The following is a 57,671-nucleotide window of genomic DNA, read 5'->3' as shown; positions in this document are numbered from 1 at the left end:
ACACATGAGCGACATTAGATTTAAGTTTAAAACTTTGAGAATAATAAGAACATATAAGCTTAAAAATCAGAGATTACTATTTTAAAATGAATGAATTAAAAACTTTGTGGTCTTTGTTAAATGAAATGCCTTTGCGAACTTGAAAACAGTTTGTAGTCAAAAAATCTTTGTGCACTTTGCGTTAAAAAAATATTACAAAAAATATGAATCTAAATCTCGACCATAAAATAATCATCGTAAGCGGCGGTGCAAAAGGCATCGGAAATGCTATTGCAAAAACTTTAGCCGAAGAAAAAGCGTTTCCGATCATCATAGGGAGAAACGAAGACGACAACAAAAAAGCTGTTCAGGAAATCATTGATAACGGCAGAAAAGCTGATTTCGTTACCGCCGAACTTTCCCAACCCGAAGAATGCAAAAAAGCTATTGAAGAAGTTATAAAAAAATACAGAAAAATTGATGGAATTGTCAACAACGCCGGTGTAAATGATGGAGTTGGACTGGAAAATGGCTCGTATGAAGGATTTATGGAATCCTATCATAAAAATGTGGTGCATTATTACCTTTTGGTCCATCACGCACTTCCTTATCTTAAGGAAAGTAAAGGTTCGATTGTGAACATTGGAAGTAAAACTGCAGAAACCGGACAGGGCGGAACTTCCGGTTATGCCGCAGCAAATGGTGCAAGAAATGCCTTGACAAGAGAATGGGCGGTCGAGCTATTACCATACAGCATCCGTGTGAATGCCATTATCGTGGCTGAAGCCTGGACACCGCTTTACCAATCGTGGATTTCTACCTTCGAAAATCCTGAAGAAAAATTGAAAAGTATTACCTCAAAAATACCATTCGAAAAACGTATGACGACCTCTGAAGAAATAGCAAATATGGCAGCGTTTCTCTTATCGGAAAAATCTTCGCATACAACAGGGCAGTTGATTCATGTGGATGGTGGGTATGTGCATTTGGACAGGAGTCTTGAATTGTAGTCTCTTTGATTTCAGCTTTAAAATAATGATTCCAAAAAACTCTCCGGTTCTTATTTAAACTGCCGTGGATAACATGGGAATTGTTTCTTTAATGTAGGCTCTGCTACGGATCACATTAAATATGAAGCCATTTGTGCTATTTGAATACAATTTTGTAGTATCCGTCCTCGTCTGTCACATCAATACCGACACCTTTAAATGTTAGTTTATTAATCTGGTAGCCGTCACAGCCTCCTTTAAATTCAGATGACTGTATTGAAAAATCAAAAGTTTTTAGGGGCGAGTAAAAGATGTAGTTTTTTGTACCGTTATATGCTCCTACATTTTCTAAAATAATTCTGCCATCACCGGTTTTGGAGACCTGTACCCCGACTTGATTTTCGTCTTTTATGGAAAAAGGATCAAGATTCCCATTTGTGATCAGGTTGTTGCCACCGGAGTCAGTAAATTCAAAAACAATTGGCTGAGGAGGATTGTAACAGTCGTCACCACAGGATGTCAGAATAAAAAACAATAAAAGAAAAAGGATTACTTTTTTCATCGGATAAAGATTATTTGGTGAAACGTAAAGTTAATCATTAACTTTTGAATTTCATGTTATGGCTTTCTTCCGCCGCTTGGTTACTTTATTCTTTTTGAAGACGCTGTCGTTTTATACGGCTGAGTGTATCCTTTGATATGCCCAGATAAGAGGCAATGATGTGCTGTGGAAAGCGTTTCAGGAAATCCGGATAAGCAGCAATAAAATCTGAATATCTTTTTTCTGCTCCAGCGCTTATTGAGGAGGTGAGTCTTTTTAAATTGGCAACACTATTTCTGTCATCCATTATCCTGACCATTTCTGCAAAAGCAGGGCAGATCTGTATCAGTTCCAGAACATTGGTTCTTGAAATCAGCAGCAGTTCAGTATCTTCCCACGCATCGATATTATATAAGGAAGGTACTGATGTTGTATAACTTTCGCGGTCTCCTACCCACCAGTTTTCTGTAAATAATTGTACGATATATTCTGTTCCGTTATCTTTTACGGTGTATTGCCGCATTGCGCCGCTGAGGATAAATCCGTAATATTTGCATACATCTCCTTCCTGCAAAAAATATTGCCTTTTGCGAAGCCGTTTGTGTATAAAATGGTTTTTTATAATCTCAAAATCATTTTCAGAGATGCCGCCGGGCAAATAACCGTTTATGTAATCAAATAGTTGTTTCATGATTTCCTCATCATAGCAAATTTAAGCATTTTTTCTCTGTGCTGAAAATGATGCAAGATTACTCTTGATCATGCATCTGCACTTACATTACATCCAACAGATGCAACAGGAAGTAGACATTTGTCTACTATATTTTTCGTCAAAGATCATCTTTAATTTATGATGCGAATTCTAAATTTGCTTGATAATTTAAGAAGTCTAACGATAAAATTTAGGCAAAAAATATCAATTAATAGCTTAATGATTCTGTAATATACAAACGAAAAATACAACAAATTAGATTGCATTTAAAATTATGAAAAAGAAAATAAGCTTTTCAACTAAAGGACAAAGGGCGGATATAGGAAACATTGTAATATACCGTATGCTTGCCAATAAATATGCAGATAAAGTGGGGGCTTTCATTTTTCTCGATCATATTGCCCCCGCATTCCGTACAGTACCGGATAAAGACGGTACAGGGGTGCATCCACACCGTGGAATAGCGACTCTTACTTATGTTATCAATGGTGAAGTAGAACATTTCGACAGTAGAGGCAATCATGAGAAGGTTCGCTCAGGAGGAATTCAGTGGATGAAAGCTGGGAACGGAATTACTCATGACGAAAGATTAAATGCCGATTCCGGAGCAGATGATCATCTTGTTCATGCTTTCCAGTTCTGGATCAATCTTCCTTCAAAGATCAAAGCTGAAGAACCGGAATATTTGGCAATTCAGGGTGATGAAGTTCCTCAGGTAAATTTTTCGGATGATAAGGGATGGTTAAAGGTAATTGTCGGAAAATATCAGGGTCACAGTTCTGTAATACCAAATTATTCAGAGCAGTTTCTCTATCATATCTGTCTACGGTCAGGTAAAAATATCACCTTTTCAATTGATGAAGGAATTGAGGTGGCTGCTTTTTTGTCAAACAATGAAATTTTCCTCAACGATGTGGAATTTAAATTGGGAGAATTTGTAGAATTTGACAGAGTGGCAGGTGAGATTACTATAGAAAACAAAACCTCTGATGTGGCAGATATTATTTTATTTGGCGGTGAACCATATACCGAGCCGATCGCAGCTGAAGGTCCGTTTGTGATGAATAGCCGATCTGAGATCGCAGAAGCTTACCGTGATTTTTATGCTGGAAAATACGGAACGATTGAGGATACTAAAAGGAAAACTTTGAACAATTAAATAATAAGCAAATACAAATGGAAATAGGAATAGACAGTTTTGCATCGGCAATGTATGGAACTGATACCCTGAATAGTGTGGATGTAATGGAACAGCTGTTGGACAGAATCTCAATGGCTGATCAGAGCGGACTTGATTTTTTCGGTATCGGTGAACATCATAGACAGGGGTTTCTGGATTCTGCACCTGATGTGATTTTGGCTGCCGCTGCCGCCAGAACTGAAAGAATCAGGTTGGGGAGTGCTGTAAAAGTATTGAGTACGGATGATCCTGTGAGAGTATATCAAAGTTTTGCTACCCTTGATCTTATATCAAAAGGTCGGGCAGAGCTTGTCGTGGGTCGCGGATCTTCTGTAGAAGCATTTCCTCTTTTTGGATTTGATTTAAAAGACTATGATGTCTTATTTGCAGAAAAGCTGGAATTATTGCTTCAGATACGGGATAACGAGTTTACCACATGGTCGGGTAAATTCAGACCGGCGATGAATAACCAGCCTGTTTATCCCAGAGCAATCCAGAAAAAACTGCCTGTTTGGCTGGGAGTTGGGGGTACACCAGAATCTTTTGTGCGTGCAGGCTCATTAGGATTGCCGCTTATGGTGGCGGTAATCGGCGGAGAAACAGAGCGCTTTCGGCCACTTGTTGATCTGTATCGTGAAGCGGGGAGTATCGCAGGATTTTCACCGGAGCAGCTGAAGGTAGGGCTGCATTCGCCTGGTTACGTAGCGCATAACACGGAAGAGGCTGTAGCAAATTATTACCCCGGCTATGCCAAGTTATGGACTAAACTTGGTAAAGATAGAGGGTGGCCCCCTGTGACCAGATCAGGCTTCGATGCTTTGATGGCTCCCAAAGGAGTATTATTGGTTGGCGGACCTGAAGAGGTTGCCGAAAAATTACTTAGCCACAGCAAAGCACTGGGCGGCATCGACAGATTTGCCTTTCAGATGGATAATGCAGGACTATCACATCAGCAATTGCTGCAAGCTACTGAATTGATCGGGACAAAAGTGATCCCTCTGGTAAAGCAGGCACTATAAAACTGTAGTATTATTTTGGGATTCGATGGTATTCTAAACTAACGGAAAGGAATTACAGGATATCGCAGAAAGCTTGATTACTGATTGCGGGTGCACAGACGAGTTGCGAAGATATAGTATAGACAATAATAAACAATCAATTATGAAAATATTTATAAAAGAAAATCAAACAGGAGGCTATGTCATAGCACGGGAGAAAGAGAAGAGAGCGGGAGCAATGACGTATTCTGTCGCTGGAGAAGAACTGATCATTATTGACCATACTGAGGTTGAGCCTGAATATAACGGCAAAAACGTGGGGCTGCAGATGCTTCATAAAATTGTTGACATGGCAAGGGAAAATAGCCTGAAAATAATACCGCTATGTCCTTTTGCAGCAGCTATGTTCAAAAAACATGAGGATATTAAGGATGTATTAAAATCATAAAATAAGCAATTATGGAAACTACAAAAGAATATAAAAAAGGTGATTTTTCTATCATCTGGAAGCCAAAACTATGTATTCATGCAGGTATCTGTGTAAAAAGCCTTCCACAGGTATATGATCCAAAAGCATCACCCTGGGTAAAGTGTGATAATGCCTCGGTAGAAGACCTGAAACGCCAAATCGACAAATGTCCTTCGGGTGCCTTATCTTATAAAGAATCCTAAGCCAATAATACGGATCAGTCCATGTTCTATGACTGATAAACCATTCCTTTACTGACCTAAATGAAAATCAGAATATAGAAATCAATTCCATAGAAAAATTGAATTTCTATATTCTCTGTTATGATGATTTTATGTTGTGATTTTTAAATTAATTAATATTTAAATAATTTATAAAAATTTATTAAAATATTTTATTATTTTTAAAATATATAATTAATTATTTATAAATATATCAAAATATTATAGTTTATATTATATTTTTTGTATATTTGAAAATATAAATAATTAAATATTTATAAAAAATAATATTATTATGATAAAAATTTTACAATTCATACTTTCTGTGTCGGTAATGATTACCGCAATAGTATTTGCTCAGGCACCGGTTCTTGGTACAACTTCAGATTTTGCACTTTTTTCATCAAATGGTGCGGTAAGTAATACCGGTCTGTCCCAATTGACAGGTAATGTAGGTACCAATAATGGCTCTAGCACAAATTTTGGCAATGTAGATGGGGTAATGCATGATGCAAATGGTGCTACAGCTACAGCAGCTGCATCTTTAACGATTGCCTACAATCAATTAAATTCCGCTATTCCTAATTTCTTTCCTGCACCATTACTGGGGAACGGACAGACATTGACGGCGGGAACTTATTTCATCGGACAAAGTGCTACCCTGAATAATGTTCTGACTCTCGATGGAGGGGGGAATGCAAATTCTGTTTTTATATTTAAAATCCAGGGCGCATTTTCGTCGGCAGCGGGAGCGCAGGTATTGCTTACCAATGGTGCTCTTGCGTGTAATGTATTCTGGAAAGTAGAAGGATTGGTCGACTTGGCATCCAATACATCCATGAAAGGTACCATAATTGCAAATAATGCGGCTATCATACTGAATACAGGAACATCACTGGAAGGTCGTGCACTTTCTACGACAGGAGCTGTCACCGTTTCCGGTGTCACTGTAAGAAAGCCGATTGGATGTGGAAGTTTGGTTTTAACCGGACCTGCTCAACCTGTTCTGAATAGCGTTGCATGTTACACAATTTTTACGGGAAATGGTACAGTTACCAACACCGGGGTTTCTTTGGTTACGGGTGATATAGGCTCAAATCTTGGTCTTACCACAGGTTTTTCTGCGATTAATGTTACAGGTACCATACATTCAAGCCCGGATACATCAACAGCAATGTGTGCTTTGGATTTAAACAATGTGTATGCTTTTTTAAATACTCTTCCAACCGATATTCAGTTGCTTTATCCTGCTGCATTTGGGCAGAATCTGGTACTTACTCCTCACACATATCAGCTGAATGCTGCAACGGTTCTCAACGGGACGGTATTTTTAAATGCTCAGAATAATCCCAATGCTGTTTTTGTAATAAAAATAAATGGTGCTCTTTCCACAAGTACTTATGCGTCGGTAGTTTTACAGAATGGAGCACAGGCAAAAAATGTATTCTGGAAAATTGACGGGGCTGTGAGCCTTAATGATTATGCAAGCTTTAAAGGTACTGTAATCGGTAACAATGGTGCGATCAATATGAATCTTGGTTCTACTATAGAAGGTCGTGTATTGAGTACAAGCGGTGCGATCAATACGGTGGGTATTAATGCGCAAATGACTCCCGGTTGTAATCCTGGATCGTTAGCTGTGAGTGGTGCTGTTGAAAATAAGCAGACAGCCAATGTTTATCCTAATCCTTTCTCATCAGTTCTGAATGTAAAACTTGATAATGAGAATAAAGGTTCAAATCTTACAATTTATAACGCTGCGGGAGCAAGAGTTTTAGGAGAAGTTTTGAATGAAACTTTAAGTTCAATTCAGTTAAGTCTTCCTGCTGGAATCTATTTTTATCAGATACAAAGTAAAGATGGTAAGGTTCAAACAGGAAAAATTATTTCTAAACCATAGTATTTTAATATATTTTCCAAATCATCAAGTCTCACTAAAAGGTGAGACTTTTTTCGTTTACTGTATCTGTAATTATCATGAGTCGGAATGCAAAGAATTATTAATGAAAAAAGCCCTCTCTGAGAGAAGGCCCGAAACACAATAATGAAAAAAACAGCTTTGAAACTGTATGCAATTGCCTGAGGGATTATAATTAATTGTGCTTACAGTCAAGGGTAGATTAGGTTACTATTTCCAATAATTCCAGTTGGCTCCGTCATAGACTGCTAATGTAGATGATGTGGAATCATACACTATGGTTCCTGCGATGCAGCCAACCATGGTCAGATGTGGATTGGCAGTGATTGGGAGTACCAATGCTTTTGATGTGGATTCCAACACCAATGTTCCTGACTTTGACGAAACATCAGAACCGATGATCACTCCCGCATTCACATTATTGTCTGAGCCTGCATTGGTAAATGCGTGGGGTATTCCTGCGTTGGCTTCCGTCAGATTCAGCCATCCGCCACTTCCGTTGCTGTTTCGTTGTTCCCATACCTGTACTGATTTTTCTACAGTATTGAACACGAATGTTCCGCCTGTATTATTTGCTGTAACCGATGCAACAGAAGGAAGAATTATCCCTTTATTGCCGGATCCGAACTCGAGAAGTACACTGCTGTTTGTGATTGATGTCTTACCAATGGCTATCTGTGCATTTAGGAGAGCAGAGAAACCAAGAAGAGCAATGCATCCACTTATTTTTGAAGGAGCTTTCATAAAATTATTTAATTACTTTGTGATTTTTATTCGTTACATCCTTTCGTGATACAGTTCCAGCCTGTTCTTGCATTATCTACTGCAGGATTATTACCCCTGTAGAGCTGTACACATCCTAGATCTGTGTTGTAGATGATCATTCCCTCAATGGCTATCAATGCATCCCGCTGAGCGGTATTCATGTGGGTAATAATCAGTCCTTTTTCAGCAGAATCCAGTGCTATATGACCGTTCGGGATACTTTTTGGCCAGTTGTTTACTGTCAGGCTGGGTTTTGTAGTAATCCCCATATCGGTATAGCTTAATGGTGTTCCTGCGGTACCGGGTTTTATGCACACGCACATAACTCTGTTAAGGCCATAGCCGCGACCCGACATATTTGTAGCGCCAACAACATTCTGTGTTGCGACAACGGTATTGGTTCCTGTAGTATTCCAGGTTATGGTATTAAATGAATTACCATTAACAAGTTTTAGAGGAAACAGTGGGCCACCGGAAGATTTGCTCCCAAACATTGTTACTGTTCCGTTGGGGCTGATGTTTACCCTGATTATAGGATTAGTTTGTGTGCCTGTCATGTTATAAATAAATGGTGTATTGGTTTCGTAGCTGCTGTTATCAACAAACTGTACATTGATTCCGGAAGTTCCTGATGACTGAAATTCAAATTCTTGGGTTGCCAGAGGTGTTCCGTTGATAATCATATTAAATGAATTATCCAGCTTGGTAATGTCTAATACAAAACCATAATTTGCGGCAGGCTGATTAAAGGATTGTGTCACCGGATTTGAGGGTGCATTGCTGCCGTTGTAATCCCAGCTGAAGGTTGATCCGTTGACAGCCTGTGTACAAATATCTTCTGCAGAAAGAATTCCGAATTTTATATTATCTACCGAAGGATTTGCAGAATTAAAAAGTACAGGTATCCTGAGGTTCGGAGTTCCGCTTTCCACACCTGTTCCTGAAAGATTGTTCATGCCATAATCTTCACCGACAATTTCCCATCCGGTGGGAAGCTGAGGTGAAGAAAAGCTATAGGTCCCGGTTACATCACGGGTATCAATTGCCACAGCATAAGTGTTACTTACTTCAAGTATTGTTGATGGAAATACAAAATTTCCATTTGCTGCTACTGCAACTTTTGAAATAATTGTATTGTTTGCCGCCAGAAGATATGCGTACAGAGGCATGGAAGCTGCAGATCCTATGCCTGTACCGTTAATGGTCGTGTTTCCGTCAATATCACGGTATACATTTCCGTTTACGGTTGCAGGAGCCACATCCGATGCTACAAAAAAGCCTCCACCGCCCATAAAATCAAGTCCGCCGACAGTACCGTCTGTATTGGAAGGTACATTTGATAAATTGATCAGATCATGCGTTCCCTGAAGTACATCATCGGGAAAAACTGATATGCCGTAGATTACCTGTCCTCCTGTCACTCCCAGCTCAGAAAATGTAACGAAGTCGCCGGATATTGCCTGCGATGAAATATTTTCCGCCGGTCGTATTAAATTGTCTGTCGCCGAAGGATTTGCATTGTTAGTATTTTGGAATACAGTACTGGTAAGCGTATATCCGGTACTGCTGAAGTTTGTCTGATTTCTGCTGATGAGATTTCCTAAGCCTGAAACTTTTCCTGTTGTGTCAAGAGAGGTTATAACGGCAACTTTATAATTATCATTGCCACCTCGATCCAGAAGAAGTGCGCCTAATTTGTTGAGGTTGATGTTTGCCGGCATTACCACTCCTGCATCCAGTATCAGATCTACTCTTTCTACATTATTGGTGGTTCCAGTTGCTGAATTGGAAAAGATATTGTCGACCCCACGGTTGATAACATAGCTATTGATGAGATCTTCAAGGTTTTCAATATATTCCGCTTTAAAATAAGTGTCATTACCTGAAATCAGGCTGTTTTCGAAAAATCCGGTAAATTTATCAGGATTTTGAGCCGTCATTCCGGCTATAATTCTGCGGTTTACCGCAATACGGTCGTATGGAACTGCTCCCGACTGAGTGAAAGGGACGTAATTCTGACTGTTGAACTGGAAAGACTGCAGCTTTGGAACCGTGCCTGTTGTAGAAGAATTGGTACGTCCGAAGAAAAGATTGTAATTGTTTGAGGACAGATAACCAGATGAACCAGTGTTGTATCCTGGTCGTATAACGTTGGTTGTAATGGCGCTCTGATTTTGTACCACTGTAAAATTAGACGCTGTCTGTCCGGATAAGGAAATGGCTATACAGACAGTGGATAGGTGTGAGATCTTTTTTAATGACATTAATATATTTTTTGTGTTTATTTGGTTGTTTTCGTTATAAGATAATCTTGTGATGACCGCTGCCGTATTTTTTGAATAGAGCTGCTTTTGTCGGTTGCAAAGCTATTATGAGTCTGCAAATAAAGAAAGAATGTGTATTACCATATTCCTGAAATTGGTAATGAAAGGATAGATTTGCTCAACAATCAGCTCTTCAGAAGGAGTATTCTATAAAGCTCATAGTTCAAGTTACAGTGAATACTGTGCAATAGGCGAAGGATGATTCAAGTAAAAAAAATAATATCCAGATTTGGCGAAAGCTCTGTCTGAAATATGACAGAAATGTATTCATTTTGTGAAATAATTCACGATAATGATAAAGTATTACTGATAGTGATAATTAAGTTATGGTATAAAAAAAAGAATTATTACATTTTATGCTTAGAAAAAATTACTTTTGTCACATCAATAATGACACTTAATGAAAAGGAACTCTGTGTTGCTGTTTTTCTTTTTGTGTATGTATGTCCATTCACAAAGAAGGGAGGAATTCGACAAACTTTATGTGAAAACTTATCTTGAAACTTCGCAAAAAGATTTTAACAAAGCTATAAAAATTGCTGATTCTCTTTATCAGTTTTCCTCTGATCCTATTTTAAAGAGCAGAAGCCTCATGTTGTCTGCAACATTATATCAGCAGAAAGGAAAATTTACCAAAGCCGTTGATTACGCACTTTCTGCCGAGAAAGCAATTGATAAGACTGATAACATTACCTGGAAGACCAGGATCTACGGTTTTCTCGCGTCCCAATACAGAATGCTGAAATTATATGATCTCTCAAAAAAATATGCAGATGAAGCTATAGAAAGCAGTAAAAAAATTACCGATACGCTGGCTTCGAGACAAATGGTGGGTCTTATGATGCAGGAAAAAGCATATTTTGAGATTGACCGGAAAAATTATAAAGCATCCATTCGGTATATTAATTTTTCTAAAAATCTTCTTAAAGATGTAAAAAATAATAATGATTTCTTTACCGCAAATAATGAGCAATTGCTCGGACTCAATTATTTTTACCTCAACCAATATCCGCGCTCACTGAAACATTATGAAACTGCACTTTCGCAGATAAAAGGTCAGCCTGAAACATTTCTGACCGGATTGATCTATAACGGTATTTCCAACGTATATCTGAACACGGGAAGAATTAAAGAAGCTGAGTACGAACTAAATAAAGCACGGAAAATTGCTGACCAGACACAATTTCTACAGTTAAAAAAAGAAATATACGATACTGCGGAACGTCTTTACCTTGCCAAGAAGGAAGTAACTAAAGTCGGTGAGTTCAAAAAGAAACAGGATTCTGTAAAAGCCCAGCTAGATACAGAGGCAGGAAGTTTTTACGATTCATCTTTGAAAGCTGCAGAAAGAAATAATACCAATGCAAAGAAGTCCGGCATCGTCAAAAATATTTTAATTATTTTGGTCTTTGCAGTATTATTGGGTTTTTTCATTTACTTTTTATATTATCAGAGAGCCGAAAAAATGACCCGTCAGAGATTTAGGGCAATTATTGCAGAATTGAACCGGAGAGCATATGATAAAGAAAACCGGGAACGAAAAAGTGAAAATTATCTTTCAGCTGTGAACAATGATGATCAAACTTCATTAATGACTTCTTTAACGGAAAATAAATTGGTTAAAGATCTTGAAAAATTTGAAAGCACCAATGTTTATTTGAAAAATGACATCTCCTTAGCTGCTTTGGCTTCTTACTGTAAAACAAACACAAAATATTTATCCTACGTCATCAAACATCATAAGGGTATGGATTTTAATAATTATATAAATTCACTCAGAATCAACTATATTATAGAAAAGCTGACCCATGATCCCGAATATAGAAAATATAAAATTGCAACTTTAGCAGAAGAATGCGGTTTTTCGTCACAAAATAAATTTGCAACTGTTTTTAAAAAAGTTACCAACATATCACCGTCGGTTTTTATCAGATATATTCAGGATCAATCGCGTGAACCCTCATCAGATAAATAACGGCTTTTGATTTTATTTTTGTTAAAATATACTCAATATACTTTACCTTTTTCCTGAAAATGGTAACAGAAGTTCTGGAAAGTTACTGAAAGCTTGTGTAGTTTTGTACCGCCGGATCAATCAGAGCTCATCAACAATTATAAAATATATTGTCATACAATTACATTTATTTTATTCGCAAGCCATACATATGAAAATCACAAATAATAAAAAGATCACAAATTTCAGATACAGCCTTATTGTTGTGAGTATTGTCTTTTTTGCAGGATTTATTTTTATTGAAGGATCGTTCTTAAAATCAGTTCTTTTCTGTGTAAGCTTGTTTGCTGCAGTTCTTGCTGTGTTTAGTAAATATCGGGAATTTGAAATTTCTGCTGAATGTATTTCATTCAAAAAATACAATTTTTTTAAGACAGGGGACATCCGGCCATACATTCAGATTCCTAAGATTCATATTTTAGATTATTCTGCTAAAAACATTTTTCGCATTTACTATTTATCAATAATGATTGAATCGGATTACGTTAAGCCAAAGGTTCTCACAATAAGAATGATAGGTTTTTCGGAAGGTGATATTATTGCAATGGTTAAGATTTTCGAGAACATTAAAAAGCAGAACAGAGATAATATAGAAAAGCATTTTAGAAGTCTGTTGCTGTCTTATAATGACCCGGAAGTTGAGTATGAAAAATAATGTAAAAAAATATCTGATGTTTAATTTCAATTTTAATAAAGCATTATAATTTTTTATATATTTACGGGGATAACTTTTGTTAATCCAATCTTCAGGAGCAGGAATTTTTCCTGCTTTTTCTTTTTATTCTGTTAGTCTCAGAAGCGGTGTACAATTATTTTATTTAACAAATCTGCGTGCATAAAGAAGATACGTTTTCGATTGATAAATTTACAGTTTGTAATCTCAGAAATATAATCAGTAAAAAATAATAATGTTTTTTGTCAAAAGTTTAATTTTATAAGGAATTTGTAATCAATCCTCAAACAATAAATTATTATTTTTGGCTAAAAATATATGGTTTTCTTGTTAAAAGATCGATATATTTGTAATGATACTATAAATATATTGATCTTCGATGAAAAGATATAAAACCTTTTTATTACTGCTTTTAATACCCGTTGCGATGTCAGCACAGCAAAATCTCACAGCTGATGAGCTGTTTTCGAAGGCCCGTACTACTGCATTTGAACAGAAAGATTATAGATCATCTATTGCTCTTGCAAAAGAGGCATTGGCAAAAGCTCCCAATTATACTGATATTTCTGTTTTTTTAGGAAGATTATATATCTGGAGTGATGATGTGGGTTCTGCAAGAGCTGTATTTGAAGATTTACAGAATAAAGGTGTTGAAGATGAGGATTATTTTGTCGCTTATGCCTCGCTTGAATATTGGAATGATCAACAGTCAAAAGCCATTGAGATCGTCAATAACGGTTTGGTTTTTCACCCTCAATCTGAGGATCTTTTACTATTGAAGGCAAAAATATACTACAGTGAGCAGAATTATACAGAATCTGAAAAAGCAATCAATGAACTGCTTGGCAATAATCCAAAGAATACAGAGGCTATCAGTCTTGCGGTAAAAATAAACGATCTTGTTTCTAAAAATGCAGTGAGCGTAGTGTACAATTATTCTCATTTTGATAAACAGTTTGCTGATGACTGGCACATTGTGGGGATAAGCTACAAAAGAGTTACTTCTGTGGGATCATTCATTGTAAGGGCAAATTATGCAAATAAGTTTGCACAGGATGGAACGCAAATAGAGCTTGAAGCCTATCCTAGATTATCCAAAACCTTTTACCTGTATGTAGGAGGTGCTTATTCGGGCAATGTAGGAATTTTCCCGAAATACCGTACAGGAGTTTCCCTAAACGCCAATCTTCCGCATAGTTTTGAAGCTGAGATTGGCTACAGACAGCTGTATTTCAGTAACAATATCTGGATGTATACCGCTTCGGTAGGGAAATATTACAAAAATTTCTGGTTTAATCTGCGTACGTATATCACTCCTGACAATACAAATATTTCACAGTCTTACACGGCAACTGTAAGGTATTATACAAAAAGCGCTCAGGATTATTTTGGTTTTCAGATCGGAACGGGGATCAGCCCGGAAGAATCCAGAAACAATCTTTTGGGGAACGAAACCTTTAAGCTTAAGACTTTTAAATTGGGTGCCGATTATAACTTTTCTGTCAAGAAGAACCTGTTTTCGGTAGGAACAATGTACTATAATCAGGAATATCTTCCCGGTGTAAAAGGCAATCAGTTTGATGTTATTTTGGGGTATACCAGGAAGTTTTAATACTTTGACTGAGCTTTTTTCATAAAATTCACCATCACCGAATCCGGCATCAGCTTTCTGGTTTTATAAAAGCTGGAATTCATTCTTTTGAACTGGCTGAAACGGTTATCTACTTTTTTAAATACTTCTTCGTTCTCATACTCATCTTCTTCCAGACGGGTAAGTGTAAACAATTTCCTGTCGTGAAGATAATATTTGTCTGAAACAAAATCAGTCAGCAGACTTTTACTCTGCATCATAGGAATATCGTTTTTAATAGCCACTTCAGAATCTTTGGAAAAGCCTTTTCCAACCCAGGTAACGGTACGGGGAACGGTAAGCTGATAATTATTTTTATAAAAAGCCGCAACAGATGGTGCTATATCAAAATGGCTTACTGTTTTTTCAAAACGTTTCGGCTCTTTCAGCAATGGAGAGTAAATCAGCAGGGGTACGTGAAACCTGTCGATCTTCGACTGAAGGATGATTTCAGGCATACTGTGATCTCCTGTTATAACGAAAATAGTTTTTCCGAAATCTGGACGTTTTTTATAGTTTTCAAAAAAAGTTTTGAGCGCATCATCAGCATTGAGAACGGACATGAGCTGGTTTTTATATTCTGCCGCCAACTTTTTCTGCTGCGGAGATAATGCATTTGATTGTATTCTTTCTTTGTACATCTTTTCATAATAATTTTTGTTGTTGATCAAAAAAGGATTATGGGTAGAAAGTGTAAGAATCATATTGAAATAAGGTTTTTCCTGGGGATTTTGTATCTGCAGCATTTTATTAAAAACTGCCTGATCTTCATATCCCCAACTTTCTCCGCCGTTGTTTGCAGGAAGTTTGCGATATGATTGATCAAACAAAGTTCTGTCAACAATATGATCTACTTTGCTGTATTTCAAAAATTGCCCATACCGGTCAAATGAAATATTTCCGCCATAATAAAACCCTGTTTCAAAGCCATTTGCTTTCAGAATATTATAGAGGTTAAAATTTTCCGGTGTTTTTTCAATTTCCAAAAACCCGTTTCTGCCAAAAGGAAGTGATCCGGTAAGTGACGGTAATGCCCCGAAAGTCCTGCCTGCAGAGCTTAAAGCATTTTCCCACGAGAGACTTTTATTTGCCAGAGAGTCCAGAAAAGGGGTGAAGTTTCCTACATAGCCTTTTGGCGAGGTGTAGGCGTGTCCGAAACCTTCCATTACTACAAAAACAAGATTAGGTACTTCCTCAGATTTGTTGAAATAACTTCCTAAAAAATCAGAAGTGTTTTCTTTTTTCCAGAACGGGAAGTCTTTGTTGAGCATTTCTTTATTTAAAGTGAAACTTTCTGATCCGTCCCACAGCTCACTAATTTCAGGATGTTCACTTATGAGATTTTCTTCATTGGATTTAAAAAAGTATGCCCATTTGCTTTTTGCAGCATTCTGTACGAGTTCGTTAGCGTTATTCAGTTCTGCGGATTCCAGAATGGTAACCGGAATAAAGAAAGCTGCTAAACCGACACATAAGATTACAATACCGGGATACACAGATTTAAAGGCCGACCTTCCTGCCATCCATAAAGGGATGACAGATGCAGCTACTAAAAGCCCGAGTAGGGCATAGTTTTTAAGATTAAGCATTCCGCTTGCCTGTAGTATCTGCTTTATTTCTTCTTTGGTATAAAACAAAAGATCTGCTCCCAGAACGTTACCCGTTTCAGAAAAATATAAAAACAAAATGTATTGCGTAATCGCAACAAATGAAAATATAATGATGGTCAAAGTCTTTGCCCAGCTTTGTTTTATGAAGTATGTTATCAGATAAACGATTCCAAAACCAAACATCAGCTGAAAGGCAAATAAAATATTTTCAAGAAAAAGCTGACCTGCAACAGCAGAGGAATCAAAATCTGTAAAAAAATATCGATACCAAAGCCATTCTGCCGCAATTCCCACTAAAAATAAAATACTGAAAACTGTAGCCAGCATTCCCCACCGTCTGAGTGCAATCTTTAGAATTGCCAAGACTCTCTCTTTGAAAGGCAGGTTTTTGGTATTCTGATTAAAGCCCTGTCTAGTCATCTCACCCCATCCATGAGATTTTTTAAAGTAATCAATAAAACCATTCACCGCTGCTTTTACAACGATTGGATGAAAATACAGCGGCTCTGAAAATGCAGTTCCGATGAGGGCGAGGAAATCTTTCCTTTTGCTGTACACCTGATGACTTACCAGATCCACCAGAATGCCGTAGATAGAATAAAGAAAGCCCATCGAAATTACCAACGCAAACAAAACGGTAAAAAAAGACCAGTTGATGATACCCAGCAAAAGGAAAACCAAGAAGACGATATATCCTAAAAATTCTACCAATGGTCCTAAAAATTCAAAAAAGAACCAATAGGGAAGGCTTACCATTCCCAACTTCCCGTATTTTGGGTTAAACATCATTTTTCTGTGTTTCCACAGGGTTTCTATAGTTCCTCTCATCCAGCGGTTACGCTGTTTTTTGAGGATGTCTTTGGCTTCGGGAACTTCCGTCCAGCAGAGAGGATCCGGGATGGTAAGCACTTCGTAGGGTTTATTCTTTTCCTCCATATACTTTCTCATCCGTACTACCAGCTCCATATCTTCGCCCACCGTGTTTTTATCATAACCTCCGCATTCCAAAACAATTTTTCTGTCAAAAACCCCAAAAGCACCGGATATCAAAATCAGCCCGGAAGCTCGCGACCACGCCATTCTACCCAACACGAAAGCCCGGATATATTCCAGCGCCTGGGTTTTTCCCAACAGTGTTTTCGGCATATTGACGCTGACTACTTTACCATCTTCAATTACACAGTTGTTGGCTAAACGGATCACTCCTCCACAGGCAATGATTTTTTTATCTGTCTGTTCCAGAAATGGCTTTGCCAGCTTCAAAATAGCATCCTGCTCCAGGATACAGTCTACATCTATACAAACCAAATAGTCTCCGGAAGAAACATTGATCCCTACATTCAGGGCATCTGCTTTTCCTCCGTTTTCTTTATCTACTACAATAAGTTTTTTAAAAGCCGGGTTTTCACTCTTATAGACACCTCTTATTTTATTGGTTTCAATTTCCCCCTGTACAAAATAAGACACGGATTTCAGCTCATACGCTTCAATTAATTTCTGTATAGAGTCATCTTTACTCCCGTCATTTACGATGATAATTTCCAGATTGTGATAGTACAGTGAAAGTAAAGATCTTACATTTTCCACAATGGTCATTCCTTCATTATAAGCAGGGGCAATAAGGCTGAAAACAGGCGCATTGGGATTGGCAGCAATGATGCTGTAATCAGTAAATGTATTTTCTTTTTTATAGCGTAAAACCGCACCCAGCGCATAGATTCCTATCCACCCATAAATAAGCGTAACTGCAGTACCATACAGCAGAAACAGCCAAATAACAATTTCATAGATAATGTGTGAAAATTCTAACATACTTTTTCCTGCATCGCATATTTAATAATCTGAACCAATTCTTCTGATGAAGATTCTTCCTGAGCCATCTTTGATAAGTATTCGTGATGTCCGAGTAAGAAAAGCGCTTCGGCAGCATGTACTTTGATGCCTGTAGAGGTACTTTCAGACAATTCTTGTTTTAATACATCTGTACAGCTTTGATCTTTTGAAGATTTTATGACTTTAAGAATTTCAAGCCGAACTTCAAGTGGCTGCTCCGGATAAGCTTCTGTAAGTGAGTTTACTGTAGAAAAGTTTTCCAGAGATTGCATCGCTTTTACAGCCTGCACTCTTACCTCAGCAGAAGCATGATTGAGCAGATTAAGCACTGCAGGATACAAAGACAGCCACTGAAATTTTTTTAAAAGTTTCAGGCTAAATATAATAACAGAGTCATTTTCACTTTCAAGCCAGTTTTTGATGGCAGCATCTGAGTTTTCCGGAATGCTTTTGATGGAAAGAAGAAGCCTGAGCTGCTGCCATTCAGAAATTTTTGAGGAAACGGTATTCAGGAAATCCAGTCCCTCAAACCCCTGCAATCTTACCATGGCGTATTGAGCTTCCTGATAAACCTGCTGATGAGAATGCGTAAGGAATCTGGCAATTTTTGGAAGAGATTCTTTTGCATCCATTACAGTAAGCTCCTGTATTCCTCCGGTGATCAGATGTGGTTTTTTCTGATCAAGTTTCTTAATGGCTTCTTTCTGAAGGTCATACCGTGTAAAGAGACTATTCAGCTTATTCTTTGCGGCTCCGGAGAATTTTTTTTCAGAATCAACCAATTTTTTTAAAAACATATTTCTGAAGGATGTATTACCGGAAAGCGCTACAAAATTTTGATCTGAAGGTATCTCATCTTCCTCATATACTATCGTTTCAGAAATTTTTTTATTGATAATATCCAGCCACGAAGCGCTGCGGACAGATTCTTTATATTGGAAAAAGCTGTAAAAAAGTACCACTATAATCAGTAAAAGAACCAATGACAGCATTCCCAGAAAAATCAGAAAAAGAAAATGTACTGATGTTAATAGCATTTTTAGTTTTTAGGCATGAATCTTTTAATTCTCAACATTAATTCATTAGGGCTGAAGGGTTTAACGATGAAATCCGCAGCTCCCAGATCAAAGGCATTCAGTACCACTTCTTCCTGTCCCATGCTCGACAGCATAATCACCGGCACGTGTTTTTCCATAGACTGCATCGCAGAAAGTATTTCTATTCCGGAAGCAAAAGGCATCATAATGTCTGTAATAGCAAGATCTACCTCTCTGTTTTTTAAGGTTTCGATAGCCTCTTTTCCGTTTCTGGTCAAGATAACTTCATGTCCTTCTTTCAACAATTTATGCTCTATTGTTTTTAAAATAAGTTCGTCATCTTCAGCAATCAGAATTACCATAGTTGTATTATTTATGTATTAAATCATTAATTAACTGCAATCCTGTTTTTATTTCATGCAAAATTTCATGCTCCATAGAGCTGTAGTTCATGTTGCTTTCAATACGGCTTTCCCAATTAGCAGTTTGTTCGGTAAGCTTTACCAGACCGGCTGTTCCTGCAGTTCCTTTGAGCTTGTGAAGGATTTGTTTCAGATATTCTGCGTTTTTATCTTTTATCCCTGCTTTTATATTTTTTTCTGCTTGAGAAAGTTCCTGAAGGACAAGGTCTAAAAATACTTTTCTGAAATCTTCGTCGTCACCCATCTGCTCTTCCAGAAGATTCATATCCAGATATGTTTCCGGATGTGATGAGCTTTCGGTAGACTGAGCGCCATTGCCAATATACAGTTTCAGCATTTCCAGGAGGTCAGATTGTCTGAGAGGTTTAGGCAAAAAATCATTCATTCCCGAATTCAGGCATTTTTCTTTTTCACCCACCACATTTCCTGCAGTAACCCCGATAATAGGAACTTTAGAATGTTGATAATCAGGTAACAGGCGAATCTGCTTTGTTGCCTCTATGCCGTCCATTACAGGCATCTGTACATCCATTAAAATAAGATCAAAAAACTCTTCACGGCACCGTTCTAATGCCTGCAAACCATCGGTTGCTTCTACTAAACGTGCGTCAGGAACCAATGATTTCATCATTTTGTTATTCAGAACCATATTTACCGGATTATCATCAACAAGCAAAACGTCAGGAGCACGCATAAACAGGAAAGGCTGATCTGCCTGCAAGGGTTTGCGCGCAACCGTTTCTTTTTCCGAACTTTTTATTGCCCGTCGCAGCGTTTTGTACAATTCTTCAGATTTAATAGGTTTAAGAAGAAAATATGAATCTTCTTCTTTCCTGAAGGAATCGATAACGTCATGTTCTTCTGAAGAAGTATGAAGGATAACGAGAGGTGAGGCTTCGTTTTGTGTATTAAATAATTGTTTTATTTTTTCGATTGTTTCCAATCCTGATATAATAGGCATATGGTAATCTACCAAAATAACATCAAACCGCTCTCCGGCTAACAGAAGCTGCAGGGCTTCCATTCCGTTGGCTGCAAGTACAGATTCTATATTCTTGTAAGCCAGCATATGCTGAAGAATAATTCTGTTTGCTTCATTATCATCAACTATAAGAACTCTGTTGATTTTCAGTGTTTCATCATCGCTGTGGTCGGAAACATTATTCTCATAAGGAATCTGAATGTCAAAATAGAATACAGACCCTTTTTGTAGCTCACTTACCAGAGAAAGCCTGCTTCCCATATATTTGAGGATATTGTTTGAAATGGTGAGTCCGAGACCGGTTCCTCCATAACGTTTACTGATAGAGCTGTTTTCCTGGGTAAAAGCATTAAAAATATGCTGCTGTTTTTCTACAGGAATACCAATTCCTGTGTCTCTCACCGAGAATCTTAATGTTATATTTTTATCATCTGTATTAAGTTTTTCAACTTTAAGCTCTATCTCACCCTGGGCTGTAAATTTGACGGCATTACCAAGGAGGTTGATAAGAATCTGTTTTAATCGGGTTTCATCAAGCCAGATTGTTTTGGGTAATCCCGGCTCAATATTCAAAAGCAATTCGATGTTTTTTTTCTGAGACTGATAAAGAACCACGTTAATAACCTGGCTCACCATGTCATAAACATTGGCTTTTTCTACCAAAAGCTCCATTTTTCCCGATTCAATTTTAGAGAAATCAAGAATGTCATTAATGATATTCAGGAGATTTTCTCCCGACTCATTAATATAATTGAGATACTGCGTCTGTATCTCATTTAAGGGAGTCTGAAGCAGGAGATCGGAAAATCCGATCACTCCGTTGAGCGGAGTTCTTATCTCATGACTCATATTGGCTAAAAATTCGGACTTGGTTTTGTTGGCAATATCTGCCATCTCTTTTGCATTTTTAAGTTCCTCATTGGTCTTTACCGACTCTGTAATATTCTGTGCAGAAACAATGACTCCACCCATTACCTCATCCGAAAGATACCAAGGGCTTACTACTATATTATAATGCTGTAATCCCTCTTTGTGAGGAACTTCCAGAGTCATATCCTTATTAATGTAAGCTTTGCCTCCCAGTGCGTCTCTGTATATTTTCTTTCTGTCATCCGGCACATTGGGCGATACGGTAAACATATTTTTTCCTATAAGATCTGTATCATGCATATGGAACTCATCTTTCCAGCTGCTGCTTACCGAAAGGTAATTAAGATCTTTATCAAACATAGCCACCGCAGTAGGAACATACGTTACAAATGACTGTAGCATAGCCTCTTTTGTTGCCAGCTCAAGATAGATATTTTTGAAGGTGTTAATATCCTGGATAATGCCGAAGACTCTTGTACATATCCCATCTTCAAATTCAGGTATTCCTTTTACCCTTACCCATATCATGACTCCATCATTGCGTATAAGCTGTAGCTCTTCGTCATACGGTATGCCTTTTTGTACAGCTCTTTCAAATAATGTTTCTACTTTTTTTCTACTTGCCTCACTATAAAATCCTAACGCATTTTCAAAATCAGGCTGGAATGTCTTGTCTATTTTATGGATTTCTTTAGTTGATTGTGACCAGAAAACAGTATCTGTCTTTAAGTTGACTTCCCAACCTCCGACCTGAGCTACTGCACTCGTCTGTTCCAGGATTTTCTTGGTATACAGCAGGTCTTTTTCGAGCGTTATTCTCTCTGTAACATTCAGGGCTGTGCTCACTACATATGGCATACCTTCTTTGTCTATTTCTACAAGGTTATGATACATCCACACCATCTCTTCTCCTTCCTTCGATTTTAAAATCATAGTTCCGAGATCTTCCTGATTGCTATTGATTCTTTCGATATATTGGGCAAGTAATGGCCAGTTTTTTTTAGGAACCAGATCTTTTAAATTTAAGCCTTTAACTTCGTCTGCCGAATAATGAAGTGTTTTTCTTCCTTTTTCGTTAACTGCGATGATATTTCCTTCCATATCATGCATGCTCATTAATCCTATTGCATTTTCAAAAAAGCTTCTGAAACGGCGTTCTGAACTCTCAAGTTTTTGTTTTTCTTCTATCTGTTGGGTAATATTTATACCGAAGCAGAAAATCTCGGAATGTTTTTGATTCTGTTTTAGATACCATTCTACAATAATCTCTGTAGCATCACTGATTTTCGTTGAAGTAGAAAATGTAATTTCCTCCTGAATTTCCGGCTTTTTTACAAGTAATTGCAGATCTTTATTGTGTTCGCCCAAAACGCTTAAAAAATTCTGGTCAAGAGATTCTGTTTTGCTGAACCCGAAAACCTTTTCGAAGGCAGGATTAACATCCTTAAGCATGAAATTACTATCCAGAACGCAGATCAGATTGTTGGAAATATTGAATGTCTGCTGGAAATATTCAGCCTGGATATTTTTTCTTTTCCCTGTCAGCAGGTTTGTTACGGCGCTTCCTATCTTTTTGAGGGCGGTTACCTGTTTTTCTGTTAACGTTTTTGGTTCATAGTCTATAACGCATAATGTACCTAATGCAAAACCTTCATCGTCTATAAGAGGAATGCCTGCATAAAAACGAATTCCACCTGCTTTTATCAGGGGATTTTCAGATGATCTTTCATCTGATAACGTGTCATTGATGATTACGACATCACCACTCGCAATGGAATATTGACATAAAGTGCTTTTTCTGTCAACAGAATCGAACGCAAGTCCTATGCAGCTTTGGATAACCTGTGATTCACTTTCCATCATAGCGATGAGAGATGCCGGACAATCGGTAATGAGGCATGCTGTTTCTGCAAAAATATCTAACTGTGGGTCCTTTTCCAGCTGTAAAAGGTCAAAAAATTTCAGCTTGTCAATTCGTGCTTCTTCGTTAGCAGGAACAGGGTATTTATCCATATAGTAACATCTTGTTTTAAAAATGATATTCGTTGCCGTAAGGCTAAATTTTTTAATTATTTTAACCTATAATTAAATTATGTAACAATAATCCAAATTACAAATTATTTTACATTTAGACACTATAAATTGAGAATCTAAGGAATATGAGGTGAATTATTTAGAATAAGAGGCAATCACCGAAGTGTTTACAATGATAAATAGTTTTTAAAAACACTAAATTCCCCCTTAAAGCATTTGTTTTAAGGGGGAATTTGTAAAATTTTTGACTCATAAAGAGATAGAGTTTACCTTTTGGTATATCAACTACCAGCCGGAGCTGAAAACTTTGAGTAATTCGGTTTGCTGCATCACTTCATTTTTGCTGTTGATAAGATTGTAATTTGCCTGAAGCCAGTTGTTCCGCACTACAAAAAAAGTATATGCATCCATCAGTCCTTCTTTATACTTCTCTTCGGATTTTTGAAAAGAGAGTTTTTGGTTTTCAAAATTTGTCATTAATAAAGTGTATTTTTCTTCCGAATTCCGGAATTGTGCTATGATGGAATTGATGCTTTGCGTGAGATTATTGATAATAATTTCTTTATCGTAGCTGGAATTAATAACATTCAGTTTTGCGATCTCCACATTATTTTTCACCTGCAATCTGTTGAATATCGGAATATTGAGTCCAAGAGAAACCTGTTGGTTTTTATTTCGATTAAACTGATCTGAAAACCCGTCTGCAGTTTTTCCTAAAGTTTTACTGTAAAAGCTTGACCAGTTGTAAATACCATTCAATGTCGGAAAGTATGCTGATCTTGCGATACCAATATTTTTTTCAGCAGCTTTTATCTCTGTAACAATAGCTTTATATGCCGGATTTTTTTCTAAAAGGTTCTGAACAAGATCTGTGTCGTTGAAATGGGAATTATCAAGTGCATCGTCCTCCATTTTGAAATCCAGAGAATCTTTTGTAATTGCCAAAGCATTCAGCAGATTGATCTTCGAAAGGTCTCTTGAAGTTTTCGCCGTTACCCATTGTTCCTGCAAAGTTCCAAGATTAGCTTTGATGTCGTAAACATCACTTTTCGGGCGGTTTCCGATCTCTACTTCTTTTTCTGTACGCCTGATCTGATCCTCAATTCCGGAAATCTGTGTTTCCAGAACACTGAGCCAGCTTTTACTGTTCTGATAGTTGAAAAACATCCGGATGACATTCATTTTTACCTCGTTTTGAGCCTGCTTCATCTTGAAAGTTGACGTTTCTTTGTTGATCTTTGACAATGAAATATTCAGGTAATTCCGCCAGTTCATTATTTCCCAGTTTGCCTGCGCATAGATCTGATCATATTGCGTATTGAGAGATCCTCTTTGATTGGTGGTTTGATCAATCGTGGAACCAAAGCTGTAATTGTGATTGGCTCCAGCCTCAACAGACGGAAGCAGCATTCCTTTTGCCGCAGAGATCTGTCGTTCATTTTTCTGGATATTGACAGAAAACTGTTTTGCCAGCGGATGATTGGCGGAAGCGTAGTCAAGGCATTGTTTTAAAGTCCAGGTTTGCTGAGCTGGAAAAAGGTTTATGATTAATATGAAGAATAGTTTTTTCATTACTTTTATTATTTGATAGATTTTCCGCTATCTATTGTTCCAAAGGTTTAATATACGGCTACCGATGTTGAACCCTTTCGGATTCGTTATTCGTATTTTAAATATTTCACAAGATTGATTTTTGTAGCGCGGTAGGCTTTGAAGCTTACAACAACAGAAGTCAGAATCAATAATAAAATCATACTCACAACATAAGGCCAGACCGGCATATCTATTCGGTAAGAGAAATCTTTCAGCCATTCATTCATTGCATAATAACTTACCGGAATGCTTAGTAGCACTGCAAACGTACAGATGAAAAGAAATCTTTTCGTCAGATCCCAGATGATTGTTTTCTCATCGGCTCCCAAAGTTTTTTTAATGGCGACATCTTTCAGCTTTTGTTCTATTAATAAAGATGACAGAGCAAATAATCCCAATAATGCAATCACCAAAACCACAATGTTGAGTGTTGTGAAAAGCGTCTGCTGTTTCTGGAATTTTTCGAAGGTCTTGGCAAATTGTTTATCTACAAATTCGTAATCAAAAGGATATCCAGGTTCGGCTTTTGTAAGCCAGAATTCTTTGATCCGCTCCAAAGTTCCGCTGACGTCATTTTTTGAAAGTTTGATTTGGAGGTTGCTCATATTATTTTTCACCCAGTTTCTATCGTAATTGAAAAAAACGACGGGTTTGATGGGTTTATCAACTCCATCGTAATAAAAATCCTTTACCACACCCAGAATTCTGTATTTCTTTTTGTCTTCCCAACCCGGAATGATTTCTTTTCCCAGAATAGTTTGCGGGTTGAAGCCCAGTTTCTGAGCAAAAGTCTCGTTTACAACCGCACCATCAATAGTGTCAGAAGCCTTTTTCCAGTCCAGATCCCTTCCCGAAGCGAGTTTGATTTCGTAAAACCGGAAATAGTTTTCATCAATAGCCCCAAGACTCGTATTTTCTACTATTTGGGTAGTATCTGCAGCATTTTTTGCAACTGAACTATTGCTGACACCTCTTCCGATCGATTGGATAGAGCCTGTGATATCTGTAACTCCGGCAATTTTGCTGATCTCATTTTTCAGAAAACTATATTTTTTTGAGTTGAAATCCTTATCCCAGTTTGATTTTTTAAAATCTATCTGAATCACCTGATCACCTTTGAAGCCCAGATCTTTCCTCATCATATAATTAACCTGAGTGTGAATAATCAATGAGCAGATAATGAAGAACGAAGAAATAATTAGTTGCAAAGTCAGGATAGAGTTGCGCAGCCAGACGCCTTGTCTGCTCCTCGCAAAATTTCCCTTCAGTGTATTAATCGGTTTGAAATTTGACAGATACAGCGCAGGAATCAACCCTGAGATCAAAGAAAATATAATCAGAAGTAATCCTGTGTAAATAAAAAGGCTAATGTCATCTAATTTGATTTCTTTCCTAAGAAATTTGTTGTAAGAAGGAAGCAGCAGCTCAACCATCGCAAATGCCAGAATATAGGCTACAAAAAAAATCATAAAAGTCTCTAATAAAAACTGTAAGACCAGTCTTGATTTTGAGCTTCCGATCGCTTTTCTTACGCCAACTTCTTTTGCTCTTTGAGAAGCCTGCGCCGTTTTGAGGTTAATCAGATTGATGCCTGATAAAAGCAAAATCAATGTTGATAAGCCCATCAGAATCATAATAGATTTTTTGTCACCTTTGTTGATACCTTCGCTGCGTGCATCTAGTTTTATTTTTGCAATTGACAACAGATAAGTTCTGGGCGGATTTTTTTTATCAATCTCATAACCCCATTTTTTTGCAGAAATCTCATCCTGCTCCTGCATTTTTTTTGTTATTTTATTTTCCAGTGCTTTGACATCCGAGCCTGGCTTTAGTTTTAAAAAACCACAAAAACTGTAATTTGTCCATTGGTTTTTACTATTTTCCAGAGAAGGAGTCAAAAAAAGAAAATCTGGTTTGAAGACCGTATTTTCTTTCTGCTTTTTATAAATAGCAGTTACAGTATAATTCTTATCATCTACTTCATTCTTCACAGTTTTACCTACAGAGTTGAGATAGTCATCACCAAATAATAATCTGGCAGTTTCTTCAGACAAGACAACTTTGCTTTCGTCTGACAAAGCATTTTCAAAATTGCCGGCAACTTTCTCAAACGGGAAAAATTTAAAAAAAGAATTGACAGTAGCTCCTCCGGAAACATACGCAGAATTACCTCCAAAGCTGAGTTTCTTTTTCCCCCAGTCATTGAATATCGTGGCATCTTCAATCTCCAAAAACAATTCTTTTGAGGTGAATATCTCCGGGTAGCTTGAGACAGACATCATCCCAAATGAGGAATTGCTGTTTTCAACAAAATATATATTTTCCTTATTGGGAATCCATTGTTCATAAGCCTTTTCGTCCTGCCAATGGATGAATATCAAAAGAAAAACACAGAGACCAACGCTCAATCCCAACACGTTGATAATGGTAGAAAGCCAGTTTTTTCTGTAATTAATGAATGCTATTTTGAGCCAGTTTTTTAGCATAGTTGTTGGTTTATGGTTGATAGTTGTCGGAATATCGAAGTCGAGGGTTAGAAGTTCGCTAATCTTCCAACATCTGACTTCCAACTTCCTGCTTTTACTCGTATTTCAGATATTTCACAAGATTCACTTTTGTGGCTTGCCAGGCTTTGATGCTTACGACTGAAAATGTCAGTAATAGCAAAACCACAAGACTTAAAACGAATGGTAAAACCGGCATATCAATTCGGTAAGCGAAATCCTTCAGCCACTCGTTCATCAGATAATAACTGATTGGAATACTGATGATAACGGCGATTAAAGTAATCCAAAGGAATTGTTTCGTCAAGCCAACAATCAAAGTTCCGTCCGATGCTCCCAAAGTTTTTCTGATGGCAACATCTTTCAGTTTCTGTTCAATCATTAATGATGACAAAGCGAATAATCCTAATAACGCCACCATCAAAACCATTGCATTTAAGATTGTAAAAAGTGTCTGTTGTTTTTGGTATGTTTCAAAGGTTTTGGCAAACTGTTTATCAATGAAATAAGAATTGAAAGGATAACCAGGCTCTACATTTTTTTGCCAGTAAGCTTTGATTCGCTTAACCGTTCCATCGATGTCGTCAGCTTTTAATTTTAATTGAATATTATAGACATTTAATCTCTTCCATTCGGTTTCTCGGTAGTGGAAAAGTATCATTGGTTCCACTTCACTCTTCAAGCTTCTGATGTTAAAATCCTTTACAATTCCGATGATATGATAAGGCTTGTTGTCAAATCCTGGTTTGATTTCTCTTTTCATTGCCTGTTCACCTGTCCAGCCGAATTTTCTTACAAAAGCTTCATTTACCAAAGCATTATTAATTGTATCCGATGACAATTTTGGATCCAGCCATCTTCCTTTCAGTAATTTTACACCGATGAACTGAGGATAATCATAATCCATCGAGCCGTGCTGAGCCTGAATACTCTGACTCATATAATCCATATTGGAACTGCTGAAATTGCCCGTCGCAGGTGGCGCTTCTGAATATGAAATACTCTCTACACCTTTTATTTTAGCCATTTCTGTTTTCAGCCTTTCATACTTTAGCCACGGTTTTCCGTTGTTGTATTCATTAAAATTAACTTGAAAAATCTGCTTGCCACTGAAACCCAAATCTTTGTTTATCATATATTTAACTTGCTGATTGACAATCAATCCACCAATGATAAAGAATGAAGAGATGATCAATTGTAAAGTCAGAATTCCGTTTCGCAGCCAAACACCGTGTTTGCTTCTGGCGAAGTTCCCTTTCAAAGTTTCTATCGCTTTGAAATTGGATAAATATAAAGCAGGAATGAGTCCCGAAATAACAGTCACCAAGACAACCATTGCGAATGAGTAGAAGTAAATATGCCAGTCATCCATCACGATTTCTTTATCAAAAAACTTGTTGAAGCTTGATAAAAGAAGCTCTGTCAAAGCCAATGACAAAAGATAGGAAGTTAAACAAACGATGAAAGTTTCCATCAAAAATTGAAGAACCAAGCTTGATTTTGTACTTCCAATTGCTTTTCTCACGCCGATTTCTTTGGCTCTTTGAGACGCCTGAGCCGTTTTAAGATTGATGAAATTAATGGCTGACAAAATCACAATCAAAACAGAAAGCGTGAAAAGAATAAGAATTGACTGGAAATCCGGCTTACCGAACCAGGTTGACTCGGCGTGCAGTTTCATCTTGTCAAGTGGCGTCAGCAATGAGTCGTTCGGTCCATAAGTGTCAATATATTGTTGAGGTGTCATTCCTGAACCTTGAGCATTGATTTTTGCACGCAACATTATCACATCAAGAAATTTTCTCTCAAAACTTCTCGGGTCTGCTCCTTTTTTTAGCATAAAAAAACAAGCGTAATTGAAGTTTCCCCATTGTTCTTTATCGTTTTTGAGTTGCTCAGCCGGTTTGAAGACAAAATCAGGTTTTATCTGGCTATTTCCTTTTGGCAATTCATAAACTGCCGTTACGATATAATTTTTATTATCAAATTTGATAGTTTCGCCTGCAACCTCCGTTTTTCCGAAAAGATTTTTGGCTGCAATAGTTGAGATTGCAACGTCGGTATCATTTCTAAGAACATTTTTGTAACTTCCGGAAATCAATTTGAAAGGAAAAAGATTGAAGAAATTTTCTGTTACCGGAAAACCATTTTCCTGATAAACGGTTTTCAACTTGGTTGTCATTTTGTAAGACGCACCTGTGTTGGTCATCAAAACATAATCCTCAGCTTCCGAAATACGTTTCAAAGCATTATCTGCCAAAGGTATCGAAATAGCCGATCCGTAAACGTTTTCCTTTTTAGTATAAGTCTGGAAATAATAAATATCGTCCTTTTTCGGATTCCATTTTTCGAAAGATTCTTCGTCATTCCAATGCATCAGGATGAGCATAAATCCTGTCAAACCGATCGTCAATCCAAATAAATTGATAATGGTGGAAAGCCAGTTCTTTTTATAGTTGATGAAGGCAATTTTGAGCCAATTGTTTAACATAAGTGATATTTTATGATTGATAAACGATTTTAAAAACCTCAGAGAAACAGAGTTCGTCCGAATCTCCGAGATCAGTTATAAAATGGTTGAATGAATGTTTTTTTTATAGAATTTGATTATTCAAAATTCTTTGCATCTGCTTTTTCGAAGACATCTTTTCTTTGAGTAGAATGTTCTTCGCTGAAAATTTCGCCGTCTTTCATATTCACAATTCTGGAAGCATAACCGGCGTCATAAGACGAGTGCGTCACCATTGCAATTGTAGAACCTTCTCTATGCAGTTCTGCGAGAAGATTCATCACCTCATTTCCGTTTGAGCTGTCGAGGTTTCCGGTTGGCTCATCCGCAAGAATCAGTTTTGGTCTCGTTACTAATGCTCTTGCAACGGCCGCTCGTTGCTGTTGACCGCCGGAAAGCTGTTGAGGATAGTGTTTTGCTCTGTGAGCGATGTTGATTTTTTCCATAATTTCCTCAACACGTTTTTTTCTTTCTGAGGACGAAACGCCGTTGTAGATTAATGGAAGTTCAATGTTTTCATAAACTGTCAGTTCATCAATCAAATTAAAATTCTGAAAGATGAAACCGATATTTTTCTTTCTAATATCTGATTTTTTCTTCTCAGAAGTTCCGATTGTTTCTATCGATTCAAATTGATAAGAACCTGAAGAAGCGCTGTCCAGAAGTCCGAGAATATTAAGGAAAGTCGATTTTCCACAACCGGAAGGTCCCATTATCGCTACAAATTCGCCTTCTTTTATGCTAAGACTTACATTGTTTAAAGCATTGGTTTGAACATCTTCTGTTTTATAGACTTTTGAAAGGTTTTGAATATTTATCATTGTTTTATTTTTTATAGTTTAAAGTTTGTAATTCGTAATTTCAATATTTATTTTTGAATATTAAGGATTTCATATTTTTTTATTTCAGCATAATCTGATGTGATTACGGTTTCGCCCTGCTTCAGTCCGGAAACCACTTCGTAATACATTTGATTTTCTCTTCCAAGACTAATGTTTCGTTTTTCGGCTTTATTATTTTTCATTACAAAAATCCATTTCCCGTTGGTGTCCTTATAAAAATTTCCTTTCGGAATCATCAGACTTTGCGTATCAGCAGAAAGTTTCAGCTTCACCCCGAACGTCATTCCGATTTTCAGGTTTTCCGGTTTTACATCAACGAAATTAAGTTCCACAGAAAACTGTCCGTCTTTCACTTCGGGAAGAATTTTGGTAATGATAACTTCAAATTGTTTCGCATTGCTTTCCAGACTTCCTTTGATTCCGTTGGTTAGTTTATTAATATAATATTCGTCAACTTTTGCAATTAATTTGTAACCGCCCATCAAATCTACTTTTCCGATGCTTTCGCCACTTGTTAAATTCTGTCCTAATGAAATATTAAATGATGATAATCTTCCGGAAACCGGCGACATAATCAGGAAATTATTCTTGTTGGAACGAAGAATATTCAGACTTTTTTCCATTTGGCTGATGGAACTATTGATAGCAGAAAACTGAGAATTTCTGGAAGCTTTTTCGCTGGAAGCGCCTTTTTCCACAATCACTTTTCTTTGTTTCTGATAATTCAGATTTTGTAATGCAATATCATAATCGGTTTTCTTTCCGATTTCAGCATCGTATAATCTTTTCTGAAGATTGAAAGATTGCAAAGCTGTATTATAATCATTTTGCGCCTGAAGCAATTCTTTATCTTGGTTAAATTCCTGATTCTTCAATTCCAGAAGCGAACTTCTCATCTGGCTGATCTGCTGCATAATTCCCGTTTCCTGATTAAGATAATTGAATTCCGTATTTGGATTGTAAACTCTTGCAATAGGTTGTCCTTTTGTTACCATTTGTCCGTCTTCCGCAAAAATTTCTTTTACCGCACCGCCTTCCAGAACATTTACAAGAGATGAATTAAGAGATTGTGTCTGTGCAGTTACCATCAACATATCTTCGAATTTCCCATTTGTCACTTCATCTGTTTGGATATCTTCTAACTTTACATTGTAAGTTTTTTTCTGATTAAGGAAATACCATCCGAAAATGAAAACCGCCAAAGCAGAAACAACGATAATCGATATTAATTTTAGTTTAGACTTCTTTTTTACTATTTTCGTATCCATATTAACGATAACTTATTTATCTACAGACTATTACACAATGCAGATGCCAGAGATTTATAACTTTGTAACTCTCTGAAAATGTGATTAAATATATTTTAATTAATTTTAAAACTGTTCATTATCGGACACTTTTTGTACGGAAATGAACAATTTTAGTTGATAGTTTTTAGTTGTCAGTTGATGGTTCATTAATATTTGTCAGGCTGCGCGGAGTCAAAGCCTTTTATTTCAATCATTTTAGATTTCAAATTATAAAAATGCGAAAAAAAGAAGCTCATATTTTAATTGTAGATGACGACGAAGATATTTTGTTTTCGGCGAGAGTCTGGCTCAAGAAATTTTTCACGGAAGTCAGTTGTCTCAGCCAGCCGAAAAATATTCTGAAGTTTTTAACGGAACAGCAAGTTGACACGGTTCTTCTGGATATGAATTTCCGGAAAGGTTTTGAAAACGGACAAGACGGATTGTATTGGATGAATGAAATTAAAACTTTGGAACCTCAGCTTCCGATTATTTTAATGACCGCTTATGGCGAAGTGGAATTGGCAGTTGAAGCTTTGAAAAACGGTGCTTCCGATTTTATTCTGAAACCTTGGAATAATGAGAAGTTGTACGCTTCTGTAAACCTGGCTGTTGATATTTCCCGGAAAAACAGAAAGCTGAATCAATGGGAGAATGTCAGCGTAAAGACCAATCAGTATCAGCTGGAAACCAAATCTTTTCTGATGCAGGAAGTGATGGATCAGATCACGAAAGTGGCGCCGACAGATGCCAATATTTTACTTTTAGGAGAAAACGGAACAGGAAAATATGTTTTGGCAGTACACATCCATGAATTATCTGAAAGAAAAAATCAGCCTTTTGTTCACATTGATTTGGGAAGTTTGTCTGAGAATCTTTTTGAGGCAGAATTATTTGGTTATAAAAAAGGAGCTTTTACAGATGCAAATCAGGATTACTCCGGAAAGATTGAAAATGCGCAAAACGGAACCGTTTTTTTAGATGAAATCGGAAATCTGCCGCTACATCTTCAAACCAAATTATTGAGTTTAATTCAAAACCGGAAATTAACGAGAATCGGAGAAAGCAAAGAACGGCTTTTGGACGTAAGATTTATTTTTGCGACCAATGAAAATCTTAAAAAAGCAGTTTCCGAAAACCGTTTCCGAAAAGATTTATATTACAGAATTAATACTGTTGAACTGCAAATTCCAGGTCTGAGAGAGCGATTGGAAGACATTCCGACTTTAGCCGATTATTTCCTGGAAAAGTACAAACAGAAATATCATAAAGCAGATTTGACTCTGAATAAACATTTAATTAACGAACTTACAACATATTCCTGGCCCGGAAATATCCGCGAACTGGATCATTGCATTGAGAGAAGCGTGATCCTTTCCAATGATAAAAATCTGAAATTACTGATGCCTCAAGATGAAGAGTCGGATAAGCCAATTATGAATCTCAATCTCGAAGAAATGGAGGAAATTCTCATTAAAAAGGCTTTGAAAAAACACAGAGGAAATATTTCTCTCGCTGCGGAAGATTTGGGATTGTCAAGAGCTGCGTTGTATCGTAGAATGGAAAAATTTGAATTGTGATAAAGCGGAAATTTATAAGATGGAACAAAAGCCTTGTCAAGGTTCAAAACCTTGACAAGGCTTAAAAAAAATAAAAAATGAACAAGCAACAATTTATCTGGTTACTATTTATTCTTTTGGCGATTGTCAGTGGGATTTTTGCCTTTGATTTTTACTCGCAAAATAAATGGATAAATTTTGGGTTGTTTTCGATTGTGACAATTGGCTGTATTGTTTTAGCGCAGACTTCGGCTTTTTCTTATATTCAGAAAACGGAAAAATTATTGTTGGCGATTCAGAAAAAAGATTTTTCGCTTTTCCCGAAAACCGAAGAGAATAATTTGGTGGATAATGCCGTAAAACTTTATTATCAAAGTAAAGAAGAACATTTGTCTTTATCATCTTACAAACTTCTCTATGAAGAAATTCTGAATCAACTGGAAATCGGGTTGATGATACTTTCCGAAAAAAATAATGAATGGGAAATTTTTTATGTGAATCCGGTTTTTCTGGAAATTTTACAGATTCCAAAATATAATTCCTGGGAATTATACGAATCTAAAACCTCGGAATTTTATGAAATCATTGAACAAACTAATTACGAAAACTCACAGGAATTTTTTGATATTTCAATTAATGAAAATGTAAAACAGTCGTTTTCTCTTAGAACCAAAAAAGTACAGAATGTGAAAAACCGCTTTTGTATTATCAGTCTGGAATCTGTTCAGAAAATCATTGAACAAAAAGAAAAACTCGCCTGGAATAATTTGATGAAGGTAATTTCTCACGAACTTCTCAATACTTTGACACCTGTCAATAGCTTGATTCAAAATCTTGAATATATTGCCAATCAGGAAGTTGTCGACAAAGAAGACCAGGAAGAAATGAAAGAAAGTCTGATGATCATCAATTCAAAATCCAAACAATTACTGAATTTTGTGGACGATTACCGACAAGTGGCTGAGCTTCCAAAACCGGTTTTTAAAACCATTTCTCTGACGGATATCGTAGAATCTGCCCTTAATTTTCTGAAGCCGGAATTTGAAAAAAATCAGATTAAAATCATCAATTCTCTGGAGAATCAAATGATTTTTGCAGACCAGAAAATGATTGAACGATGTCTGATTAATCTTTATCTGAATGCAATCTATGCAGTCGATGACAACTCAGAAAAAATCATTAAAACCGAAATAAAAACTCTTAATAAACGTATTTTATTAAGTGTTGAAGACAACGGAATTGGAATCTCAAATGAAATAAAAGACAAGATTTTTCTTCCATTTTTTACCACCCGAATCAGCGGTTCTGGAATTGGATTGACGTTGAGCAAAAGCATTATTGAAGCGCATAAAGGTTATCTCAATTACAAACCTTTGGAAAAAGGGAGCCGCTTTGAAATTTGGTTTTTAGAATGGTAGTTTTGTCAATATTATTCAAAAAATATTTTAAATCTTCTCATTCTCTAAAATTTTTAAAACGAGCTTTTCCTCATGAGTTAAACCTGCCTTTCCATCATTTTCTTCAATCACTTCCAATTCATCAAGGTATTTTTTAATGGAATTGTTTTCGTACAGATTGATTACCAAAGGATGAACATAATATTTCCTGCAGACTGTACTTGTGTTTCCAAGATGTGATGCAACAATATCAAGAGCTTCTTTTACTTTCTTTTTATACTGCGTATTATTTTCTGCATACCCGATTTCTTTAAAGGCAATTAGAGCATTCACGGTTCCTGACCATGTTCTGAAATCTTTTGCGGTAAAATCATCTCCGCTTATTTCTTTGATATAGTCATTTACCATTCCGGAATCTATCGCATGTCTGTTTCCTTCATCATCATAGTATTGGAAAAGCTCTTTTCCCGGAATCTCTTTGCATTTTGTGATCAGCTTTGAAAGCCTTTTGCTTTTCAGATCGACGTTATGCATAATTCCTTTTTTACCTTTAAAAGAAAAATTAATTTTTTGTCCCTGCACTTTTACGTGTTTTCCTTTTAAGGTTGTCAAGCCAAAAGAGCCATATAATTTTTCGTAAATACTGTTTCCGATTCTTATATTGGTACGTTGCATGAGACTTACAACCAATGCGAGAATTTTTCTTTTTTCAAAATTTCTCAGAGCCAGATCCTTCTCAAGCCGAAGACGGATTTCCGGTAACGCATATCCGAACTGAAGCATTCTGTAAAATTTAGTGTGATTTCGCAAAGCGCTCCATAGTGAATGGTATCTGTACTGTTTTCTCCTTAGTGCATCAAATCCTGTTGCCTGAAGATGACCGTTGTCTAAAGCGCAGATCCATACATTTTCCCATGCCGGAGGAATTACTAAACTATTGATGCGTTTGATCTCTGCTTTATCTTTGATTTTCTCTCCGTCTTTGTAATATGAATATTTTGTCCCTCTTTTTTTACGAATGATACCGGCTGTCTCTGCATCGGAAGTGTAAATAAGATTCACTGCCTTTGCAGAAGCTACCGGATCTTTCATAATTTTGATAATCTTCGACGGTTTGAGGTGAGAAATGATCTCCTGGTCTGATTGATCCATAATAAATAATTTGGTTAAGAGTTCTTACCCCGGGAAAACAGCCATAATAAAAGGGCTATAATACCTACCACGACAATTATTCCCCACCACATTCCGGCTTTGAAGATAGTTTCTACTGCTTCACAGCTTGTTAACAGAAGAATGCTAAGCAGACTCATGCTGTATAAAGTTAACTTTCTCATAATAGTTTATTTTTAAGTGATTATTAAATTCTATCATTGTCAGGTCGCCAGTTTTTGATCAACCTTTTAATCTCGTCTCCAGAAATATTTTCGTTTAAAGCCTTGTATAAAAGTTCTTTAAACTCCTCATCATAAGCAAATCTCAAAGCGGCAATCTGGCTGAAACTGAGTTTTTCGCAAACCTCATCAGATCTTTTATTGAATATCTCAAAATATCTTTGTCTGAATTCCAGCTTTACAATCCGGTTTTGATTTCCCAATGCATAATGTTGTCTTACCATTATTGCTAAATACAGAATCAGGAATATAATAATTGAAAATAAAATCCATATCAGTTGATGTTCTGCATCATTCCAGATTTTATAAATTCCGTAACCTTCTAAAACGAAGAGAACAGGGAGATAAACAAAATGATGAGGCGGATAAAATTTCCTGTGATTGCTGTAGTTTTGCACTTTCATTTTTGAAATATAGCAATAACCTTTCCAAAATATTATGATATTAATAATGATATTGACTTTGTGGTATTAAAAAATGTATTTTATTTTGTAACTGTAAGCTTTACAACGACTTTCATATTCAGACCGGATAAAAGCGACTGGTTGTCAACGAAAAAGCATTTAGTGAGAATTATGAAAGGTTTGCCGGTCCAGCTTCTAAAAAAAATAACTGTAAACTCTGAAAAGCACTTTGTAAATCAAGGTAGCGAAGATGATTTTTTGTAACTTTCGGTTTTTAAAATTTAAATAATGACTTCAAACGAAAAAGTAGCTGCACTTCGTGAAGAAATGCAAAAAAATAATATTGATGCATTTATCGTATATTCTGCTGACCCGCATATGAGCGAATATTTACCCACAGAATGGCAGGAAAGAGCATGGTTGTCGGGTTTTACAGGGTCTGCCGGTTTTGTGGTTGTTACGAAAGATAAAGCTGGGCTTTGGACGGATGGAAGATATTTCACACAAGCTCCGAAAGAACTGGAGGGTTCAGGAATTGATCTTTTCAAGGATGGAATGGAAGGAACTCCAGATTATATCGACTGGATCATCTCTGAAATTCCTGCAAACGGAAAAGTAGCGGTGAATGCTTTGGCAACTTCTCACGCAAACTGGGAACTGCTTTTTGGAAAATTACATCAAAAAAACATAACATTAGCTGATCTTCCTTTGCTGAAGCAAGTGTGGAAGGAAAGGGGAGAAGCTTCAAAAAATCCTATTTATACACATCCTGTTGAAAGAGCTGGGAAATCAGTGACTGATAAAATTTCTGCCATTCGCCAGAAGATGGAGGGTATGGAAGTGACCGTTCATATCATTTCCAGTTTGGATGATGTTGCCTGGACTCTGAATTTGAGAGGAAGCGATGTGGAAAGCAATCCTGTATTTTTAGGTTATATTATTATCACGAAAAACGACGCAATGTTGTTCACAGACCTCGAAAAAATGGAGGTGGAAGCGAGAAAACAAATGGACGAAGCTTGGGTGAAAATGTTGCCTTATGAAGAGTTTTACAATCACCTAAGGAATATCAGAAACGAAAAAGTTCTGGTTTCACCAAACAGCAACCAGTCGATTTTTGAAGCACTGAAAATTGGAAACGAATTTGTGAAATCTGCAGTTCCCGGAAATCTGATGAAAGCTCAGAAAAACGAAACTGAGTTGGAAGGTTTCAGAAAAGTGATGGTGAGAGACGGTGTGGCAATGGTGAAATTTCTGCATTGGCTGACTCATAATGCCGGAAAACAGGCGATGAACGAGTATTCTATCGGACAAAAGCTGAAAGGTTTCCGTGCTGAAGGAGAAAATTTTGTGGGTGAGAGTTTCGGAAGTATTGTAGGGTATAAAGATAATGGAGCCATCATGCATTATTCTGCCAAAAAAGAAGGTAGTAAAGATGTGACTGATGAGGCTACAATTTTAGTAGATTCCGGAGGTCAATATTTAGAAGGAACCACTGATATTACAAGAACTTTTGCGTTAGGTGTGGCTTCTGAAGAATTTAAAATAAATTCTACTTTGGTTTTACAGGGATTGATCCGTCTTTCTATGGTGAAATTTCCTAAGGGAACAAAAGGTGTTCAGCTGGATGCGATTGCCAGACTTCCTTTATGGATGAATGGAAAGGATTACAATCACGGAACAGGGCATGGAGTAGGAAGCTTTATGAATGTGCATGAAGGTCCGCAAAACATCAGAAAAGATCTGAATCCGCAGGAATTGTTGCCTGGAATGGTTTGTTCAAACGAGCCAGGATTTTACGTGGAAGGTGAATACGGAATCCGTCATGAGAATCTGATCGCGGTAAAAGAATCTGAAACTACAGATTTCGGAACGTTTTATGAGTTTGAAACTTTAACGTTTTGTCCGTTTTTCAAAGATACCATCGTGAAAGAGATTTTGTCTGAAGAGGAAATCAACTGGCTGAACGAATATCACAGAACATGTGAAGAAAAAATAGCTCCGTTTCTGGAGGGTGAAGTGAAAGACTGGTTCCTTGAGCAGGTAAAACCTCTTTAATTGATTTAAAATTCACGAAAAAGGTCTTGTATCAAATGATGCAGGACTTTTTTTATTGAATTATTTAATGATTTTCAGCAATGACTGTCTATCAATCCGTATTTCACTTGTGAACTTGATTAAATTTAGTTTGGCGATAATTTAATATTCTTAATACCTTTTTTAGCCCTGATTGAACGGTATGTTTGAGCTCTTTTTGCAAGAAAAGGAAATGAGAAGGCGCAAAAAAGCGAGTAGTGAAAGCAGGTTCCCGGCTACTGAAAAAGTAGGAGAGTTGGAGCGTTTTTGAGTTTTGAGTACTTCAGTAAAAAATGGATTTTTTAGCCTGCTAAATTTATGTAATTTTGCAATATGAATCACGACACTATCTGCGCACTGGCAACTGCTAACGGAATTGGAGCTATCGGAATTATAAGAATTTCAGGAGATGATGCTATTTCTGTCTCTTCAAAAATTTTCGAAGGAAAAAATCTTGAAAAAGCCGATTCTCACACGGTTCATTACGGATTTATTAAAGATAATGATGAGGTAATTGATGAAGTTATGGTTTCTGTTTTCAGGGCTCCTAAAACGTTTACTGCAGAAGATTCAGTTGAGATTTCTTTTCACGGATCACCGCATATTGCCAAAAGAATTCTTGAAGTTTTGATTAAAAACGGAGCGAGAATGGCAAAAGCAGGCGAATTTACGATGCGTGCTTTTATGAACGGCAGAATTGATCTGAGTCAGGCAGAATCAATAGCAGATTTGATTGCTTCGGAAAATGAATCTTCCCGAAAAGTAGCTCTAAATCAATTGAAAGGAGGAATTACCCATGAGATTTCTTTCCTTCGAACAGATCTTTTAAATTTTGTGTCACTTGTAGAACTTGAGCTTGACTTTGCAGAGGAAGATGTGGAATTTGCTGACAGATCTGCATTGAATCTGCTGCTTGATAAAATTGAAGCAAAACTAAATTCACTTATCGAGAGTTTCCAGTACGGAAATGCCATCAAAAACGGAACAGCTGTTGCCATCATCGGAAAACCAAACGCCGGAAAATCTACATTATTAAATGCTTTGTTGAAAGAAGAACGTGCAATTGTAAGCAATATTGCGGGCACAACCAGAGATACGATTGAGGAGATTCTTCATATAAAAGGTCACGCTTTCAGACTGATTGACACGGCAGGATTACGCGATACAGTGGATGAGATTGAAGCAATCGGTGTAAAGAAAGCCAAAGAAAAAGTAGAAAATGCCAATATTCTTGTCTATTTGGCAGATGCTGCGACTGAAGATTTTTCTGAAGATATTGAGATGATAAGGTCTTTAAAAAGAGATGATTTGAAACTTATTATCTGCGCAACAAAAATTGACGAGGTTTCTCCGCCAACCTATGAAAAGGCAGAAGATATTTTTAGAAATGCAATCGCAGACGAGTTTGATTTTATTAAAATTTCGGCTGTTGAAAACCAAAATATCCAGGATCTAAAAAACGAGCTGTCATCTTACGTTGAGCAATTAAAATCACAGGAAAATAATGTTGTCATCACCAATCAGCGTCACTACGAAGCATTGGGTAAATCTCTGGAAGCGGTAAATAAAGTAAAGGAAGCCATAGCTTTTCAGATTTCAACAGAATTGCTTGCCTATGAACTGAGAAATGCTCTTGAATATCTTGGTGAGATTTCCGGAGAGGTTACTAATGATGAGATTTTAGGGAATATTTTCAGTAAATTCTGTATCGGCAAATAGCATTCACTATAATGTAACCATAGGAATTATCTTCAAACTGTAGATTTCACTTATCATATAGTGCCAAAATAGGAAGGATTTTTCGTAGATATAATCTTTTTCTGAATCTTGATTTAAATAAAAATATACTAAAAGGTATATTTTTTCTTTTTTATAATATACTTTTTAGTATATTTGCAGAGTCAATAAGAGAAATAATGTTAACAAAAGCAGAAAAAACAAAACTTTTTATCTTGGAAACTGCAAGCCCGATCTATAACGAGAAAGGGATTTCGGGGGTAAGTATTGATGATGTTTTGGAGGCTACCAAATTAACAAAAGGATGTATTTACGGACATTTCAGCGGTAAGGATGATCTGTCTGAGCAGGTGGTTGATTTTTCTCTAAAAAAGATGTCAGAAAAAGTAGCTTCTGTTATTTCGAAAGGGAAAACGGCAAAAGAAAAAATTTTTTTATACTTAGATTTTTACAAGAATCCTATTGATACTTATATTTCAGGAGGATGTCCTATTTTTAATACTGCCGTTGAAGCAGATGACCAGTTCCCGTCTATTAAGAAAAAAGTTTCGGCAGTTCTTAATGCCGGTCAGGAAGGTATTTCAAACATTTTAAAAGAAGGTATTTCAAATGGCGAATTTTCAGATAATCTTAATGCTTATGTTTTTGCTTTTAAATTGTTTTCTGCTGTAGAAGGTGGCATTGTATTAAGCAGAACAATGGAATCCGGAGAATTGATGGTGGGACTTATAAACGATCTCAAAAAAGAACTGGAGCAGTATTCATTGTAATTTTTTTTTAAACAAAAATATACTTTTTAGTATATTTTATAAATTTAAATTTGTATTAAAAATAAAATATGAGTCATACATTATTTGAAAGTTATGAGATTAACGAAATTACACTTCAGAACAGAACGTAATTGCACCCATGACAAGAGTGCGTTCTGTTAATCAGAGTGAAATTCCCACAGAACTTACGGCAATATATTATGCACAATGTGAGGCAACGGTTCTCAATACTTCGGATCGGGAAATTTTTTATACGCCAGGAGAAAAGGGTATACAGACTATCCTTTTCAAAACATATAGCAAAAATTATTAAAATATATTATTTAATTACAAACAGATTTAAAAATGAAAACAACAGGAAATACCATTTTTATCAGTGGCGGAAGTGCCGGAATAGGATTGGCAATTGCTAAAAAATTGCAGAAAGCAGGAAATAAAATCATCATCAACGGGCGTAGTGAAGAACGCCTTCAAAAAGCTTTAACTGAGTTGCAGGATGCAGCAGCAATTCAGGGTGATTTATCCGTAGAGGCAGACAGAATTCGTATTGCAGAAGATCTGAAGACAAATCATAAGGATGTTAATATCATTATCAACAATGCGGGGGCAGCGTTTGGTTATTTATTGAGCGAAACGACCAATGCCCACGAAAAAGCATTGATCGAAATGAATACCAATTATTTTGCAATCATACATTTTACAGAGTTAATGATTCCTCACCTTCTAGAAAGAGAGGAAGCGGCTGTAGTTAATATTTCATCTATTGCAGTCTATGGCGCTCACAAATTCTTACCGACCTATGGTGCAACAAAAGCGGCACTGCACAGCTATACGGTAGCTTTGCGACAAACTTATGAGGAAAAGGAAAACCTCAACATCTATGAAGTCTATCCTCCTTTGGTGAATACTGAGTTTTCTGCTGAGATTGGCGGCTCACAAGGAATTCAGCCGAGCGAGGTTGCAGACGAATTACTTATAGGGTTAGAGAACGATCAATTTGATATTCCGGTAGGGGATACGAAGGTCTATGCAAATGCAATCGCCGAGGCAATGGCGAAGTTGACACAGGTATAAAAGCTATCAATGATTACTTACATCCAAAAAGGCAGTTGGTGCACTTGTACTTCTTTTAAATTTTTAAGAATATGAATCTGAAAAATAAAACAATACTGATTACAGGAGGAGCTTCAGGTATTGGTCTGGAAGCGGCAAAGCAGTTTTTGACGTTAGGAAATAATGTGATAATCACCGGAAGAAACCTTTCAAAATTAGAAACTGTAAAGGCACAGCTCCCCGATATAACGATTATTCAATCTGATGCTGCAAAAGAGGAAGATGCAATTGCACTGTTTGAAAAAATAAATGCTTTGGGCGGAATTGATATTTTATATAATAATGCGGGAGTAGGTGTTTCTCCGTTGAACCTAGGTAGACCCAGTAAAAAGCATCTTGAAGGTGCTATATATGAGATGGAAATCAATTATTTCGGAGTCATACGATTAAATAATCTATTTATGGATATGCTGAAATCCAGAAGTGAATCTGCAATAATAAATACTACCTCAATTCTTAGTATTGTGCCTTCGGTTCTTGAAGCGACGTATTCTGCATCAAAATCTGCGCTGGCTTCTTATACCAGATCTTTGAGGTCACATCTGAAGTCAACGAACAGCACAGTAAAGGTCTTCGAACTTCTTCCTCCATTGGTAGATACCGATATGGTTGCAGATAGAAAAGATAAAAAGATGAGTACCCGTACATTTGTAAAAGAATTAATCAACGGGCTTGAAAAAGATCATCTGACTATTCGTGTAGGTGATGCAAAATCATTATTTATCATCAATCGCATTGCTCCAAATACAGCGTATCATTTGGTAAATAAACCAGAACATTATCAATTTATCAAATAAAATTTTATGAAAGCATTTGTCGTTCAGAAATATGGTAAGAAAGAAGATCTTGCACTTACCGAAGTTACCAGACCGGTAATCAGAGAAAACGAAGTTTTGGTAGAAATCTATTCAGCAGGGCTTAATCAGCTGGATTCTAAAATTTTATCAGGTGAATTCAGACAGATTTTACCCTATCAGACACCTTTTATTTTAGGGCACGATTTGGCAGGTATTGTAGTCGAAACTGGCTCGGAGGTAACAAAATTCAAGGTTGGGGATGAGGTTTATGCCCGACCTTCTGACCATCGTATCGGAACTTTTGCTGAATATCTGGCTGTTCAGGAAAAAGATCTTGCCCTAAAACCGAAAAACCTCTCGATGGACGAAGCAGCCGGAATTCCTTTGGTCGCCCTGACAGCTTGGCAGGCATTGGTGGAGTTGGGAAAACTAAAGAAAGGAGAAAAAGTTTTTATTCAGGCAGGAACCGGTGGAGTAGGAATTATCGCAATTCAGTTGGCGAAATACTTAGGGGCTACAGTAGCAACTACTGCAGGGAAAGCAAACTTCGAAATGCTCAGGAAGCTAGGTGCAGACATTTTAATCGACTATAAAACTCAGGATTTTGAAAATGTTTTGAAAGATTATGATCTTGTTCTAAACAGTCAGGATGTTCAAACGCTGAAAAAGTCTTTAAATATTGTGAAAAAAGGAGGTATGGTCATATCCATTTCAGGTCCGCCAACTCCTTTGCTTGCTGAAGAACTTGGTGCTTCATGGGTGGTTAAGATCATATTGTCACTTTTAAGTTTAGGAATAAGGAGAAAAGCAAAGAAAAAAGGGATTACTTACCGTTTTTTATTTATGAAATCCAGCGGAAAGCAACTTGAGGAAATAACAAAACTTTTTGAAGACGGCACTATAAAAACTGTGATTGACAGAGTATACCCTTTCTCTCAAACAAATGAAGCTTTGCATCATGTTGCAGGAGGAAGAGCGAAAGGAAAAATAATTGTCAAATTGAAGTGATGTAAGTCAGTAAAACAACATTTATTGAGAATAATAAACAGGTAATAAAAAATATTAAAAGTGTATTTTCATAGAGCTACAGTGGTTTCGGGAGCATTATTATTCTTGCATTTCCACCTTCACGAATAACGATCAGTTTTCTGTTGACCATATTTTGCAGAAATGCATTTCTTTCTGCAACGGGCATATTGAGGATGTGATCAAAATCACCGAAAAAGTTCCCGTTGTTTCCACCTGTTTCAGTATGTTTTTTCTTTACCAGCTCAAGTATTTGATTTTCCATTTCTACAGGATCCATTTCTCTTTTTTTAGTATGTTTAAAATACTTTCTCAATCTACAAATAAATTATTATAAATGATGCTTTTCTATGAATATTGAATCTCAATCTACGAAAATTGATCTGCGAGAGCTGATTATACACAAGTAACGTTTCAGATTAAGAATCAGAGGTGAATTTTTTTGCACACTGTAAGGGCAAACCTTTCTATTGCTGGCTTAGTATTTGTAATTTATATGAATCATTAATTAATTTATATGTTATGAAAATTACCAGTGACATCAAGGAAAATCTTCTTACACTTACAAAATTGATTGAAAATATTGAGGTCGTATACAAAAAGAAAAAGAAGTACAGCGGAGAATTATCTAGGGTAAAGCAATCTCCATTTGAAGCAAGAATATTGGATGAAAAAAATGAAGACGATCCTGAACACATTATAGACTTTGATATTGCAGAGCAAATTACAATCAAATTTTTCGACGGAACGATCAAAACATATCAGGATGAAGTTGCGTAATTCTCTTTCATTTTTTTGATCCGCATATAATAATATCAAGTTTATACTCAACAGTAAACATATTGTGACCAGAGTCATACTTCTCGTAAATGTTTGTTTGTACCTTAGATTATTATATAAAGGAAAAAGTTTGACGCCGTTTATCCTTTTAACAACCGGATTTTCTTAATCTTTAAAAGTACAGATTATGATTATTGATGAGAAATTGCTAAAAGCACAGGGAGCACAGCTATTGGCTTTGGAGAAGGATGAGTATCTGGTAAAAAAGGAAACATATCCTCAAAATTACTATCAGGTAAAAAGTGGCAGTTTCAAAATCACGACTGACAACAACGATAAAATTGAGTTTATCCATCAGCTTCCGGGAAAAGGGGAACCTGTGGGAGAAACTTTTTTATTTTTTGAAAATCTCTATGAGATCAATGCAATAGCTCTGAACGACAGTATAGTGTATGTATTGGAAAGGATCAAGTTTCATCAGCTGTTAGAAAAGAATCCTGCGATCTTGCTGAAGCTGTATCAGTATGCCTGCGAATCGATACAACATCAGCGCATCCTTATGTATAAGGTTGCCTACAGTGATCCTGCAAATAAAATCATAACTGTATTAGATCATATAAAAAAGGTGCAGAATCAGCTTGTCCCGTTTCAGTACGAAGTACCCTATACCCGGAAACAGCTTGCATCTCTTACGGGTCTCCGCACAGAAACGGTCGTAAGAACCATCAAATTAATGGAAAAACAGGAGCTGGTAAAAATTGTCAACGGTAAGGTTTTTTACTGACATCATTTACATTTGGCTAAGAAGTAAGCAATTAATTTAATTTTAATCAATCAACAATACAATTTCAAAGTGACATTTTTTCATTTTTCAGATAGTATATTAATGACAAAAAGTTAATCATTTTCTATAGATTCTGACAGGATTTCACAGGAATCTGTTGGTATATTTTTTGTGATTTTTAAACCGAGATCATTAAAAATATTGTTTAACTTAAAAATTTGTTTGTTATGACAACAATCGTAAAAAGAAACAATGGTAGCTTGATTCCTGCCAATCCGCGTTCGCTGTTTGACGATTTTTTCAATCGCGAACTCTTTAACTGGGGCAACAATAATTTTTCATCTTCACAGACTACGCTTCCGTCGGTGAATATCAAAGATCTTAACGATGCTTTTGAAGTAGAGGTTGCTGCTCCCGGTATGAACAGAGAAGATTTCAAAATTACCATTAACGGTAATGTACTCACCATTTCATCTTCCAAAGAAGACAAAGATGAAGAACCTACCGAAACTTTTACAAGAAGGGAATTCAGCTACAAATCTTTTCAGCGTAGTTTCGAACTCGCAAAAGAGGTAATTGATGACGAAAACATCGAAGCCCGCTATGAAAATGGTGTTCTAAGGCTTACTATCCCGAAAAAAAACAGCGGAAAAACAGAAACATCAAGATTGATTGAGGTTCAATAATTTTTAAAAGGTTTTCCGGGATTCCGGGAAACCTTTTTCTTTGTTACCATCTTTTAAATATAGATATATGAATGCATTATTGTGGTCTATCTGTGTTTTATCTCTTACTTTATTGACATTGGGTTTTGTACTCAAAAGATTAAATCAGCCTTATCTGATCGCTTATATCATTGCCGGGATTTTATTGGGACCTCACTTTGCAGGCGTTTTTTCTAATGTGGAAGAAATAGAAATCATCGGTGAACTTGGCGTACTTCTTCTCATGTTTTTCCTGGGTCTGGAAATCAATATCCCAAACAAGCGGCATCTCATCATAAAACCTTTGATTGCACAGGGTATGAAAGGTCTTTTGGGTCTCGGATGCGCCGTATTGATAGGTCATTTTCTTGGGCTTGATCTTAAAAGTATCACTTTGATTGCGATACTCTTTTTTTTTAACAGCACTGCAGTCGTTACAGAATTCTTAAAAAAATACAATATACTCAATACCACATTCGGAAGTACATTATTTAATATTCTTCTCCTTCAGGATATTCTGCTTGCTCCCGTACTTACTCTTCTGAAAGCATGGAGCGGGCATCAGCTCATGGCCATACATCTGATATTGCCGATGATGGTATCTGTTGCAATTTTTTTTCTTTTTAAAAAGATCAGAAACGTTCAGGAGATCAGATTACCGGGATTTTTAAGAATGATTGAGTATGACCATGACCTGCAGCTGTTTCTGGGTCTTCTGATCTGTATGGGTTTTGGTTTGGTGGCAGATCTCGCAGGGTTGAGCAGCGCTTTGGGAAGCTTTATAGCCGGTGTACTCGTAGGAAGACTCAAAGTTTTCAACTGGCTTGAGCATTCGCTTGCTTCGTTTAAGGTATTTTTCGTTGCACTGTTTTTTGTTTCGATAGGTCTTCGACTTGATCTCAGTTATCTTGTAAGTCACAATAAAATCATTATTATCGGTACATTATTCGTTTTGTTGAGTAACAGTTTAATATCTGCAGTCGTCTTTCGCCTTCTTCAATTCGACTGGAAAAGCAGTTGGTTCGGAGGTGCATTATTATCTCAGACCGGTGAGTTTGGAATTCTGGCGCTTACCATTGCTTATAAGGCAGATATTATTCAATACGAAATTTATAAAGCAGGTCTCGCTATTACCTGTCTTACGCTTTTGTTTTCAACAGTTTGGATTGTCCTGTTGAGGAAATTTTTACACAAGCGCATTTCGCCTGAGGGTACTTAATCTCCTCAACAGAACATTTCTCTAGACATTAAAAAATACAGGATTAGTAGAATATTTTACTGTTTTTTAATTTCAGCATATTTTCACTTTCCATTTTTTTTATGGTTCTGATGACGGTTTCGATTCTTAAACCGGTAATAGATGCAAGCTGTTTTCTGGTAAGATCAATTTCAAAAGAGTATTTATCAGGATTATTGCTGTAGCTTTTAAAGTAATTGAAGACTCCAAGCAGCCTTACTTCAGGTTTCAGAGACAGATTGTGCTGCATCATGATAAACTTCTGATATAGCCTTTGTGATAAAAACCTGTTGATATCCAGAGAAACATTCGGATGTTCATCAAGTAATTTAAATAGATTCTCTTTTGGTATCTTCAGGATCTCGCAGGGCGATAATGTTTCTGCATTCACAGGATATTTATCGCTGATAAAAAGCATCAGCTCACACACACTCTGACCGGGAAATAATATACTTTGAATGATTTCTTTTCCGTCTTCATCAAAATGATTTAATTTAATTCTTCCGCTTGCGATTTGGAAATAATATTTTGGTGTCTCACCTTCTTCAAAAATAGTTTTAAGAGCGTTGATATGTATGATGTCGGCACCATATGATTGTAAAAGGTTACTGTTAATAAGCATAATTTTGATATATTGTTATTATTTCTGACCAAAGATAAAAGTGTGCCATCTGATCCTGATAAATTTACAGGACAGCTGTTTTTTGTAAATTTTATGACCAAAAAAAGATAGTAAGCATCTGTGGAATTTGATTTCCTTTTCTTGATTTAAAGCTATTCATTGTCAGGATCTTAAACCGAAAATCGAGATAAAAAACCATCAAATAAATCTACAAATTTTCCCTGTATATTGGCAGATCTATATTTTTCAGTTTGAGATTGATAAAATAAAAACCTTCTCCGAAGAGAAGGGTAATACACAAATGATGAAAAAAAATTGAATGCGTATTTCTACGTTTCAATCTCTACAAAAGTAAAGACAATATTATGCAGAAGTTATGCTTCAGATCATATTTTAGATTTACGGGCAATAAAAATAATAAAGAAATTGCTTTACCATCAGAGCAAAAAAGTGATACATTTCCGGATATTTATAATAAAAAAACCTCCGAATGAAATCAGAGGTTTGTAAAAATTAAAGTTCACTTGGTGTAAACCCTTCAGTTACGTTAAGACTTTGAAATTGTTGCTGCAGCTGTTGTGTTTCAGGTACTTTTATCATGCTGTTGACTGTAACGTGCGGCCAGTTAATAGGCTGTGCAGTTCCTGTAGCCGGAAAAACCAGATTGATCGTCTGTGAATACTGTAAGATCTGGCTAGGATTTCCTGCGCTGTCCGTAATATCTTCAATCCAGAAGGTGGCATCCATTTTTGTGGCGTTTACGTTGGTCTGAATAAATGGAATATTCAGAATTCCTCCGTTGGCATCGGGCGTATTGGTAGACATTTGAATAACGGTCATATTGCTTACTCCGCCTGTTCCTACCAAACCTTCCAATGTAGACTGAAGAAATGCATTGGGATTCACCTGATTGAACGGTGCAAACTGAGGATTCCCAATAATCTGATCAGAATAACCGAGTTGAGTGATTCTTCCACCATTCAGCAGGGTAGGAATGGAAGAAGCCGGACTGAAGAAATCAGTTCCCGGATTACCAACTTCACTTGAGCTTCCAAGTGCCAATAAAGAATTTCCGTGAGGAATGGTTGACATACGCGCAATTGTGTAGCCACCGTTTGGCTGACCTAAATTTAAGAATAATCCGGTCTCCACATGAATAGTTGATCCTGCAGGAAAGCCACGGTCATTGCAAAAGCTGCTGTCACAAGCACTTACGATTTGCTGCTCATATAAAAGACCGAAAATCATTTGTTCTACCTGCTGTCCGTTTACGACAGGACCACGGTTTCCAGCCTGTACGACAACCGGATTAAAAGTCAATGTTTCTGTATAGGGAATGACTTCAAAAACAAACCCTTTATCCTGTCCCGGAACAGAAATGGTATTCCAGCCTGCTGAAATAGCTGATGCAGGAACGTCAGCGTTTTTCCATGTTCCTACAAGTGGTGCCAAAGCTCCAAGATCTGAGGCAGAAACTCTTTCAAGAGGAAGAACTTGCGCTCCTAATGTGAGTCCTCTCATTTTACTTTCTAGATTCATAATTTTTAGTTTTTTATGGTTAAAGGTTTTAGTTTTGATCAAATATAATACGCTCTCGTCTGTATTGCAGCAGGAGCAGACATACTTGTACGGACGGCAAAAGCAGGTGTGTCTCCGATCAGGAATTCGAGGTCTGCTTTCATTGGGTGATCAGAATTTCCGTAGGTCATTTGTACTCGTTTTTTGCTTTCTTCCGAACTTAAAAAATGAAGATTTGTCGGTTGAAGGATATTCCAGCGGCAGCCGATTAACTGATCTTCAAATTTTCCATATTCTGTGATAGGAGAGAATGCCGACATTTCAGGAATAAGATCTGCAACATCAGCAACACAGGTAAAAATACTTTCTGAGCTGTCTTTCGGATCGTTACAAGTTACCGTCCATGTGTTTTGACCGGGAACATTTAGTGAAGGAAGATTTGTTGTAAATGAAGTTTTAAATTTGGGCTCACCGAACAATTCGATTCCTGCTTTGATCGCCATATCTGCATCACAAGGAACCCAAACGCGCTTATGTCCCATTAGTTTTGTCTGTTCTTCTCCTCGAAGATACTCTTCAGCCGTTACAAAAGCGACCGTGTCTTTTTGAGATTCAGGATAAGAAACTATATTTAACTCTATTTCCTGAGTGGTGCTGGAACCATTGGGAAACTGTCCGGTATAATTTTGGAAATTAAAACTGACCAATGCTTTTCCATTAAAATCTGCGGCGATGAGTCCTGTATTTTCAAGATATTTTAAAACTTTTTCGCGGTCAGCAAAAAAGGCTACTTCAATATTGAAAAGGGTTGCGTAATAAAACGGTAATCCAAATCCTTGCGGGATCGGAGGTAATTGGTTGTTCATAGTAATGAGTTTTTGGTTTTAGTTTTAAAATTTTAAAACCTTATAGGTTTCTGAAACCTATAAGGTTTAATAACATTTCTCTCAGTTTAATAATTATGAGCTTTTGATTAATCTTAACCTTTATGATAAGGACATCCTGAAGGTGGATTGGCAATGCGCTCAGAAACTGCAGCAGTTGTCGTCATGCTCATTGCAGGAGGTGCATTGAAAAATTCCTGTTCGATTATTTTTCTCTGATCTGCAGGAATATCCTCAATTTTACGAAGCGTATTTACCTGAATGTGAGGCCAGCTTGTTGTACCACCGTCATTTCCGAAATCAAATTCGAAAAATATAATTTGCTCGTATTGAAGCTGAAGAATTTCTTTTCCATCTTCAATTACAGTTTCGATCCAAAGATTAAAATCTATTTCAACTGTCGGTACAAAACGATTAACAAAAGGAACGTTTAAAATTCCACCTTGGGCTCCAGTTTGCATTCTTGATGATAATTGAACAAGTACATAATTTGCAACATTTTGTCCGCTCAATGTGTCTCTTAATCTCATATCTGGTCTTACACAATAAGGATATAGCTCATCTGCCAATATTCTCTGGGTATAAATTTTATTTGAACCAGGGTCGTTTTCATCAGTTAAAGTCTCGTGAACCCATGCCGGAGCCGGTTCGTCAAGGTTGATCGGATGGGTAACACTTGCTCCTGCACCTCCCATTGTAGGGGAAATAGCAAGGTGAGGAGGATCCCAAGTTGCATCTCCATAAGGGAATTGCGGAGCACCATTTCTAAGGTAATATACTTTATTATCTTTACTTTCAGGTGTAATATCTCCCAATACCGTAATCGTGCTTCCGTGAGGGATAACTCCACTTCTTGAGATCGAATAATCAGGAATAAAATAAGGTCCTGTGATACCATCCATTGGTTTTATTTCCTGTGCAGGAATGATTTCATAATATTGCTGTCCTTCTTTTAATTGGCTCAAAAGAATGTATGAAGAGTTACCGTTTTCGTCTCTTACTTCAACCAAAGGTTCGTTTCTGTATTCTCCTTTATATCCGTATTTTTTAAAATCTTCATTAGAAAAGGCGTGAATTCCTCTGTCTCTTTTGATGGTTTCTTCAGTTGCAGCGTAATTGTAAACGTCGCTTAACCAAAGATACATTCCGTTTTCTTCGTGAATTCCGGCGTATTGTAAATCTGGATTTCCTTCTACTTTATTTACACTTTTAATGGTTTGATCGTATTTTACAGCACCACAAAATAATTCTGTTGCACCACCACGGTTACGAACACCACCGGGAACGATTTCGAATGTTAATTTTTCGATGTATTCTTCAGTATCAAAACTGAATTTCCCTGGAATTGTATTTTGATTGGTTCCTGGAGAAGGCATAATCGTCGTGTGAATTCCACTTCCTAATGATGGACGGTCGATATTTTTATTGTAATTAGCATTATAACTTACCCATGTTCCATTTAATGCTTCTAAAACACCATACTTTACATTATTTGCAATGTCCTGTAAATTTTCTTCCCTAAAAGGGGTTACCGGATCGTCGATTAAAAGTTTCGAGTATCCTTCCATTAAATTGGCAAGATAACCTTGCTGATTCTGACTTGGTTGTGGTGCTCTTAAAAATTCACTTCCTTTTTCTAAACTTTCTTTTTTTCTTTTAAGCATGGTGTATTAGTTTTTTGTGATTAATTAGTGGGATATTCAAATGTTGGTCCTGCATTGTATTGAGAATCCAACGGTTGGCTCATTAGTCCGATCGCCTGTTCTTTCAATGCATACATATACATGATTGATTTTTCCAGTTCTTTGGCATTGCCTTCTACAGCAGCCTGAATGGCATCCAGTAAATTTTTATAAGTCTGATTAAATGCTTTTCCTTGTGCATATAATTGCGGATTAGACTCATAATCTGCCATTTTCGGATTTGGTTTCATAGGATAAGCGGCGTTCCAGTCTACAGGAAGAGATTTTCCTGTTGGTGGAGTAGTGACGGGCATCATTCCGTTTTCATCTGTAAATTCTTCGTATTTTCCATTCAAATAATAGTGCTCATGGAAAATTTCTTTGAATCTGAAATAATGGGCTAATTCCATCCCTTCTTCAAACTGAGAAGGATCAACATCAAAAATAGAATCATCCGCACCTTCACCTTGCCCTTTAATTTCCTGAAAAACGGCTATTACTCCGTCTAAAGCTTCCACAGGATGCAGTTTTCCACCGCTTCCGTAATATTGCTCAGGACGGATCTGTTTTGCAGGATCTCCCGTGAAAATTCCACCCGTATTTAATTCTTCAAAAGTTTGCGGCAATCTCCCGTTGGCTTTGTAATAAGCAATGATTTGGAAGACAACAATATAAAAGAACAAAACATCATAATATTCACCGATTGTATGAACATTTTTCATGATGAAATCTTTCATGTTTTCAAGAGTCCAGAAATTATTTTCCTGTATTGCTGCCTTTTTAAGAAATGGTTGATTCTCTTCAATATGATCATATTTCGGAGCTTTCACCAAAGGATTACTCGGGCTTTCAATAGCAATAAATGTTGCAATGCTGTTTGTGGAAAACGTTTCCAGACCTACGAAGAAATCAACATTCATCGGTAACTTCATCGGATAAGTCGGATAATTCTGTGGTCTGTTGACAGAAGGCTGAATGCTTACCGCATTCATCACATTGCAAACCATAATCATATGAAGCATTTCTTCAACGGCAACGCTTCTGATGATTTGTGAAGCTGAGGCATTCGTTCCGTCTTTAATTGAGTACAAAGCAGTAAGATAGGGGGGGATTGTAGAATGCTCAATAAGAATTGCGGTCTGCAAAAGATCCTGTAATACAGGACGGTAATCCATATCAGATAATCCTTTTTTAACCGTTGACGGAGCAGATTTTGAGTCAAATCTTTCGATAGTAGCTGGCTGCGAAATTTCAGAGGCAAACTGTGAACTCAGATATTGATTAAACTCTTCAATCTGACTGTTTAATAATAAGCCGGTCAGTGTTTTGCTGTGGTATTTTAATCCTTCAAGCCAGTCTTCTTTACTGATTTTTGAGTCAAATAATAATGTTTGTAATGAAATGGCATCTGCAACGATTGTATTTTTGCTTAAAGCATTTGAACTTTTTAATAAAGTTTCCTTTGATTCTGTTTTATTGATAAGTCTCTGTCTCATGTTTTCAGTTTTTGAATTTGTTTTCCAGATCAGCCAAAATAGATTCTACTGAGCGGATGGTGAATGCTGATAGGGTTAAAGTAGGGTTTGAAGTTCCCAGAGTCGTCATATTTCCGGCACCTACGATGTATAAATTGGGGTGATCCCAGGATTTGCAATAGCTGTTGGTCACAGAATCGTCCGGCGTTGCACCCATTCTGTGTGTTCCTACGATGTGACCGGCTCCGTTGTAAGAATATCTTACGTTGTTATACATAAACGTATTGTTATCTGTTGCCTTATATTTCGTGAAATCTTCAATACCAAGTCTTTCAAACATCTGATCTGAAGCCAATTTTGCCTGTTCCATGGCTTTCATTTCGTACTCCGTCAGTTCATAATTGATAACCGGACGCGGAATTCCCAAAACATCGAGATATTGATCATTTATGGTTACTCTGTTGTTTGGATTCGGTAACTGCTCGATTTCAAAATGAAATAAAACCTGTCTTGTCAATCTTTTCTGCAAAGCTTCTTTTAATTCTGTTCCGAAAAGCCCCTGTCCCAAAAATTCAGAAACATCTGATCCCGGAGAAAACGCAGGCCAGCTCCATCCCCAATTGTCAAGAGGAGAAATCCATGCTGAAAATTCACTTCTGAAATTCCCGTCACGGAAAGACGAAATATTGGTCGTAGAACCCGGACCTCTGTAAGAATAAATCGGTTCAGGGAACAATCCCCAAGTCAGCATTACCATATGATCCATTAAATTTCTTCCTACCTGATCACTTCGGTTGGCAACGGTTTTTTCTACTTTTTGTCCGTTTTCGATAACGGTATATTTTGAATTCAATAAAATTTTAGGATTTTCAAAAGCATTGGCTGCAAGAATCACGATAGAATCTGTAGTATCAATAACTTCTTCAGTAAAATTTGCACTTTCCTTAGAAATATATCTTCTCAAATGAACTTTTGAAATTTTCTCCTGATTTGCCTGATCAACACTCAGTTTGTAAACAACACTTTGAGCCTGAACCTGAATGTTTGGATTTTTTTGAAGATTATCATTTTTATTGACTTTATAAAGTGCTTTTTTCAATGTTTTTAAGGCATTGTATTTTGCCTGAACCGGACAGATCGGAACGCATGAAGCATTTCCTTCACAACGTTCTCCCATGTAAGGATTCCAGACAGAGCCTAAAGCTTTATATTCTTCGTTTTCAATGTTTTTCAATGATAATTTATAGCCAGAATCTGTATTTTCAGCTTTAATTATTTTTGATTTGCCGTAAAGAGGATTCGGAGTAGAATTTCTTCCCTGAGGTGTTGGAACCAGTTTTAAAGGAAAGTTTTCAAAATTTAACTGAACGCTGGTTCCTGCAAGTCCATCAATAATCCTTTGATCCATATAGCTTTGCGGAATTTCTTCCATCGGGAAAACATAATCGCCATAGTATTGTTCCATACTTTCAGAGATAGGATATTCCTGTGCGGCAACATTTCCCGAAACGCCGATTTCAAACTCAGCCATTTCATAATATGGTTTAAGGATGTCGTAATTGATGGGCCAATCCATCGCTCTTCCGTAGTTTTTCTTTAAATAAAAATCATTCGGAAGCATTCTTGGCGTTGTTCCCAGCCAGTGAAGGGTCGTTCCGCCGCCAACTCTTATTGCATCACTCGCAAAAGGCATCGGACCAAACTGTACCAAATATCCCTTTTTATCCGGAAACGGCTGAACGATCGGTGCCATATCCAGAACATCCGGTGATGGTGCCTGTTTCAGATTCGGATAAGGAGAATTGGGAACTTTTGCTTCCTCCATATAGAATTTACGGATGTATTCGTTGTAAGTTGTCATTGATGTTGCAGAATCCAATGCCAATCCGGCTTCCAATCCGGCTTCAAACATCAGTACAGATAATTCTCTGGCATCTTCCGGCTGGTCGACTTCGGTACGGTAAACCATTTTACCTTTTTTCGTATCAAATACATGATCGGTCAGAAGTTTGGCAATCAATGATCCTGCGATCCCCGTTCCTACGATGATCACATCTTTTTTGGGTAGGTTGTTATTTTGTTGTTTCATGAGTTGCTGTTTACAGGTTTAACGCCCCAAGATTTGAAACCGGGTTGTTTTGCTCCCGGCGGATGGGCATGCATTACATTCCAGACAAGACCTTCTTTGTACGATAAATCATTTATATAAGCACCTTCCCAGGTTCCCAGATACCAAAGAGTGATGATGCTGTTGGCAATAGCCTGTGTAGAAGGATTGGCAAGAATGTCAGTGGAAATAAGGTTGTTTAACTGATTTGAATTTTGAGATTTTTCAATCAGATTTTTAGAAGTATTTAGAAATTCTGTAAAAGTTACATTCTCTATATGATCAAGAATGTAGCGATAATAAATTTCTGCTAAACCTGTTGACTGTAGTTCGTTGACAGAAAAACCGGTAAGAGCTTCTGAAATAGTGACGAACACGCCGTAGTAATAATCATCGACGTTGAGGATTTTGGTGGTAATAATCATTTTGTTGAAATTTGGTATTAGTGTCTCTGTCTTCTTACTTGGTAGAAGATATTTTAAGATCGGAATAAAAAAATGTTAGATTGCCTCAGCCTTGATCAGGCGGTTTAATAAGTTTTCGGTTGTTTTTTGAGTCTGACATGATTAGTAGTTTTTAGTTGTCTAAAGATAATGAATTATGATTGTGTCTATATCAGTATTTTTACTGTAAATGACTGTTTTATAGTGTATTTATAATGGTTATAAAGAGTGAATAATAAACGGATTTTTTTGCTGTTTTTTTTATTTAATTTAGATTTAATTTAAATAAAACAGTGTTTTTTTGTTATAAAAAATAACAGCAGTATTTTAAATACTGCTATTATTAATTGAGATAAATGATTTATTCTAAATGATCAATTACTTCTTGATGAACTTAAATGTTTGAATACCATTGTTAGTATAAATCTGAATCAGGTACATCCCCTGAACTAAAGAACGAACATCAATACTTCTTTCATCTTTATTTAATGTTTTCTCGGTGACCTTTTTCCCGTCAGCTGAAATAATTACTATTTTGATAATTTTTTCCTGACCAGTGAAATTCAGAACTTCTCGAACCGGATTAGGGTAAATCTGCATTTCTGATTTATCTTTTGTCACATTTCCAACACTTAAACTTGCGTTGTATGCAAGAACAGCTAATGAAGCCGTCGATTCACAACCGCCTGATGTTTGTGTAGCATAATACGTTGTATTGTTCACAATCAGAGTTGTCATTGCTAAACTGCCTGTATGATTTGTAGCATCTGATGCAGAAGCATACCATTTTATGTTTTGTCCGTTTACTACTAAGGCACTTAGCGTATCTCCGGCATTAAAACTCTGAACTGCTGCTCCTGTAGGTGCTCCTACTACACTAGACTGAGTAATTGTTACTGTTCTCGTTATCGTACACGCATTTGCATCTGTCACAGTTACGGTATAAGTTCCTGCTGCTAGACCAGTTGCAGTTGCTCCTGTTCCACCCGAAGGAGACCATGAATAAGTGTAAGGTGCTGTTCCGCCTGAAACAGTAATTGTCGCTGTTCCGTTAGATCCTCCATTACAAGAAACATTGGTTTGGCTTACTGTTGCAGTTAAAGCAATTGGCTGTGTTACGGTTGCATTTACGGTTGCCGTACATCCGTTTGCATCGGTGATGATGACGGTGTATGTTCCTGCAGCCAGTCCTGTTCTGTCTTCGGTGGTGATTCCGCCACCCCAGTT

Annotated in this window: 45 protein-coding genes; 21 read left to right on the top strand and 24 right to left on the bottom strand. The window is 36.8% G+C overall.

The annotated features are described in order from the left end of the window. The first annotated feature begins 203 nt into the window (after nt 1–203). Nucleotides 204–989 carry an L-fucose dehydrogenase gene (locus tag AC4FQ5_RS18775; RefSeq protein WP_491145845.1) on the top strand — a complete coding sequence of 262 codons (786 nt, stop codon included), beginning with the start codon at nt 204–206 and terminating at the stop codon, nt 987–989. A gap of 136 nt (nt 990–1,125) precedes the next feature. Here the strand turns inward: AC4FQ5_RS18775 and AC4FQ5_RS18770 are convergent, their stop codons facing one another. Together AC4FQ5_RS18770 and AC4FQ5_RS18765 are read right to left on the bottom strand one after the other, a co-directional pair. Beyond that, nucleotides 1,126–1,530 carry a hypothetical protein gene (locus AC4FQ5_RS18770; protein WP_491145844.1) on the bottom strand — a complete coding sequence of 135 codons (405 nt, stop codon included), beginning with the start codon at nt 1,528–1,530 and terminating at the stop codon, nt 1,126–1,128. An 85-nt stretch (nt 1,531–1,615) separates the two neighbouring features. Then, nucleotides 1,616–2,200: a Crp/Fnr family transcriptional regulator gene (locus AC4FQ5_RS18765; RefSeq protein WP_491145842.1), complete on the bottom strand. Its 585-nt coding sequence runs from the start codon at nt 2,198–2,200 to the stop codon at nt 1,616–1,618. 295 nt (nt 2,201–2,495) lie between these two features. Here AC4FQ5_RS18765 and AC4FQ5_RS18760 point away from each other — a divergent pair, with 295 nt between their 5' ends. The 5 genes from AC4FQ5_RS18760 (at nt 2,496) to AC4FQ5_RS18740 (ending at nt 6,989) form a co-directional block, all read left to right on the top strand. Continuing rightward, the gene (locus AC4FQ5_RS18760) at nt 2,496–3,380 is read left to right on the top strand and encodes a pirin family protein (RefSeq protein ID WP_491145841.1); all 885 of its coding nucleotides are present in this window, start codon (nt 2,496–2,498) and stop codon (nt 3,378–3,380) included. A 17-nt stretch (nt 3,381–3,397) separates the two neighbouring features. Then, nucleotides 3,398–4,420 (top strand): LLM class flavin-dependent oxidoreductase, encoded by a 1,023-nt coding sequence (locus tag AC4FQ5_RS18755; protein ID WP_491145839.1) that lies wholly within the window; start codon nt 3,398–3,400, stop codon nt 4,418–4,420. Between the two features lie 142 nt (nt 4,421–4,562). Then, nucleotides 4,563–4,847 (top strand): GNAT family N-acetyltransferase, encoded by a 285-nt coding sequence (locus tag AC4FQ5_RS18750; protein WP_491145838.1) that lies wholly within the window; start codon nt 4,563–4,565, stop codon nt 4,845–4,847. Nucleotides 4,848–4,858: 11 nt separating this feature from the next. Then, on the top strand, nt 4,859–5,071 hold the full coding sequence (locus AC4FQ5_RS18745) for a (4Fe-4S)-binding protein (RefSeq protein ID WP_491145837.1): 213 nt from the start codon (nt 4,859–4,861) through the stop codon (nt 5,069–5,071). 313 nt (nt 5,072–5,384) lie between these two features. After that, entirely contained in the window at nt 5,385–6,989 is a 1,605-nt protein-coding gene (locus AC4FQ5_RS18740; protein ID WP_491145835.1) for an ice-binding family protein, read from the top strand. Nucleotides 6,990–7,217: 228 nt separating this feature from the next. Here AC4FQ5_RS18740 and AC4FQ5_RS18735 read toward each other — a convergent pair whose 3' ends face one another. Together AC4FQ5_RS18735 and AC4FQ5_RS18730 are read right to left on the bottom strand one after the other, a co-directional pair. After that, the gene (locus AC4FQ5_RS18735) at nt 7,218–7,751 is read right to left on the bottom strand and encodes a hypothetical protein (RefSeq protein ID WP_491145833.1); all 534 of its coding nucleotides are present in this window, start codon (nt 7,749–7,751) and stop codon (nt 7,218–7,220) included. A 26-nt stretch (nt 7,752–7,777) separates the two neighbouring features. Beyond that, a complete protein-coding gene (locus AC4FQ5_RS18730) occupies nt 7,778–10,036 on the bottom strand; it encodes a hypothetical protein (RefSeq protein WP_491145831.1) in 2,259 nt (752 codons plus the stop codon). Between the two features lie 460 nt (nt 10,037–10,496). On the opposite strand from AC4FQ5_RS18730, the gene AC4FQ5_RS18725 reads away from it, so the two are divergent. The 3 genes from AC4FQ5_RS18725 to AC4FQ5_RS18715 all read left to right on the top strand — a co-directional run bounded on the left by AC4FQ5_RS18725 (nt 10,497) and on the right by AC4FQ5_RS18715 (nt 14,395). Then, nucleotides 10,497–12,071 carry a helix-turn-helix domain-containing protein gene (locus tag AC4FQ5_RS18725; protein WP_491145829.1) on the top strand — a complete coding sequence of 525 codons (1,575 nt, stop codon included), beginning with the start codon at nt 10,497–10,499 and terminating at the stop codon, nt 12,069–12,071. Between the two features lie 190 nt (nt 12,072–12,261). Next, nucleotides 12,262–12,765: a hypothetical protein gene (locus AC4FQ5_RS18720; protein WP_491145827.1), complete on the top strand. Its 504-nt coding sequence runs from the start codon at nt 12,262–12,264 to the stop codon at nt 12,763–12,765. Nucleotides 12,766–13,162: 397 nt separating this feature from the next. Continuing rightward, complete coding sequence (locus AC4FQ5_RS18715; protein ID WP_491145825.1) at nt 13,163–14,395, top strand: YaiO family outer membrane beta-barrel protein; 1,233 nt, start codon at nt 13,163–13,165, stop codon at nt 14,393–14,395. On the opposite strand, the gene AC4FQ5_RS18710 is transcribed toward AC4FQ5_RS18715, so the two are convergent. From AC4FQ5_RS18710 to AC4FQ5_RS18670, 9 genes are all read right to left on the bottom strand, one after another. Then, nucleotides 14,392–17,835: a sulfatase-like hydrolase/transferase gene (locus tag AC4FQ5_RS18710; protein ID WP_491145823.1), complete on the bottom strand. Its 3,444-nt coding sequence runs from the start codon at nt 17,833–17,835 to the stop codon at nt 14,392–14,394. The two genes, AC4FQ5_RS18715 and AC4FQ5_RS18710, sit on opposite strands and share 4 nt — an antisense overlap. Next, on the bottom strand, nt 17,829–18,893 hold the full coding sequence (locus AC4FQ5_RS18705; RefSeq protein ID WP_491145821.1) for a HEAT repeat domain-containing protein: 1,065 nt from the start codon (nt 18,891–18,893) through the stop codon (nt 17,829–17,831). The genes AC4FQ5_RS18710 and AC4FQ5_RS18705 overlap by 7 nt, the downstream gene beginning before the upstream one ends. Before the next feature lie 2 nt (nt 18,894–18,895). Then, nucleotides 18,896–19,255 (bottom strand): response regulator transcription factor, encoded by a 360-nt coding sequence (locus tag AC4FQ5_RS18700; RefSeq protein ID WP_491145819.1) that lies wholly within the window; start codon nt 19,253–19,255, stop codon nt 18,896–18,898. A gap of 7 nt (nt 19,256–19,262) precedes the next feature. Next, entirely contained in the window at nt 19,263–23,180 is a 3,918-nt protein-coding gene (locus AC4FQ5_RS18695; protein ID WP_491145818.1) for a PAS domain S-box protein, read from the bottom strand. 306 nt (nt 23,181–23,486) lie between these two features. Continuing rightward, entirely contained in the window at nt 23,487–24,773 is a 1,287-nt protein-coding gene (locus AC4FQ5_RS18690; RefSeq protein ID WP_491145816.1) for a TolC family protein, read from the bottom strand. An 86-nt stretch (nt 24,774–24,859) separates the two neighbouring features. Next, nucleotides 24,860–27,280 (bottom strand): ABC transporter permease, encoded by a 2,421-nt coding sequence (locus AC4FQ5_RS18685; RefSeq protein ID WP_491145814.1) that lies wholly within the window; start codon nt 27,278–27,280, stop codon nt 24,860–24,862. A 94-nt stretch (nt 27,281–27,374) separates the two neighbouring features. Beyond that, a complete protein-coding gene (locus tag AC4FQ5_RS18680; protein WP_491145813.1) occupies nt 27,375–29,789 on the bottom strand; it encodes an FtsX-like permease family protein in 2,415 nt (804 codons plus the stop codon). A gap of 116 nt (nt 29,790–29,905) precedes the next feature. After that, the gene (locus tag AC4FQ5_RS18675) at nt 29,906–30,628 is read right to left on the bottom strand and encodes an ABC transporter ATP-binding protein (protein WP_491145811.1); all 723 of its coding nucleotides are present in this window, start codon (nt 30,626–30,628) and stop codon (nt 29,906–29,908) included. A gap of 47 nt (nt 30,629–30,675) precedes the next feature. After that, a complete protein-coding gene (locus AC4FQ5_RS18670) occupies nt 30,676–31,917 on the bottom strand; it encodes an efflux RND transporter periplasmic adaptor subunit (RefSeq protein ID WP_491145809.1) in 1,242 nt (413 codons plus the stop codon). Between the two features lie 257 nt (nt 31,918–32,174). Here AC4FQ5_RS18670 and AC4FQ5_RS18665 point away from each other — a divergent pair, with 257 nt between their 5' ends. Beyond that, on the top strand, nt 32,175–33,518 hold the full coding sequence (locus AC4FQ5_RS18665; RefSeq protein WP_491145808.1) for a sigma-54-dependent transcriptional regulator: 1,344 nt from the start codon (nt 32,175–32,177) through the stop codon (nt 33,516–33,518). 77 nt (nt 33,519–33,595) lie between these two features. Next, nucleotides 33,596–34,915: a sensor histidine kinase gene (locus AC4FQ5_RS18660; RefSeq protein WP_491145807.1), complete on the top strand. Its 1,320-nt coding sequence runs from the start codon at nt 33,596–33,598 to the stop codon at nt 34,913–34,915. A gap of 27 nt (nt 34,916–34,942) precedes the next feature. Here AC4FQ5_RS18660 and AC4FQ5_RS18655 read toward each other — a convergent pair whose 3' ends face one another. Both AC4FQ5_RS18655 and AC4FQ5_RS18650 read right to left on the bottom strand, forming a co-directional pair. After that, complete coding sequence (locus AC4FQ5_RS18655; protein WP_491145805.1) at nt 34,943–36,046, bottom strand: DNA topoisomerase IB; 1,104 nt, start codon at nt 36,044–36,046, stop codon at nt 34,943–34,945. A 205-nt stretch (nt 36,047–36,251) separates the two neighbouring features. Continuing rightward, on the bottom strand, nt 36,252–36,689 hold the full coding sequence (locus AC4FQ5_RS18650; protein ID WP_491145803.1) for a DUF6526 family protein: 438 nt from the start codon (nt 36,687–36,689) through the stop codon (nt 36,252–36,254). Between the two features lie 288 nt (nt 36,690–36,977). On the opposite strand from AC4FQ5_RS18650, the gene AC4FQ5_RS18645 reads away from it, so the two are divergent. The 6 genes from AC4FQ5_RS18645 to AC4FQ5_RS18620 all read left to right on the top strand — a co-directional run bounded on the left by AC4FQ5_RS18645 (nt 36,978) and on the right by AC4FQ5_RS18620 (nt 44,190). After that, nucleotides 36,978–38,747, top strand: a complete 1,770-nt coding sequence (locus AC4FQ5_RS18645; protein ID WP_491145801.1) for an aminopeptidase P family protein — start codon at nt 36,978–36,980, stop codon at nt 38,745–38,747. A 351-nt stretch (nt 38,748–39,098) separates the two neighbouring features. Further along, nucleotides 39,099–40,484: a tRNA uridine-5-carboxymethylaminomethyl(34) synthesis GTPase MnmE gene (mnmE, locus tag AC4FQ5_RS18640; RefSeq protein ID WP_491145799.1), complete on the top strand. Its 1,386-nt coding sequence runs from the start codon at nt 39,099–39,101 to the stop codon at nt 40,482–40,484. Between the two features lie 197 nt (nt 40,485–40,681). Further along, nucleotides 40,682–41,272, top strand: coding sequence for a TetR/AcrR family transcriptional regulator (locus AC4FQ5_RS18635; RefSeq protein WP_491145798.1), 591 nt, complete (start codon nt 40,682–40,684; stop codon nt 41,270–41,272). A 345-nt stretch (nt 41,273–41,617) separates the two neighbouring features. After that, nucleotides 41,618–42,346: an SDR family oxidoreductase gene (locus tag AC4FQ5_RS18630; protein ID WP_491145796.1), complete on the top strand. Its 729-nt coding sequence runs from the start codon at nt 41,618–41,620 to the stop codon at nt 42,344–42,346. A gap of 71 nt (nt 42,347–42,417) precedes the next feature. Then, nucleotides 42,418–43,182 carry an SDR family oxidoreductase gene (locus tag AC4FQ5_RS18625; protein ID WP_491145794.1) on the top strand — a complete coding sequence of 255 codons (765 nt, stop codon included), beginning with the start codon at nt 42,418–42,420 and terminating at the stop codon, nt 43,180–43,182. Nucleotides 43,183–43,188: 6 nt separating this feature from the next. Next, nucleotides 43,189–44,190, top strand: a complete 1,002-nt coding sequence (locus AC4FQ5_RS18620; protein ID WP_491145792.1) for an NADP-dependent oxidoreductase — start codon at nt 43,189–43,191, stop codon at nt 44,188–44,190. 76 nt (nt 44,191–44,266) lie between these two features. Here AC4FQ5_RS18620 and AC4FQ5_RS18615 read toward each other — a convergent pair whose 3' ends face one another. Then, on the bottom strand, nt 44,267–44,488 hold the full coding sequence (locus tag AC4FQ5_RS18615; protein WP_491145790.1) for a hypothetical protein: 222 nt from the start codon (nt 44,486–44,488) through the stop codon (nt 44,267–44,269). Between the two features lie 242 nt (nt 44,489–44,730). On the opposite strand from AC4FQ5_RS18615, the gene AC4FQ5_RS18610 reads away from it, so the two are divergent. The 4 genes from AC4FQ5_RS18610 to AC4FQ5_RS18595 all read left to right on the top strand — a co-directional run bounded on the left by AC4FQ5_RS18610 (nt 44,731) and on the right by AC4FQ5_RS18595 (nt 47,695). Next, nucleotides 44,731–44,988 (top strand): hypothetical protein, encoded by a 258-nt coding sequence (locus tag AC4FQ5_RS18610; protein ID WP_491145788.1) that lies wholly within the window; start codon nt 44,731–44,733, stop codon nt 44,986–44,988. A gap of 187 nt (nt 44,989–45,175) precedes the next feature. Further along, the gene (locus tag AC4FQ5_RS18605) at nt 45,176–45,772 is read left to right on the top strand and encodes a Crp/Fnr family transcriptional regulator (RefSeq protein ID WP_491145786.1); all 597 of its coding nucleotides are present in this window, start codon (nt 45,176–45,178) and stop codon (nt 45,770–45,772) included. Nucleotides 45,773–45,999: 227 nt separating this feature from the next. Beyond that, nucleotides 46,000–46,458: an Hsp20/alpha crystallin family protein gene (locus AC4FQ5_RS18600; RefSeq protein WP_491145784.1), complete on the top strand. Its 459-nt coding sequence runs from the start codon at nt 46,000–46,002 to the stop codon at nt 46,456–46,458. A gap of 67 nt (nt 46,459–46,525) precedes the next feature. Then, nucleotides 46,526–47,695, top strand: coding sequence for a cation:proton antiporter domain-containing protein (locus AC4FQ5_RS18595; protein WP_491145782.1), 1,170 nt, complete (start codon nt 46,526–46,528; stop codon nt 47,693–47,695). 43 nt (nt 47,696–47,738) lie between these two features. On the opposite strand, the gene AC4FQ5_RS18590 is transcribed toward AC4FQ5_RS18595, so the two are convergent. The 8 genes from AC4FQ5_RS18590 to AC4FQ5_RS18555 form a co-directional block, all read right to left on the bottom strand. Continuing rightward, nucleotides 47,739–48,335: a Crp/Fnr family transcriptional regulator gene (locus tag AC4FQ5_RS18590; protein WP_491145781.1), complete on the bottom strand. Its 597-nt coding sequence runs from the start codon at nt 48,333–48,335 to the stop codon at nt 47,739–47,741. Nucleotides 48,336–48,848: 513 nt separating this feature from the next. Further along, nucleotides 48,849–49,874: a heme-binding protein gene (locus tag AC4FQ5_RS18585; RefSeq protein WP_491145779.1), complete on the bottom strand. Its 1,026-nt coding sequence runs from the start codon at nt 49,872–49,874 to the stop codon at nt 48,849–48,851. 38 nt (nt 49,875–49,912) lie between these two features. Then, nucleotides 49,913–50,719: a hypothetical protein gene (locus tag AC4FQ5_RS18580; protein WP_491145777.1), complete on the bottom strand. Its 807-nt coding sequence runs from the start codon at nt 50,717–50,719 to the stop codon at nt 49,913–49,915. A gap of 113 nt (nt 50,720–50,832) precedes the next feature. Next, nucleotides 50,833–52,401: a peroxidase, FMP-type gene (locus tag AC4FQ5_RS18575; protein ID WP_491145775.1), complete on the bottom strand. Its 1,569-nt coding sequence runs from the start codon at nt 52,399–52,401 to the stop codon at nt 50,833–50,835. 20 nt (nt 52,402–52,421) lie between these two features. Further along, on the bottom strand, nt 52,422–53,915 hold the full coding sequence (locus AC4FQ5_RS18570) for a ferritin-like domain-containing protein (RefSeq protein ID WP_491145773.1): 1,494 nt from the start codon (nt 53,913–53,915) through the stop codon (nt 52,422–52,424). A 4-nt stretch (nt 53,916–53,919) separates the two neighbouring features. After that, nucleotides 53,920–55,983 carry a GMC oxidoreductase gene (locus tag AC4FQ5_RS18565; RefSeq protein WP_491145771.1) on the bottom strand — a complete coding sequence of 688 codons (2,064 nt, stop codon included), beginning with the start codon at nt 55,981–55,983 and terminating at the stop codon, nt 53,920–53,922. Continuing rightward, on the bottom strand, nt 55,980–56,426 hold the full coding sequence (locus tag AC4FQ5_RS18560) for a hypothetical protein (protein ID WP_491145770.1): 447 nt from the start codon (nt 56,424–56,426) through the stop codon (nt 55,980–55,982). Before AC4FQ5_RS18560 ends, AC4FQ5_RS18565 begins: the two co-directional genes overlap by 4 nt. A gap of 396 nt (nt 56,427–56,822) precedes the next feature. Then, a partial coding sequence (locus tag AC4FQ5_RS18555; protein WP_491145768.1) for a T9SS type A sorting domain-containing protein occupies nt 56,823–57,671 on the bottom strand: 849 nt, incomplete at its 5' end.

The organism is Chryseobacterium sp. DT-167 (assembly GCF_058310155.1).
This window is presented reverse-complemented; position numbering and strand designations above follow the sequence as displayed.

Bases quoted from the DNA above. Each gene is read 5' to 3' on its own strand.
- AC4FQ5_RS18710 (WP_491145823.1), bottom strand. From the start codon at position 17,835: ATGTTAGAATTTTCACACATTATCTATGAAATTGTTATTTGGCTGTTT.
- AC4FQ5_RS18685 (WP_491145814.1), bottom strand. From the start codon at position 27,280: ATGCTAAAAAACTGGCTCAAAATAGCATTCATTAATTACAGAAAAAAC.
- AC4FQ5_RS18680 (WP_491145813.1), bottom strand. From the start codon at position 29,789: ATGTTAAACAATTGGCTCAAAATTGCCTTCATCAACTATAAAAAGAAC.
- AC4FQ5_RS18765 (WP_491145842.1), bottom strand. From the start codon at position 2,200: ATGAAACAACTATTTGATTACATAAACGGTTATTTGCCCGGCGGCATC.
- AC4FQ5_RS18690 (WP_491145816.1), bottom strand. From the start codon at position 24,773: ATGAAAAAACTATTCTTCATATTAATCATAAACCTTTTTCCAGCTCAG.
- AC4FQ5_RS18605 (WP_491145786.1), top strand. From the start codon at position 45,176: ATGATTATTGATGAGAAATTGCTAAAAGCACAGGGAGCACAGCTATTG.
- AC4FQ5_RS18625 (WP_491145794.1), top strand. From the start codon at position 42,418: ATGAATCTGAAAAATAAAACAATACTGATTACAGGAGGAGCTTCAGGT.
- AC4FQ5_RS18725 (WP_491145829.1), top strand. From the start codon at position 10,497: ATGAAAAGGAACTCTGTGTTGCTGTTTTTCTTTTTGTGTATGTATGTC.
- AC4FQ5_RS18595 (WP_491145782.1), top strand. From the start codon at position 46,526: ATGAATGCATTATTGTGGTCTATCTGTGTTTTATCTCTTACTTTATTG.
- AC4FQ5_RS18715 (WP_491145825.1), top strand. From the start codon at position 13,163: ATGAAAAGATATAAAACCTTTTTATTACTGCTTTTAATACCCGTTGCG.
- AC4FQ5_RS18600 (WP_491145784.1), top strand. From the start codon at position 46,000: ATGACAACAATCGTAAAAAGAAACAATGGTAGCTTGATTCCTGCCAAT.
- AC4FQ5_RS18705 (WP_491145821.1), bottom strand. From the start codon at position 18,893: ATGCTATTAACATCAGTACATTTTCTTTTTCTGATTTTTCTGGGAATG.
- AC4FQ5_RS18635 (WP_491145798.1), top strand. From the start codon at position 40,682: ATGTTAACAAAAGCAGAAAAAACAAAACTTTTTATCTTGGAAACTGCA.
- AC4FQ5_RS18660 (WP_491145807.1), top strand. From the start codon at position 33,596: ATGAACAAGCAACAATTTATCTGGTTACTATTTATTCTTTTGGCGATT.
- AC4FQ5_RS18650 (WP_491145803.1), bottom strand. From the start codon at position 36,689: ATGAAAGTGCAAAACTACAGCAATCACAGGAAATTTTATCCGCCTCAT.
- AC4FQ5_RS18670 (WP_491145809.1), bottom strand. From the start codon at position 31,917: ATGGATACGAAAATAGTAAAAAAGAAGTCTAAACTAAAATTAATATCG.
- mnmE (WP_491145799.1), top strand. From the start codon at position 39,099: ATGAATCACGACACTATCTGCGCACTGGCAACTGCTAACGGAATTGGA.
- AC4FQ5_RS18740 (WP_491145835.1), top strand. From the start codon at position 5,385: ATGATAAAAATTTTACAATTCATACTTTCTGTGTCGGTAATGATTACC.
- AC4FQ5_RS18760 (WP_491145841.1), top strand. From the start codon at position 2,496: ATGAAAAAGAAAATAAGCTTTTCAACTAAAGGACAAAGGGCGGATATA.
- AC4FQ5_RS18610 (WP_491145788.1), top strand. From the start codon at position 44,731: ATGAAAATTACCAGTGACATCAAGGAAAATCTTCTTACACTTACAAAA.
- AC4FQ5_RS18730 (WP_491145831.1), bottom strand. From the start codon at position 10,036: ATGTCATTAAAAAAGATCTCACACCTATCCACTGTCTGTATAGCCATT.
- AC4FQ5_RS18665 (WP_491145808.1), top strand. From the start codon at position 32,175: ATGCGAAAAAAAGAAGCTCATATTTTAATTGTAGATGACGACGAAGAT.
- AC4FQ5_RS18570 (WP_491145773.1), bottom strand. From the start codon at position 53,915: ATGAGACAGAGACTTATCAATAAAACAGAATCAAAGGAAACTTTATTA.
- AC4FQ5_RS18565 (WP_491145771.1), bottom strand. From the start codon at position 55,983: ATGAAACAACAAAATAACAACCTACCCAAAAAAGATGTGATCATCGTA.
- AC4FQ5_RS18750 (WP_491145838.1), top strand. From the start codon at position 4,563: ATGAAAATATTTATAAAAGAAAATCAAACAGGAGGCTATGTCATAGCA.
- AC4FQ5_RS18755 (WP_491145839.1), top strand. From the start codon at position 3,398: ATGGAAATAGGAATAGACAGTTTTGCATCGGCAATGTATGGAACTGAT.
- AC4FQ5_RS18775 (WP_491145845.1), top strand. From the start codon at position 204: ATGAATCTAAATCTCGACCATAAAATAATCATCGTAAGCGGCGGTGCA.
- AC4FQ5_RS18700 (WP_491145819.1), bottom strand. From the start codon at position 19,255: ATGGTAATTCTGATTGCTGAAGATGACGAACTTATTTTAAAAACAATA.
- AC4FQ5_RS18720 (WP_491145827.1), top strand. From the start codon at position 12,262: ATGAAAATCACAAATAATAAAAAGATCACAAATTTCAGATACAGCCTT.
- AC4FQ5_RS18620 (WP_491145792.1), top strand. From the start codon at position 43,189: ATGAAAGCATTTGTCGTTCAGAAATATGGTAAGAAAGAAGATCTTGCA.
- AC4FQ5_RS18590 (WP_491145781.1), bottom strand. From the start codon at position 48,335: ATGCTTATTAACAGTAACCTTTTACAATCATATGGTGCCGACATCATA.
- AC4FQ5_RS18645 (WP_491145801.1), top strand. From the start codon at position 36,978: ATGACTTCAAACGAAAAAGTAGCTGCACTTCGTGAAGAAATGCAAAAA.
- AC4FQ5_RS18675 (WP_491145811.1), bottom strand. From the start codon at position 30,628: ATGATAAATATTCAAAACCTTTCAAAAGTCTATAAAACAGAAGATGTT.
- AC4FQ5_RS18655 (WP_491145805.1), bottom strand. From the start codon at position 36,046: ATGGATCAATCAGACCAGGAGATCATTTCTCACCTCAAACCGTCGAAG.
- AC4FQ5_RS18630 (WP_491145796.1), top strand. From the start codon at position 41,618: ATGAAAACAACAGGAAATACCATTTTTATCAGTGGCGGAAGTGCCGGA.
- AC4FQ5_RS18615 (WP_491145790.1), bottom strand. From the start codon at position 44,488: ATGGATCCTGTAGAAATGGAAAATCAAATACTTGAGCTGGTAAAGAAA.
- AC4FQ5_RS18770 (WP_491145844.1), bottom strand. From the start codon at position 1,530: ATGAAAAAAGTAATCCTTTTTCTTTTATTGTTTTTTATTCTGACATCC.
- AC4FQ5_RS18745 (WP_491145837.1), top strand. From the start codon at position 4,859: ATGGAAACTACAAAAGAATATAAAAAAGGTGATTTTTCTATCATCTGG.
- AC4FQ5_RS18580 (WP_491145777.1), bottom strand. From the start codon at position 50,719: ATGAACAACCAATTACCTCCGATCCCGCAAGGATTTGGATTACCGTTT.
- AC4FQ5_RS18575 (WP_491145775.1), bottom strand. From the start codon at position 52,401: ATGCTTAAAAGAAAAAAAGAAAGTTTAGAAAAAGGAAGTGAATTTTTA.
- AC4FQ5_RS18735 (WP_491145833.1), bottom strand. From the start codon at position 7,751: ATGAAAGCTCCTTCAAAAATAAGTGGATGCATTGCTCTTCTTGGTTTC.
- AC4FQ5_RS18560 (WP_491145770.1), bottom strand. From the start codon at position 56,426: ATGATTATTACCACCAAAATCCTCAACGTCGATGATTATTACTACGGC.
- AC4FQ5_RS18585 (WP_491145779.1), bottom strand. From the start codon at position 49,874: ATGAATCTAGAAAGTAAAATGAGAGGACTCACATTAGGAGCGCAAGTT.
- AC4FQ5_RS18695 (WP_491145818.1), bottom strand. From the start codon at position 23,180: ATGGATAAATACCCTGTTCCTGCTAACGAAGAAGCACGAATTGACAAG.